Source organism: Lysinibacillus parviboronicapiens (assembly GCF_003049575.1).
Classification (GTDB): Bacteria; Bacillota; Bacilli; order Bacillales_A; family Planococcaceae; genus Lysinibacillus; species Lysinibacillus parviboronicapiens.
This window is the reverse complement of the sequence record NZ_PYWI01000014.1, coordinates 57,672-112,220: the sequence shown is the minus strand read 5'-3', so window position 1 is coordinate 112,220 and position 54,549 is coordinate 57,672. Positions and strand designations below refer to the sequence as shown.

The window sequence follows — 54,549 nt, the reverse complement described above, 5'->3', positions numbered from 1 at the left end:
AGATGTGTATAAGAGACAGGATGAATCGTCAGCACATAGGAATTTTATTTGGCGGAGTACTACTACTAGTTGTAGCGATGGGGATAAGTCGTTTTGCTTTCACACCGATACTCCCGTTTATGCGCCATGATGCAGGTTTTTCGTTGGAAGTGGCAGGGTTTTTAGCATCCAGTAATTATATTGGCTATTTTATAGGAGCCTTATGGGCTGGATTCATTTATCGACATAGAAAGAATATTTTACTGCTGAGTGTCGTCTTGAATGTGCTGTCAGTTGTGCTAATGGGAATGATTGAAATATACATGGTGTGGCTTGTTCTGCGTTTGATTGCAGGCATCACAGGGGGACTTATCTTTGTGTTAACATCGAGCATTATTATGGATTATTTGGCGAAGCAATCGTTAACACGCTGGTCTGGCTATTTATTTAGCGGTATCGGGCTGGGCATTGCTATTTCAGGTTTACTAGTGCCTTACTTTGAAGCGCGTTTTGCTTGGCAAGGTACTTGGATAGGTTTAGGTATTTTATCGGCACTATTTTTCATCATTACGTTCGTGCTATGGAGAAACTTACACGTTCATGATGGCATGAAGGTCAAGAAATCCTATGAAACAAAAATGTCACGAGGTTTTATGCCATGGCTCATTGCTGCATATGGCTTCGAGGGGCTAGGCTATATCATCACAGGTACTTTTTTAGTGGATATTATTCATAATATTCCCTCATTACAAGCCTACTCTTCCTACAGTTGGGTCATCGTCGGTGTAGCAGCAATCCCTTCAGCACCTGTGTGGACCGTATTATTAGAGAAGTTTTCGGCCATCAAAATGTTGTATGTGGCGTATATATTCCAAGTAGTTGGTATCCTGTTACCCGTATTTTCACAAACAGTGTGGAGCGTATTATTGTCGTCCTTTTTATTTGGTCTAACATTTGTTGGCATCGTGACGGTAACAACTGCTTATGCACGGCAGCTATTTCCAACTCAAAGTGGAGCCGTTGTTTCCTTACTAACAACGTTCTATGCATTTGGACAAATTATCGGACCAATTATCGCAGGCAAGCTAGTTGCAGTTTACAGTAGCTACAAAGCAGCCCTCATATTTGCAGGAGCCATTATCTTGGTTGCATTGATGGTTATGCTATGTGGTAGATGGATAACTGGTAAGCGTCTGGCAACACTAGAAAAAACAATTGCTATTGACACACAATCTAGTCCTTAGTTGGCTAGAGAGCCATTATAGTTAGACCAATTTGAAAAGCCAGAAATCCGATTATGGATTTCTGGCTTGATTTTTTCTTAAAGATGGCGTGCCTCTATCTACATGATATAAAAAAATAAATTATAAGTCTAGTTCTTTTTTTTTGAATATGAAAAAATAAGGGTGTGCACAAGAAACGTAATGTTACGATTAAGTAGAAAAGAGGGCGTACTATGGAAAAAAAAATGACAACTGACGAGGCCATTAAGCGTTGGAATCGCCATGCAGAAAGTTTCACAGCAAGCTATGATGAGCATGGTGGCATTCACCGTGAGGTACTGTTAAATCCAGCGATTTTTTCATTGCTAGACAATGTACAAGGAAAAAAGCTCTTAGATGCAGGATGTGGAGAGGGCTATCTAAGCAGAATACTTGCTAAACAAGGAGCTATGATGACTGCCGTTGATTATGCCGAAAAGATGATCGAAATTGCCAAAGAAAGGACGACGAGTAAGGAGGCTATTGTCTATAAACAGGGGAATTGTGAGAAGCTCGATTTTTTAACGGATGCACAATTCGATATGATTGTCTCGAATATGGTACTGCAAGATTTGGAAAATTACGAGGCAGCATTAAGCGAGATGTACCGTCTTTTAAAACAAGGAGGTTCTTTTATTTTTTCAATTCTTCATCCATGTTTTATCACACCTAATAGTGGATGGGAGCGAAATGAGCAAGTGAATAAACAATATTGGAAGGTCCAGCGTTATTTCTATGAAGGCGTATATGATCAAAGACTCCCAATAGATTCAGATGAAAAGATTGTATTTTATCATCGAACATTAACGAGCTATATAAAAGCCATTATCAAAATAGGGTTTACGTTGGAAGACGTTATTGAGCCTATGCCTTCTAAGGAAATGCTAGGTAAGTATCCTCAATTCGAAGAGGATCTACACTGTGCGGATTTCATCGTGTTCAAACTAAGAAAATAGAGGTAAGAATATATAGTTCAAGGGGGTAGGCCATGTGCGGATTTTCCATGTAAGTGAAGAAAGTGATATACAAGTGTTTCAGCCCCGAGTGCCTACTCGAACGGATTTAGATTTCACGAAAGGACTTGTATGGGCTATAGATGATAAATGTTTACCTAATTTTTTAACAGAAATTGTCCTCGTGTTTGCTTTCATAGTGGTGCAAACACTACTGAAATAGATAAACGAACATATCTAACGTCAACATCATGTACACATGTAGTCGTTATAGAAAAGAAATGGTTTACTAGAATGAAAAATACTAAATTATTTTTGTATGAATTTGATATCAAGCAATTCACACTACAGGATGAAAATGCAGGCTACTATGTAAGTGAAACAACACAAACACCTATCGCCAAATTTGAAGTGGTTGATCTCTTGCAAGAACAAATTAAACGAAATGTTGAATTACGTTGCGTCGATAACTTGTGGGGTATTTATGATGATATGCAAAAAACAGCGTTCAATTGGTTTATGTGTAGAATGCATTTTGCCCAGCCAAGGATATAAAATCTGGGGAATTTTTTAGCTACTGCAAGTATTGCAAATCAAAAGGCTGTTCCAAAAAGGAAATGCTTTGAAGTAATCTATTATGTCTTGCTGTAAAGGTAAAAATCCGTAATAGTCTTCTGCGAATCATATCGTTGAAAACGAAGCGGATTTTTACCATTTATGAAGAAAGGCGTAATTGTAGAAGCCTTGCTGTTTTTCTGAACGAAATAGTCAAAGCTGTTGTAATGGAGCGGTTGTAAACCCTAACAATGTATAGGTAAACTTGTATTCGTAGTTGATGGATCCATTCAGCATAATTGGTAAATAATATTTAACATCGGCTATACCTAAATTGTTGGGATGGTGTATCCATGATATATCCTTCCAATCAAGAATTCCTTCATCAACTTTAATAGGGGTATTGTATAGATATGATTGTGATAACTCAGCAATAATAGCATACGTATCACCTAAATAGTTGCTTCGTCTGTCCAAGTCACCTTTCCTCTGTATGTTTCACTTGCAATTTTGATAGGTGTTTCCTCTCTGATTTCTCGAAAGGCACAAACTAGCGGTGTTTTGTCTTTTTCAATATTTCCACCTAGCCATTTCAAACGCCCCTCTATGCCGGAAAATCCCTATTTAGCAATAAAATTTTACACTCATTTGAATAAAACCAATCGTAGAGTCAACTATGTTTTTTCCAGCTTTTCATGTTATGTAGTTAAACTGAAGAAGTATCCATAGCCTAGTGGATGTAAGCTTTACTTAGTTCGAAGGAGTAATACTTTATTTTGATTTTGTTAGCATTAATTATAACAAAATAGTAGAACAAGCCGATAAACGGGTTGTGCTATTAATATAGTTTATCATTTGAATAAGCCTGTAAATTTCTATTGCACCTTACAAAAATATTTCTACAATTAATGGTTGAAGTATCCCAATCGTTAATAAAAGAGTTGGGGAAGGAAGCATTCAGATCAATATGAAAGTTTGTGTCACAAGCTGTTGACGGATTTTTAGTTAAAGTAGATGAAACGTACTACATAACTAGAGTGATAAGGAAATGAGGTGCATGTATGATTTTAATAAGTGCTTGTTTAGCAGGGTTAAAGGTTCGGTATAATGGGACAGATAGTTTAGACGAAAAAATCAAACGGCTTGTGAGAGAAAATGCGGCTGTGACGGTGTGTCCCGAATTAATGGGCGGCTTTTCTACACCACGAGAACCAGCTGAAATTGTTGGAGGAGACGGCGAAGACGTCCTAAACGGTAAAGCGTTTGTGTTAGAAAAATCTGGTCGGGATGTAACAGAACTGTACGTAAAAGGTGCCTACGCGACATTACAGAAAGCAAAAGAAGTAGGCGCTACTACAGTCATATTAAAAGAGTATAGTCCTTCATGTGGGAGTGCTGTGATTTATAGCGGTGATTTTAGTAGCACAAAATTAGTTGGAGTAGGTGTTACGACTGCCTTACTTAGAAGAAATAATATAACAGTGCTGTCAGAAGAAAATTATAGTGTTTTTAATTGAATAAATGAATGAAAAATCAATCGCAACTTCTAATTTGCGAACTAATTGTTCTTGGGAACCACTTGATCAATCGGCGTCATTTTAAGTTGTTCGTTCATTTTGTAAGTTTTTCGACATCATCGCACAACACGTCTTAATTCCTTAGAGAGCAAAAAGCAAGAAGACTCCTGCGCCAAGCGAGTGGCTTTTTCTGGACTTGATTTATCTTACTTTCTACAGTCTAATTGACTATAATTATGTCTTTTTTCACATCGTCCTTTAAGGGAATAATTACACATTCTAAAATGTATAGGTCTATTTATTAATTTTTGTGACATTTTAATATTCAAACGAATTTGCCGATAAGAATTATGCGTATTTATCTCACACTAGTGCTACATTTATACCCTGAATTAACAAATACAGAATAATAAACGATATTATTTTTGGCATTTTTGTTTAATTTAGTGAAGATTCGCATTTGAAAATAATACTATGTATGATTGTAACAAAGGAAAAGCAAAATGATTTCCCAGAAAGGAGGAACAAAATGAGAAATTTTTTCGAAGACCAGTACATAAATAGTGAGCAACAACTTATAAACTTAGTTAGTGAAATTAGTGAATATAAAGGAAAGTTGACCGCTTACCAAGAGCAAAGACCTGATATATTCACAAGGCTTGAAAAAGCTATACCCCTACACTACATAAAAAACTATATTTCAGTTTATGAGGATATAAAAGTTTCAAATAAGCGATTAAAAGAACTTATTTTAGATGATATGATACCCCAATCAATTTCGGAAGATGCGATATTTTGTTATTATGAAACCCTGACGCTTGTACATAAAAAATCTTGTACTTTTTCTATTTGTCCAGATACTATACAAGAATTGCATTTTCAATTAATTCATTTTAATACCTCTGACAGTGCAAAATGGCGCCAAAAGCCATTTTCTATCCCAGGAATTCCTGAAAAAGGGATGCACACGATTTTTTATCGTCCTCTTCCACCTGAAAATATTCCAATGGCTGTAGAACAATTATGCAACCAGTACAATTTATTAAACTGTAAAAAAGAGATACCTACACTTCTATTGATAGCTCGTTTTATATTGAATCTTTATTGTATTATCCCTTTTAGTCAAGGTAATGGTAGATTAACACTTATGTTAATGCAATTACTATTAGTCAAAAGCGGACATACATTTGTAAAATATGTTTGTTTAGATGAATATATAAAGAATAGAGAGTCAGAATACTATGAAGCCATCTATAAATCATCGGTTAATTGGTACTGTAATGGGCATAATACTAGCTTCTGGTTAAAAAATTTCTTAACTATTATTTTAGAGGCTTATAAAAATCTACATAACAGAGTACTGGATTCTATATGTAGGCATACGAAGATAGAGCGAATTCAGAATTTTATTCATAATCAAAAACAACCTTTTACAAAAGAATGCATTCGTAGCATTTATCCAGATATAGCCGAAAGTACAATTAGTAAAGCTTTATCTGATTTGCAATTAGTAGGTGAAATTAAACTTATTTCAAAAGGGAGAAATGCGCGCTGGATGAAAGTCCAATCTTGAAGTGAAAGGACCGCACAATTCATTTGAGCATAGCCTTTGCATGCATTCTTTGAAACACACAAAATTTAAGAGGATCTACTCGGTTACTTAGAGAGGGTATAGTATGGACGGATTAGTTTACACGTCCGTCCCTTTAATATACATAACTTAAAAATTACTTCATGTAGAAGTTAAAAATAACGCTAATTTGAAAAGCTGGAAAATCATTTGTATGGGCGATTCCGTACATGGATATCAAGCATATGCAGATATGATGTACAAAAATTTGTTACAGATTTAGTGATTGAACATGCGAATAAACGAAAGAGATTAAAGATGGTGGTATGTTTTAATCAGCGTCTACTAAACACCTAAAATCTAAGAACCAATTGCCAATCGATAATCGGCAATTGGTTCTTTATTTTTCTTTGTTTCTAGTGATTCTCGAGGCTTTGAAACTGAAAAAACTACTTAGATTTTTTGAAATGTACTTGGCTAAGTTATGAACGTTGTTTTTTAAAATCAATTATTTCCTGTTGAATCAACAGCTCTAAATTAGCAACTTACCTGTAACTTTCACATATGTTGTCAGCTCTTTACAAACAGTTCCTTTGTTAGAAAGTTATAACTTGGCTCCTCTGCTCCATACTGATGGATCCAACACATAACTGATATATGACTCAAGGGAAGTTGTATTGTAGGTACCTCTTACAGTTAATTTAATCATATCAGGTAGATAATATTTTTATTTGTTATCCAAACCAAATACGTCCTGTCTAGAGTAATTACTAGCAGTAACGCTAAATTCATTTCAGTTTCCCTAGTTTTTACACTAGAACTAAAAATATGTCATTTTTCTAGCTTCTATCTCATAATTTTCCACAAATTATGACATATTTAAATTGATTTTGTTCATATTAATCTATTTTAAAATCAAAATAACAGTGAAAATAATCTATTTTGTACATAAAATAGATTATTTTCACTGTTGTTTGCCAAAAAATGTGAATATATCTAAAATTTACATCATAGGAAAACGTTATTCCAAGCAGAGCTTTTCCTAAAACTATCAGTATATTGGGGTGCTCAAAATGTGTAAGAAATCGACTAAATTTTTATGATGAAAATTATACAGGGGAGGTAAACACAATGAAAAAGAAAATAATTACAGGATTGATGGTTACATCCATAGTTGCTTCGGGAGTTCTTCCTATTCATACTTTTGCAACGCCTATAGTGCAAGCAGAGATTCAAGAAGAGAACATAGCTCTTTCCTCATCATTAAGAAAATTAGGTGCACAATCTAAATTGATTCAAATGTATATAGACCAAGCTTTAATGAAACCTAATGTTCAGTTAGCGGAAGTACCAGCTTTAAATACAGCGCAATTCCTCATCAAACAAGATATGAAAGAATGGTCATCGGAACTTTATCCAAAATTAATACTCCTAAATTCAAAAAGTAAAGGATTTGTCACAAAATTTCATAGCTATTATCCAACATTAAAAGGATTTGTAGACAATCAGGAAGATAAAGAAGGTTTCCTGGATAGGCTGGAAGTCCTTGAAGAAATGATGATGACAAACCAAGACAACGCGCAACTCCAAATCAATGAGTTAACAGATCTAAAATTACAGCTCGATAAAAAGCTTAAAGAGCTCGATACTGATGTGACAAAAGCGCAGGGGATACTAAGTGCAGAGGGAACAGGGAAAATAGACAAGCTTAAAGATGAATTACTAGCTACTCAAAAATCTATTCAACATAATTTACAGCAAATAGCATTGGTACCAGGAGCCTTAAATGAACAAGGCCTTAAAATATTCCAAGAAATTTATAGTCTTTCAAAAGATATTCTTGAACCAGCTGCTCAAACAGCGGCAGCAGCGTATAACAAAGGAAAAGAAATTAACAACGCTATTTTAGAAGCAGAGAAAAAAGCAGAGCAAGAAGCAAAAGACAAGGGTATGTCTGCTCTAGAGATTGAAGCTGCCAAAAAAGAAGCGCGTGAAGCAATTGAGAAAAACAAACAAGGTGAAATTGCTGCAGCTGCAGCTACAAAAACGAAAGAGTACGACCTGATGAAAGCAATTGACCCAGAAAAAATCAAAAAAACATTTAGTACCTTTGCTGAAGTAAATAAACTAATGGCGGAACAGCGAGCATATTTAGATGATTTAGAGAAGCAAAACCAAAAATTATATGACCTAACAACGAAACTAACAATAGCAGATTTACAACAATCTATGCTTCTTCTTGTGCAACATGATTTGCATACATTTGCTAACCAAGTGGAGGTAGAACTTGACCTAATGAAACGCTATAAAGAAGATTTGAATCTTATGAAAAATAGTATCTCAACGTTATATAAGGATGTTGATACTACTAGCAATCAGTCTCAAAAAGATACATTAAGACGATTAAAAAATGTCATAAGTCAACTTGAGGAACAGGTGAATAAATTTTAATCGTTAGCATTTGAGAAAATTATATTGACCTATCGAAAAATTGGGAGGAAAAAGTATGAAAAAATTTCCATATAAAGTGTTGACCGTGGTCACTCTAGCAACGGTTATAACTGCCACTAACAGTAATTCTATTCATGCTCTTGCACAAGAACAGAACGTTCAAGTACAGATTGCTCAAGAACAAAAAAACGGGAATTATGAACTAGGACCAGAAGGATTGAAGAAAGCGTTGGCTGAAACAGGATCTCATATTCTTGTGATGGATTTGTACGCGAAAACAATGATTAAACAACCGAATGTAAATCTATCTAATATTGATTTAGGTTCAGAAGGGGGAGATTTAATTAAAAATATTCACCTAAATCAGGAGCTATCTCGAATCAATGCAAATTATTGGTTAGATACAGCGAAACCAAAGATTCAAAAGACAGCGCGTAATATTGTCAATTACGATGAACAATTTCAGAATTATTACGACACATTAGTAGATTTTGCACAAAAGAAAGATAAGGAAGGCCTAAAAGAAGGCATAAGTGATTTAGTCAGTACAATTGATATAAATTCAAAAGAAGTGACAGAAGTCATTAAGATGTTAGAAGCTTTCAAAACAAAATTGTATACAAATACTATAGATTTTAAAAATAATGTGGGTGGTCCAGATGGCAAGGGTGGGTTAACCGCAATATTGGCGGGAAAACAAGCTCTGGTTCCACAACTGCAAGCTGAAATTGAGCAACTACGTGCTACTCAGCAAGCACATTTTGACAATGTATTAGCATGGTCAATTGGTGGTGGATTGGGAGCGACTATTTTAGTTATTGGCACTATTGCGGGAGGGGTCGTAATTGTTGTGACTGGTGGTACTGCGACACCAGTTGTTGTGGGTGGCCTTACAGCTCTCGGTGCAGCAGGCATTGGTTTAGGTACAGCAGCTGGTGTTGTGGCGTCTAGTCACATGAACGCCTATAACGAAATTTCACATAGAATCGGAGAATTAAGCATGAAAGCCGATCTTGCTAATCAAGCGGTTATTTCACTTACTAACACAAAAGACACTCTGACATATCTGTATCAGACAGTAGATCAAGCGATAATGTCTCTAACAAATATTCAACTTCAATGGCATACAATGGGGGCAAATTATAAAGATTTATATGATAATATCGATCAAATGCAAGACCATAAGCTCTCTTTAATACCTGATGATTTAAAAGCAGCCAAACAAAGCTGGAATGATATCCATAAAGATGCAGAGTTTATTGCAAAAGACATTGCTTTTACACAAGAACTAACGAATTAAAAATAGATAGGAGGAATTTACAATGAATAATAAACTTCTTTACAAACTACTCGCTGTATCTGCGGCTTTAACCTTGACAACATCTTCTGTAGTCTCACCAGTAGCAGCTTTTGCAGTTACAAGCAAAATTGAGCAAACTAACAATGATGATACGTCTCTTTCTGCAAACGAAGTGAAGATGAAAGAAACCTTGCAAAAGGCAGGACTTTTTGCGAAATCTATGAATGCCTATTCTTATATGTTAATTAAGAATCCAGATGTGAACTTTGAAGGTATTAATATTAATGGATATCCAGATTTACCTGGTAATATTGTACAAGATCAAAAGGATGCAAGAGCACACGCTCTTACATGGGATACAAAAGTAAAAAAACAGCTGATAGATACATTGACAGGTATTATTGAATACGATACAAAATTTGAAAATTATTATGACATAATTGTAGAGGCCATTAATACAGCAGATGGAGAGACGTTAATAGAAGGAATTTCTGATTTACAAGGTGAAATTCAACTAAATCAAAAATATGCACAACAATTAATAGCCGAATTAATTAAATTAAGGGACGCTATTGGCCAAGATGTTAGAGCATTTGGAAATAATAAAGATCTCTTACAGACGATTTTAAAAAACCAAGGGGCTGCGGTTGAGGATGATCAAAAGCGCCTAAATGAAGTTTTAGAATCAGTAAACTATTATAAAAAATTAGAATCTGATGGCATCATAACAATAGCTGTACCTACTATTCCTACATTGATTGCCGGAGGTATTATGCTGGGGATAGCAAAAGAGAATTTAAGTCAATTAGAACCTTTATTAAAACAATTACAACAGACAGTTGATTACAAAATAACATTAAACCGTGTAGTTGGAGTTGCACATAATAGTATTAGTGAGATGTATAATGCACTCGATGATGCGATTAATGCTCTTACTTATATGTCTGCGCAATGGAATGACTTAGACTCTCAATATACGGGCGTGCTGAGACATATTGAGAATGCAGCTGAAAAAGCCGATCAAAATAAATTCAAATTTTTACTGCCTAATTTGAATGCAGCTAAAGACAGCTGGAGAACATTAAAAGTAGACGCAGACACATTGAAAGAAGGGATAAAAGAATTAAAAATGTAACCTGTTGCCACACATAGAAAGAGGCTTACGGATTGACGTAAAAAAATCTAGAATCCTATAAAATCAAATTAATAAGTCATAATAGATATACATTACCTTTATGTAAATCGGCTTATACGTTATAAATGCCCCCATCATTCAGCAATGAGGGCATTTTTTTTACTCTACAATTATCTACTACATGGTCTGCTAAAGTTTCATTTTGTAAATTAATCATCTTGATTTCGGAGGATGAGTAGTCTGCATGATACGTCGGCAGCTGTAATTCTACAGAGTTAGACATATTGGCTGTGCACACGCAGATAATCTTTAACTATCTTGACAATATCATCTTCATCTTCAACAATTAACACTTTGGATTTCTTAAGCATGGTTCGTTGAATCCTTTATTGTCAAATTTACACGATTACCATTTTCGTTTGTGACGCAAGAAGAAAAAGAATAATCCGATCCATAACATGCTATAAATAAAAATCCAAGCAAATTGCCAGTAAAAAACGGTGGGTATATATTTCAAACTGTCGTCTGAGCTCATCATTTCTAAAACTAGATGAACAGGGGGGAGCAGCCAAATAAGACCTTTCACTTGTAGGATTACATTTTTTAACGTGGCAATTACAACAGCTATAATGAGGATACTAAGAACGCCCCACCAAGTATTTTGCCTGTCTCTTATGAGTTCTCTTGTAAATATTGCCGAGAGTGCTATAGCTAGGACAGACAGACTAAAGTGAGATAGAAAGCCCATTAGTAGATGTAATACGCTTGGCGGTTCACTAAACGCTCCAATCAGAGTAGGGTAAATCACTGACACCGTGCTTAGACAAAAAGCGATAGCTACACAAACAATAAAAAGTGACCTGTTATACGCACTTTGCCCTTTAGAATGGAGTATGGTAATGACTTTTTGCCCTTCTTCCTCAGTGTGAAATACGGTGATTGTAAACCAACCCATCAGAAAGAACAGCATGATTGATGTAAAGGAATAACTATCTAATATGGGATTAGGCACAAACGTATAATTCACCACAATAAACAAAATGAAAATTGAAAAAGGTGGAATATAGTTTTTAGTTCTTAAATAATTGATACATTGATAGCACAATAAATTTTTCATCTCGGTTTATAGTTCCCCTTTATTTAGAAATGGGTATAGAATTCTTCCTTCTTCCGATTTGTAGGCAGTAGTTGTTTAATGGAGGCATTTTGATGAAGCAATGCCAATAAGAGTGTGTTTGTATCCTCTTGTTTAACAGTTACTATTAGTTCCTTTATGTCATTATTTAAGGAACGCTGTTGTTGAATTTCAATAAAAGGCAATAGTTCTTCCAGTGACTTTAGACTGGAAATCTCAAAAATTACTCTATTTTGGTGATTTTCTGTATCATGTAATGGATTCGTTTGACTAACTTGCCCATTTTGAATGACTAAAACCCGATCTACGAGATTTTCTAGTAATTTTGTTTCGTGGCAAGTTAACAAGATACTTAAGCCATTGTCTTTTAGAGAGGCTAGTGTATCTTCTAAATCACTTTGTGCCTTAGCATCAAGACCTGATAATGGTTCGTCCAAAATAAGGAGATTTCTTTCTTCAAGCATGGCCTGCATAATCATGATTTTTTGCTTCATGCCTTTAGAAAAATGGACAATCCGCGTATGGCGAGCCTCTTGCATATTAAAAATAGTCAGTAAATAATCGATTCGTTGCTGTAATTGCTTCCTAGACATGCCACTAATTGTGCCCATATGATACAGATACTCTTGTGGGGTAAATAGGATTTGAGAAGGGGTTACCTCTGGCACGTACCCGATGTTTAGAGATGGTAGATGCTTGTCAATTACACCGGCGTCTGGATGCGCTAAGCCTCCTATAATTTTCAGTAGCGTGCTCTTGCCTGACCCATTCTTTCCTACAAGTGCCACAATCTGATGCGCATAAACGGACAATGAAATGTTCTCTAAAACTTTCTTGCCTTTATATTGTTTAGAGATGTTTTGCAATTCTATAATAGTATTCATGTTTACACCCCTTTTTTTATGAATGACCCCTGGTGCGGACATGACCCGCTACAAAAATTCGAATGGTTGTTTTTCGATTAACTTGTAAGATTATTATAAATTAATCTGTAGTCGATTGCTTTTGAAAAGTGGTACAATTTTCTATTTTTGTTTATGAACACTTTGAAATGACAATAAAAAGGTCCTGCTCAGTGCGAACTGGCAGAACCTGTGGAGATTTATTATAATGAACGATATTTTTTTAGGCTAATAATATTTAATAGGATAAATAGGAGAGCAAAGCCTGCAAGTACCAATAAATCAACTAGAATTTCACTAAAAGTAAATCCTTTGTACATCACGCCATTTAAGGCATTTGCTGCATAGTAAAGAGGCATGATACGACCAATATTTTGTAACCACTCAACCATACTATCGAGCGGGAAGATGCCAGAAAAGAATACTTGCGGCACAATGACAAGCGGGATAAACTGCATCATCTGAAACTCTGAGGCAGCAAAGCTTGATAGCAGCGCCCCTAATGATAATGACACTAAGGCTACTAAACTATTGATAAGAAGCACGAGCCAGATGGAGCCCACATGAACAATATCGAGTACATAGATGCCAAAAAGTACAATAATAATCGTCTGAACCAAGGCAAACAGACCATATCCCACCAAATAACCGGCAACAATTTCAGAACGTTTAATGGGGGTCGCTAGTAATCGCTCTAATGTTCCAGAAGTCCGTTCTTTTAACAACGCAATGCCTGTAATTAAAAAGACGAAAAAGAATACAAAGAAGCCAATGAGCATAGGGCTAAAAATATCAAAAATGGCTGTATCTTCGTCACCGTATACATAGTCAGTGACGAATGTCATCGACGAAGCCTGCTCGGGCTGTAGTGCTTGTGCAAGCTTCATTTGCAAAGCTTTAGCAGCGGAAGGATCATCATTTAATAATGTCAACTTTGTTTGTTTTTGCTGGATATCTAGCCATGCATCATATTGATTGTCTTTTAATTGAGTAATTGTCACATTATCATCTTCGATCACATGAAAATCCGCAGCTTCAAGTTTTTCAATTAGTTGTGCAGGACCATGTGATACGATAAGCGTTACCTCTGACTCATCGCTATTAAAAATAAAGTACATTAAGGATAGCACAAGAAGCGGTGCACAAAACAACAGTGCAAGTGTACGTTTATCGCGCATCATCTGCTGAATAATTCTTGTCACAATGGCGCCAATTCTCATACGATAGCACCTCCAGCCTTTAAAAACACTTCGTCAAAATCTTGTGCCTGATAGTGTGCTTTTAACTCTTGCGGTGTGCCCTGTGCCAATATCTGTCCACTTCTTAGCATGGCTAATCGATCACAGCGTTCTGCCTCGTCCATCGCATGCGTCGTCACTAAAATGGTTTTATGCTCTTTTTCTTTCAGGCGAATAAGCTCCTGCCAAATTTCTTTTTTCAATACTGGATCGATGCCAACTGTTGGTTCATCTAAGATTAACAGCTTAGGATTTTGTATTAAGGCAATCGCTAGTGACAGTCTTCGCTTCATACCACCTGAATAATTCACTACCTTATTATTTAAATCCTCTGTTAAACGAACAAGATTTGCAGCGTACGCTACACGTTCCACGCGCTCTTTTTTCGATAAGCGGTATAGCTTGGCAAAAAAATGAAGATTTTCAGCACCTGTTAAATCGATATAAAGCGCATCCGATTGTGCCATATAGCCAATGTCTATGAGAAGCTGTTTATGAGGTACTACATAGTCTAATACTTGGATACGCCCATTATCGGGTTTTATCATCCCCATGATCATTTTGATTAACGTCGTTTTCCCACAGCCAGAAGGACCAAGCAGACCGATTAGTTGCCCTGTTGGAACTTCTAAGGAAAGGGGGGCAATGACTTCTTTCTGATGAAAACGTTTTTCGATGGCGCTTAACGTAATCGCATTTTCTCCCATATCCAACTCTCCTTTACTGAACACAGTGTTGATACAATTAAAATTTTACGTTAGCATATACGCAAATACAATAAACACAATGACAAAAAGTGTTAAGTGAATTGTGTGGAAATTGTTTGCGTGCCAGGCACCAAAGGAGGGAGTTCTTCATGTCAGTGCATGAAACAATGAACTATGAAACGAAGCAAGCCATCAAAAAGGCATTACTGATACAAATGGAAGAAGTAGGTTTCCAACGAGTAACCGTAAAAAATCTCGCATTGACAGCCAATATCAACCGCGGAACCTTTTATATCCATTATCAAGATAAATTTGAAGTAATGGAGGATTTACAGCAGGAGCTATTAAGTGGACTGGAGAGCTATGTAAAAAAGGTTCAACCACTAGAAGCCTTTCACACCTTACAGAACGGACAACTTTACCAACCATTTGTCGTTGTCATTCACTTTATTAAAGAGCATGCAACAGCTTTTCGCGTAATACTTGGGGAGCAGGGGAGTCCGGATTTTAGTAAGAGGATGAAGAAAGTCTTTAGTGATAACTTATTATAAAAACTCTCTTTAATTCAGGCTGAAGTGTTAGATCCGGTCTTTAGGCAATATTTTCAAGCCTTTCTAACATCAGCGATACTAGGTGTGATACAGGAATGGTTAGAAAGTGATGACAAGGATTTTAATGTTGAAGAACTAGCGACTATCCACTTTCGCATATTACGCTTTTTCCGTCATTTGACTAGCTTATAGCAATCTAAGAGCCAGTTGGTTGGGTGCCAGGCAATCAGGAAGTGATCAAATTGTGTGGAAATTGTTTGGGTGCCTGGCACCAATAACCGGCACCAATAACCGGTTTATGTTTCATAGTAAGCACTTAAAGCCTTCTCTAATCGTTCTTCTAAATGTTGCGAAATATAGCCTACAACAAATTGTTCTTTTTCCATGTCGATTTGAGAAGAACGGAAAACTTTAGCGAAAAATCCTGCCTTATTGTGCGTTGAAAATTGCTGTAAAGCTTCTGTCCGTAATGTCGATACAATTTCATTTTCTATATGACGCTCACGAATTTTTTTGACAATATCCTTCACACTACCCTCTTGTAGCTCTAGTATTTGCTTTTGCAGATTTTCATTTTCATCTTTTAGGTCTGCTGTTTCTTTTTGAATTTCAATAATTTGATGATTTGACTCGGTGGAAAGAGATTGCATATTTTGTGCGAGAAAATCTTGGTTAATCGAAATTTGAAAAATACCTTGTTTATCACTTGTTTGCATATCAAAAAGTCCTGTTTGCATTATTTGCTGCAACACATTCCCTAACACATCGACTTTATTGGCCAGTTCGTCCGTAGAAGCGAGTGTTGTTGCCGTTATTTGATGTTTGAGGAGCTGTCCATCTTCATCAATACCTAAAAGCTGTTTTAGACCTTTCACTCGGTATTCGTCCTTCAACAGCAGAATCATGCGTAGCCTTAATATGGCAGAGAGATTTAAACGTATATTAGTGATCGGATTAATCGTGGTGTTATCAAAAATATATTGCTCAAATGGTTTGATGTAATAGCGGAGCATCGCATCAGTAATTTCAAACCAATTGGCAACCTCCGAGATGGAGTAATGCTCTTTGTCATGAATATGTGTTAAATAGACATCACTATAAAGTTGTTCTTCTAATGGCGTATGTTGTATAACGATAAAAAGGGGATCATGTTGCACAATTTCAAGTACCATCTCTTTTGCATTACTTATTTTAAGCATTCTTTTACACCCCACTTTATTATTCTTTAGCTAGATTTACATTTCTCTCTATATAGGTTTCTATTCAAGTGAATGCAATTGTATGCCTATTTTAAGAGGGAAATAATTTCTAGCTGCTTATAAAAAAGAGATAATTCACTTACATAAAGTGTATAGATAAAATGACCTGTTTATGATTACAAAAAATTGTTATTTTTGGCACTTAAGAAAAACTTAAGAAATACCCATACAATTTATTAAGAAATGCTCCCTATAGTAAGAGTTATCTTACAAGACATAATACAGGGAGTTAGTAGATGCAATTTATAACATTCTTTACCGAATTTATTAAACATCCAAAAAATACAGGCGCGATTTCACCGAGTTCGAAATTATTAGCGAAAAAAATGGTGGAATCCATTAATTGTCATGAAGCACAATGTATTGTTGAATTAGGACCTGGCACAGGTTCTTTTACAAAAGAGATTGTCAAACGAAAAGGACAGCAAACGAAACTCGTGCTAATCGAAAATAATGAAGTGTTTTCTACTGCATTAAAGAAAAAATATCAAGATGATTCAAGTGTCATTGTCATACATGGATCTGCTGAAAATCTACGTACGTATGTGACGTCATTACATATTAAAAAAATAGACTATATATTATCAGGCTTACCTTTTACCTCTTTGGAACCGGCAGTATCGTCTCGAATTTTAAATAGTGTACATGACACATTGGAAGAGAATGGTGAATTTATTACTTTTCAATATTCACTCATTAGAAAATCCTTTATCCAAAAATTTTTTGACGACATTTCATTGAAAAAGGTTTGGGTGAATCTTCCACCTGCCTATGTGTTAAGTTGCAAAAAAGGAAGTCAGAGGATAAGTAAGTAATGGAACTACAAGATTTAATGGCATTTATTGAACATTATGGTTATTTTGCGTTATTTTTTAGCCTTTGGCTTGGCATCGTCGGCATGCCCATTCCTGATGAGATGATTGTCATGAGTGGTGGGTTTTTGTCATCTTTAGAAAAAATGGGTGTTATTCCGGCTTTTATTTTAACTTACCTAGGTGTTGTATCAGGGCTTTCGTTAGGGTATGTCCTTGGAAAAGCGTTTGGTCTTAAAGTTCTTGATAAATTGGTGAAGAAGAACAAAGCTAAATACCTTATAAAATCAAAGGACATGATCAGCAAGTACGGGCATTTTGCTTTAGTGATAAGTTATTTTATTCCAGTAGTTAGGCACATTATTCCTTATTTAGTTGGCATGAATAACATGTCATTTAAAATTTATGCATTGTATTCTTACACAGCGGGCTTTGTATGGACAATGATATATTTTACACTTGGCTTTTTCTTTGGAAAACAAATGGAACTGATTGGCAGGCTTGCTACGCAATATGGTGTATATTTTGGCATAATCGTTATGTTCGGGTGGATTATTTATTATTGTTATAAACGAAAATTATCGAAAATGTTAAAAGTAAAGAGAAATAATGGTTAACTATAAATTATTAATCTAGAAATTGGTGGGATAGTATGACGAAAGAAACGATACTGGTAGTGGATGATGAAAAAGAAATTAGGGATCTAATCACCATTTATTTAAAAAATGAGGGCTATGAAGTTTTACAAGCAAGTGATGGAGAGGAAGGTCTATTGCTGTTAAAACAACACAAGGTACACTTAATTGTTTTAGATATCATGATGCCGCATGTGGATGGTATCCAGATGTGTAGAAAAGTAAGAGAAATAGCTGAGATGCCGATTATTATGCTATCGGCAAAAACGCAAGATATGGATAAAATTGTTGGTTTAACAATGGGGGCCGATGATTATGTGACAAAACCTTTTAACCCGTTGGAGTTAATTGCTCGTATAAAATCGCAGCTTCGAAGGTATTTGAAAATGAGTAGTGCGGAAATACAGGATGCCCATGAAATAGAGATTGGCGATATGCGAATCAACATAGCGACACATGAAATAGCCGTCGCTGGGCAGAAGGTGAAGTTAACACCTCGTGAATTTTCCATTTTGGAATTACTCGCACGCAATCAAGGTATTGTAATGAGTGCACAACAAATTTATGAAAGAGTATGGCAAGAGGAAGCATTTCAATCAGATAACACAGTGATGGTACATATAAGGAAAATAAGGGAGCGAATAGAGAGTAATCCGAGAAATCCTCAGTATATCAAAACAGTTTGGGGAGTAGGTTATAAAATTGAAAAAGATCATTAAGCTAAGCCCTTACTTATTCAACAAACTAAAAAAGTTCATTGTAAATGCTCTAAAAAAAATTCGACAAAGCATTAGAATTCAACTATTAACGACATTTATTCTTTGTGCTTTTTTGGGTTTACTTGCAGCTAAAGCATCAATTCCGTTTATTTTGAATATAAAACAAACAGCTACCATTGACTATAGTCAAGGAATGCAACAGATAAACCTTCAAGCGCAGCGTGCGGCAGATTTAGCTATTGATGAAAATAGTGTAGAAACTTTACAGCAAATGATTGAATCAGAAAATGTAAAGCTTGAAATGAAACAGCGTGCATTGAAAGTGTTTGTTACCGATGAGAGCGGCAAGGTTTTATACAAAACAAAACAAATGGAAGAGCAACAAATCAATGTGCATAATAAAATTCGTAATGTAATGGATTTTGCGACAAACCATCCGCTCTATGTTTATGAGATACCAGCAATCGAGCACTCCGCGCAAGAATTTATTGCATTTTATCCATTAATCATAGAAGGTGAAAACTTATATTTGTTTGTCAGTGGTATTCCGGAGGGGATGGTAATCGCAAGTTCGACAGAGGGTCTTATCCCTTTATTTATTGCAATTGCTGTTTTTACCTTTTTCTTCTTCTATATAACGAAACGAAAAATGAATCAAATTGAGGAGTTGGCGAAGGGAGTTAGGGAAATTGCGAAAGGGGATTTATCCTATCGAATAAAGAAAAAAGGGATGGATGAAATAGCATTATTAACAGAGAATGTAAATCATATGGCTGAAGCAATTATGATAAATATTGAAAAGGAACGAAGAATTGAAAAACAAAAAAATGAATTAATTACCAATGTATCACATGATTTGCGGACCCCCTTAACGTCTATTATGGGGTATTTACGTTTATTAAGAGAGGGGAGATATGACAATAGAGAGCAATATGAGGAGTATATAAAGATTGCTTTTTCAAAGTCAGAGCAGTTAAAAAATCTAATAGAAGATTTATTTGAGTACACGAAACTTACGAACGACAATATCATATTAAACCAGCACAAGGTATGTATCAATGAGTTACTAGATCAACTGATAGAAGAATTGGTTCCACAGGCGGAGGAACGTAATCTGGAATTTGAAAAAAATTTTCTGGAAGAGCGCCTATATGCTTCGGTCGATTCAGAAAAGATAGTGCGAGTGTTTGATAATTTATTAATGAATGCCATCAAATATAGTACGGGTGGAAGAGAAATTAAAGTATCTGTAAAAAAACAACAAAATAGCCTGCAAATTTGCGTCTCTAATTATAGTGAACCGTTTACGAACGAAGAATTAGGGAACTTATTTGAACGATTTTATAAAAAAGATCAATCGAGAACAAGTGTCTCTGAGGGCTCAGGGCTTGGGCTTGCCATCGCGAAAAGTATTGTTGAACTACATGCGGGGGAAATTCGAGCAAATTATCAAGAGGGGATATTACAGTTTTTAATCTTGTTGCCAATTTCCACAGAGTAGTCTGTAAAGAGCTAAACTAATCTTCTAAATAGTAGTCCATGGAGAGCCGTTGTATAAATCTACAGTAAATACTAACACCTGCTGAAGAACGAGTCAGCTAGACCTCGCAAGTAGGATGCAGGCTGATTTGCCTTGTCCGTGGAACAAGCTATGCCCGTAACTAGGTTGAGCAATCGGGGAATATTGTGCAGGTGATATCAAAAACTGGCTGAATGCACATGCTTAACAAAGTGCGCAAGTTGATGTCATACATTTTTCCATAGTTCTCAAATCAAAAGGTCTCGGAATTCTTAGCAACCCGAGACCTTTTGTCTTTTTCTACCAATCTACGTAAGTAGTTTTCACTAGTAGGACAATACACGCTTTTCATGACCTTATGGCTAACACTGCCCAATACCATTTTCTGTAGCGGGTTTAATCCACGACTACCAATGACAACTAATTCCACCTTCGATTCATTTGCGTAACGGATAATTTCGGGACCTGGCAAACCTTTCAGGATAGTTGTTGTGTAGGAAATGTTAGTGGCTTGGAGTATTTGCTCTATGGGCGCTAATTTACGACGACGTTCTAACGCTAAGCCTTCAGCCGAGCTAACATGGAGAAAATCACTTTTTGCTTTATCAAAATCTGCTAAAGGCGTTTGCTATGTATGAAAGCAAGCAGTATACACTGCTCGAAATTAAGAATCAGGCGGGAATTAGTAAGTCAACGCTGTATCGTTATATAGACGAAGTCAGCAATGATAGATGATGCAATGGTGATGTACCGACTCCTACTATAGTCTTTCAATTTTTAGAAGGTGATTTGGATTTGATGGCATCTTTTGAGGAAGAGTTTCTAACATTTCTATTAATATATTTGTGTCCTTGATTAATATTTGAATTTCTGTTTGTTTGTATTGTCGTTGAAATTCTTGAATATATTCATTGATTATTTGTAAGTTGAGGCTGTTTTTAATTTCTACCTCTACAAAAAATGGTAAAGTTAATTGAGGTAAATAGCAACAACCGCGACGAATCCAAATCGCTTCATTAACATAATAACGGATGGGCAGTTGACGATCACTAGCAATAAATAAGTCCATTTCATTCTCCTCTTTTTTAAAAATATAGATTTATAAAAGGTGATTATATGGCACTAGTCATTTGCAAAATAAATTTGAAAGCTCAAATTAGGTAAGTATCAAATAACTAAGTCTGTGATGCTTTATATGTTTTAGTTAGTATTCAATATTAGCATATTCGTAACAAAAGAGCCTATTGTAATCCCTTTCCTTTGAGAAATTTAGCGAAATGAACTGGCTATGTTTTACAATTCTTGTTAGTTCGACGAGCAAGAAACAGTTTGCATATAATTCTAATCAGCAGGAATATGAAGGGGAATGGATGGAGAGAAAATTTTTAGCACTTGTTGTTTAGACAGGCCATCAATATTTCTTACAGCGATATTGATTTATAGTTTGGTTTTAAAAAACATGGGAAGACTATAGAATAGTTTCTTTCATGTTTTTTTGTTTCTTTTTTATTAGTAGGATTAATTATTTTATCTATTTTATAGCGAATATGTCGTTTCTTTGGATTAATTGTATAGTGTATGTAAACATTTGTTTAATGCATTGTAAACGATATTTACAAACAACACGAAACTATTAATAATAAAGTCTGACATCAAGTGAAAGGGTTGAGATTATTTGGATATCAACGTACAAGAAATGATTTTCCGATTTCTAGGAGGTTTGCCAGTCAATAGCCATCAAATTTAGGTTTTCTAACTACGGGTTATGCCTGAGGACAGAAGCTCGGTCCTTCACTAGCAGGAATATTGGCTAGTGCAACAGGCAGCTATCCGTACGCTTTAATCGGTGCAACGGCAGTGTTTTAATGGGCGCTTGCTGACGGATCAGCGGAATGAAATATAAAAAAATACAGTTGAAAATTATACGTGAATAATAAAATACCTATGGTGTCAGCCTAGCTAATGAGCAACTTAATAAATTAAGCCATCGTTTAATTCTCATCGATGCTTAAAATGATGTAGTGAAACCAAAAAACAAGTGAGTAGGTTATTGAGGACCTGCTCACTTGTTGTACTAATGAATATCGCGTTTTTTAAAGTTACCGCCGCGAACCTCTGAAACGTCTGAAATGACGACAAAAGCCCCTTCATCGATATCTTTAATAATCGATACAAGTTTATTTTCTTCCATACGGTTAATGACACAGTTTAAAATTTCTGTAGATTCGTTCGAAAAACCGCCTCGTCCTTGTGTATAGGTAACGCCGCGTCCTAAGCGGGATTGAATAGCGTCTCCAATTTCCTCTGATTTTGAACTTACAACACGAACAGATTTCGATTTTTCTAAACCAACTTGAATAATATCAATCACATTTTTTGCAATGTAGTACGTTAAAGCTGAGTATAAGGCACTTTCAAGTCCGAAAATAAAACTAGCGCCAATAAAAATAAAGGCATTAATAAATAAAATAATATCGCCGACTGAAAATGGAATTTTACGCGATAGTAAAACGGCTAAAACCTCAGAGCCATCTAAAGCCCCGCCATTCCGTAAAACAATTCCAATCCCGACACCAAGCAAAATACCACCAGCTAATACGATTAATAAGGAATCATCAGGCCCTAAAATCGTCTTCACATCATGTAAAAGGACTGTTGAAATGGATAACGCCGCAATGCCGACAATACTCATTAGGGCAAATGTTTTCCCGACCTGTTTATAGCCTAAATATACAAAGGGAATATTCAAGACAAAGAGTAATACGCCTAACGGTATCCCAAATAGATGCGCGCCCATAATACTAAGCCCTGTGACACCACCGTCGATGACATTATTGGGGATTAACACGGCCTCTAGCCCGTAAGCTGCAATGACTGCACCAATGACAATCATAATAATTTTACGAATGTTTTGTACTAACTTTCCTTTTTTCATAAATCTTCTCCATTTCTTTTCCCGATAAGTTATTTCTCTAAAAAGTACTTTACTATTGTAATATTTTTTTTAGGTCAATTGAAAGCTATGGCTTCGGAATAATGTTGAAAGCAATGGTTTTTGTTTCTGTCTGCTCATTTAACGTGCCCATTTTATAATATTTAGTCATTAAATTATTGAGGTCTTGTTGAAAAAGCATAAATTGCTCGCTTGATAAAGTTAAATCTACAAATGAAAATGTCGCGGTATCTTCAACATGTTGTGTTTCCGCAATTGAGGTTAAATAATGTTGGTATTGCGTTAGTAAGACTAATTGATAGTAGGAAATATAGTTTAGCTTTTGTTCTTGGGATAGATGCTGCCAGTCCTCCGGATTTAGTCGTGCTGCATCCTCATTTAATGCATAAAATTTCTCAACGACTGAACGCACTTTTCGTTCCTTGACAATCTTAATAATACTTTCATCTGTTAAAATCTGAATATGTCGGTATAAGGTCGCCTGTGGAACATCTTTAATCACTTTATTCATCTCTAATGTACTTAAGCCATCTTCTTTGTTTTGCATAAGTGCCTGTAAGATTTTCATTCTCACAGGATGCATTAAAACTTCTGCTTTATTCCGCATATTTAACTCCTCCATTAAGCTTGAACGCTGTGTAAATAAGAAAAAAACAACTTAATTATATAAGTTGCGAATGTTATCAAAAAATATAATATAAATTAATTCAAATGTATAGTGTAAAAAAGTAATGCAATTGGTAAGGTCTTTTGTTATCATTATTGATAATGATAATGAATGAGGTGAACAGCTATGAAGTTACACTATGGTTTCGATGAATTAAGTCATATTGATTGGGCAAGTATTCTACCCATCTTGATTCCGTTTTTACTTGTTGGATTTTTATTGATTTTGATTGCTCTAATTGATTTATATCGTTATCGAAAAGTAAGAGAAAACGTACTTATGTGGACGATTGTGATTGTGTTATTTAATACAATTGGACCGATTTTATATTTTACGATTGGCAGAAAGGATGTAAACGAACGTGCGCTTAGAAATCAATAATGTAACAAAAAAGTTTAAGCATAAAACGGCTGTCAATCATTTTTCGATGGTCATTGAAGAGAATGAGTGTGTAGGATTAATCGGACCAAATGGGGCAGGGAAGTCGACGTTAATTCAAATTATTGCAGATATTCTCTATGCGGATGAGGGGAGTATTGTTCTTGATGGACAAAATATATCTAAGAAGAAAAATCAAATTGGCTATTTGCCTCAATACCCCAATTTCTACTCTTGGATGACAGCCTATGACACATTACTATTTATGGGAACGCTGTCCGGTATTTCGAAAAACCAATTGCACAAAGATATTCCGCTAATCTTAACAAAGGTGGGGCTATCGAAAGAAGCACAGTCAAAAGTTGGTGCATTTTCAGGGGGCATGAAGCAGCGTTTAGGTATTGCACAAGCGTTGCTCCATAAGCCTACCTTGATTATCATGGATGAACCCGTATCTGCCTTAGATCCAATAGGACGAAGAGAAGTGTTGAATTTACTCAAGGAGATAAAAAGTGAAACGACGATTTTGTTGTCTACACATATCTTGGGAGATGCTGAAGAAATCTGTGAACGTTTTGTTGTCATCAAAGATGGACAGAAAATTGAAGACGCTACAAAAGAGCAGTTGCTTCATCGAAATCAAGAATCAGCTATTTATCTAGTGCTACAAAAAGATGATGTCGACTGGCTCGAAAAAGTGGCGCAATTACCTTATGTAAAGAAAGTTGAAAACTACGAAGAGGGCTTTAAAATTCATGTCGAGCAAGTGCAAGTGGATGCCTATCGATTATTACAAAATGCTATAGATCAAAAAATAGCTTTTACAAAGTTTGAAATAGGCGTTAAAGAGAGTTTAGAAGATACATTTTTAACATTGGTGGTGGATGTATGAATACTTTTGCAGTATTAAGTAAAAAAGAGTTCAGTCAAATGGTGAAAGAATATAAAATACTGTGGTTACCTATTGTTTTTATGTTACTAGGTCTTACGCAACCAATCATGATGTATTATCTGCCGATGATTTTAAAGTCACTTGGTGGAGTGGAAGGGATTATGATTGATCCAACAATGGCAAAACCCGAGGGGCAAGAAGTACTAGCTTCGACATTAAATTCACAGTTTGACCAGTTGGGCATTATTATCATTATCGTTGCAGCTATGAGTGTTATTCAAGCAGAAAAAGCCAATGGCATGTTGGCATTTATTTTGACAAGACCCGTGTCTATTTCAAGTTATCTAGGCAGTAAAATAGCAACACATTATTTGTTGGCGGTTTTTAGTTTGGCCATTGGCTATATAGCGTCATATGGCTATACAGTGTTTTTATTTTCTCCTGTACCCATTTCTCAGGTAATTTTAGCATTTGCACTGTACTGTCTATGGTTGTTATTTATCATTACATTCGTAACGATGTTAAGTACATTCTTTAATAGCCCTGCTGTTATTGCATTAGTAAGTATTGTCATGTTATTACTTTGTCGTTTGATTGCTGGGCTACATCCCGTCTTGGATATATTTAATCCAGCTGGTTTTAGTTTGCGTGCATCGAGTGTTCTAATTACAGGCAGTGTTGGTGCTTGGTGGGAACTTAATTTACTAGTTACATTTCTTGTTATTTTAGGCATGACATTGACGATGCATTATTGGATAGCGAAAAAGAAATTTTGATAGATAGTAGGTGTGAGCGTGTTAACTATACGTAATCTAAAGAAAAAGTATGGACAACATGAAGTGCTAAAAGGCGTAGAATTACAGCTTCAACAAGGTGAAGTTTTAGGGTTTGTTGGAGCAAATGGGGCAGGTAAAACAACAACACTACATTGTATTACCGGTTTAGAAAGACATGACGATGGAGCTATAGTTATTAATGATATTCCTAAATCTCATGATGTTAAATATAAAAAACAGTTTTATTTTATCCCAGATACTATTCAAGTGTTTAACAATATTTCTGCATATGACTGGATAAAGTATGTTTTAACATTATATGAAGTAGAGGACAAAGGAAAGCTAGATAACTTGATAAAGGCATTTGGTATGGAGAATAGTATCTATAAACCAATGGGGACGTATTCTTATGGAATGCTTCATAAAATGGCGCTCATTACGGCTTATACGATTAGTCCGCCAGTACTCATTATGGATGAGCCCTTGAACGGTTTAGATCCGCTTGCTGTAGTAGCATTTAAAAATTGTATGAAAGAATACATAGAAGGTGGAGGAACCGTACTTTTCTCTACACATTTATTAGATGTTGCCGAAAAAATCTGCAAATCGATCGCCCTGTTAAAAGATGGCGAAATTGTATTGCATGAGTCTCTAGAGAAGCTATTGCAAGAAGGAAACTTAGAAATGGTTTTCATGGAGAAGCAAGCCTATGAAGCTTAATTTTCAGCTCGTAAAAATCTTTTTGACATCTGCATATACAAGGCCACAGCAACCGATGCTTCAAGTAATATTAGTTCTTGCTATATGTTATTTAGCAGTACAGTATTTAGGGCTTAATGTCATGATTTATTTTTGGGGAACTGCAGAGGAGTACTTATTTTATCATGTTGTGCTATCCAACGTGGTTCTCTATATATTAACAGCATATTTTGCAATTTCGATTGTATATAGCCAGCGTGACTTTATGATACTAGCAAGTCTACCACTATCACCTAAAGAAATCGTCAGAGCTAAACTAATAAGTGGTCTAGCATTACCGTTGATAGTAGGGAGTATTCTTCACATTCCAACTATTATAATAGTACTGATAAATTTTAAATGGACTGTAGCTGTTACTTTTTTAACGTTTTTACCTTTGCTGAATATCTTTGTAGCGCTATCCCTGTTGTTTGTACTATCCATCCTAAGTCGTTTGCAACGCAAATTTTCTCATGCAGTAATATATTTATCTATAAGGCTTAGCATTGTGTTACTAATTGGCTTAGCTCCCTTCGTGTACTTTATAAGCGATAAGTATGAGGAGATGACAATGTTAATTAAGAACTTAAATATTTCAACACTGTCAACGCTAGCCACTTCATTTGTAGATTTCTTGGACATAGGGTATAGCTTTGCCACACAACAGTTATTCTTCAAGATGATAATAATGCCTTATACAATGGAAAATAGCGTTAGTTATTACTTGCTCTTACTAAGTATTTGTATTCTTTTATTTATAGCCAGTGTAAAGAATTTAACGAGCAGTTACCATAATAATGCTTTCCTCGTAAACTGTGTGGAACATAAACCTAAAGCGAGGTTGTTTCATGCAAAAACAAGTTGGGGTTTTTATTTGCAACGTGAATATTGGGTTATTCAATCAGAACCATATTTTATGATGCAAGTAGTGCTAGGCTTGCTATTATCCCCCATCTTTACAGGTATATATCTAATTCTTATTCAATTTAATTGGAGTGGGGTGCCACTAAACCTAAGTAATGATATTCCCATCTTTGCTTACATGATTGTATGTGTAAGCTGTGTAAATAATATAAGTGGAACGCCCTATTCAAGAGAAGGGGTACATTTTACAACGTGTATTGCGCTACCGTTAGATCGAAGAAAAGTATTTTTCGCCAAAGTCACAATCTCTTCATTCATTAGTGCTCTAGCGGTGCTATGTAGTTATGGCATTTATCTATTATTTCGTGGCATCAATACTTTAGACATTTTTTATCTGAGCATTACTTTGTTGTTCATTATCAATTACAATTTATTAACGCCAATTTATGATATGCGACATCCGTTACTAAATTGGAAAAATCCATCCGAGGCTGTGAAAACAAATCCTAACGTTCTAATTAGTCTACTTTATGGCTTTCCGTTGCTGTTATTTATTTTAATCATCCATTTTACGCTACTTTCTATGGGTGCTTCACAGTGGGTGGCCACAAGTACAATGGGCATTTTAGCAATAGGAAGCATGGTGATTTTATTGTCTAGTGTAGGAAAATATCATAGTTATTTGACAAAACGTGAGGAAGTGTGAAAAATAAAAGAGATATCCCTGCATACAAATAGTCCAGTTCCTCTTTATAAACAGTTAGTTCAGCAACTGATTGTAGAAATCGCTAAAGGTAATTTGAAGTATGGTGAGGCAATGCCTTCTATCCGTGCTATGGCGTTGCAAACAAAGCTCAATCTCCATACTGTGCATAAAAGCTATAAAGAACTACAATTAAAGGGGCTAATAATAAGAAAGCCTCACTCAAAAGTGTTCATTATCAATCCGCATTCATCACCTTTAAACGACAGTGATTTACAACAAATTTCAATCGAACTTGAGCAAGTAATAGTAGAAGCCTATGTTTTGGGGCTGGAGCAACATCAATTACAACAAATATTTAGTGATATCTCACAAAAGTATTCATTTTCCTAATCGTCAAAGCCAATTTGAACGAAAGCTATTCCGTGCTTTAAATACCTAAAAACCCATCTATAAAAAAGGATGGGTTTTTTCCATGGTTAAATCAAAAACATCGCCACAATCGTCGTGACAACAAGTCCTATAAGTACAGGAAGCAGATTGCGCCGTGCAAGTTCGAATGGGCTGACATTACAAATAGCAGCAGCTGGAATTAATGCCCAAGGGATTAGTGTACCTCTGCCATTGAAAGCCATATTATTTAGCCGAAACGATAATAATCTCTCTTGCTTGTTTACTGCTCTGATAGTCGTCTTTTGTATCGATCACTAATTGTTCAAAAATCGAGGTCATTAATTGCTTACGTTCATATTCATTTGCCTTGAACCACAATTGATCTATGTTTAGCAGTAATGATTTTAATGCTACATTATTACCATTATCATTTTGCTCTATAGTTGTTATTTCACGCTGAAGTTCTTGTTCTTTTTTACGAAGTTTCTCGGTCTCTTGCATTAATTCATCAATGTCAATTACATCGTTTTCATACATGACTTTTTTCTTTCGCATTAATTTTTGCACAAACGTTAAAGCCGTTTTTAGTGACTGAAGATGTTCTGTTGGAAATTCTGTTGCGCCTTCACTACTTGAAAAATCTCCAACCAAATCATCCCATTGTGCAAAAACTGTTTGAACGAGATTGTCTTCTAATATCATATGACTATTGCAGGTTTTTCCTGTTTTTTTACCTGTGCATCGATAGTTCTTTTTCTTACCAACTCTGTGTCCTGACATGGAATGACCACATCTTGCACACGTTAAAAGCGTTGAAAAGTAATAATCGCTGGTTTGACGTTTACCGCCAGAAGTTCTACGCAGATCTAATATATCTTGGAGTTCCCAAAATTCTGCACGGTCAATAATCCGTTCCTGATGGCCTTCAAATAGTTGTCGTTCACGTGGTGGCTTTTTTATGTCCTTTGGATTGTCGTTAAACATTAAATATCCTGCATATGTTGGATTATTAGCAATATCTCTAACACTATCAACATGCCATTCTCCAGCATGTCTGGGAGGGATACCTTTGGCAGTTAATTGTTTGGCAAGGGTGTAAAAACCTATTGTTCTAGCCAATTTAAAAATTTCTCTAACCGTCTTTGCCTCTTCTTTATCGACAATTAATTCACCACCTGTAACCTTGTAGCCGTAAGGAGGAGTCCCGCCTTTCCAAGAACCGAGCTTGACCTTCTTTTCCATCCCCATACGAACACGCTCGGCAGTATTTTCCCGTTCCCATTGTGCAATTGCAGCTACTAAAGTGATAAATAAACGGCCCATTGCATTGGTGGTATCGTAGACTTCAGTTGCTGACTTAAATTTACAATTATAGTTGTCTAATTCTTGTAAAATCTCGTAAAGATTAGAAACGGAACGTGTTAATCGATCTAGTCTATAAACTAAAACTACATCGATGTGTCCTTTTTTTACTTCCGTAATCATTCTTTGGAAATGCGGCCTTTTTAAATCTTTAGCAGAATAACCTTCATCAATATACACATCTCCAGCCATTGTCCACCCTTGGGAAATGCAATATGCTTCTAACTTCTCAATTTGAGCTGCAATAGAGTAACCATGCTTTACTTGTTCTTCAGTCGACACCCTCACATAAAGAGCGCAGCGCATTCACATCCACCTTTCTATTGTCGTTGTTATTGTATATTCATGGACGCAAAAGAATTATGTAAATGGTGCATTCAAAAGTTATGCCACCAGCATTTTATTCATTAAAGGTTTATGGCATGTCGTTTCAAGACGTCAAGAGCAACACCTCGTTAATTTGCTAAATTACCTAGTGTCATTTTATTTTCATGCCATCATGCTTTATTTTTTCACCCATAGTCCTCCTTAGCTGTAGTTTCCATGAAATAACTTAGACAATTTTGAAAAAGAGTACTTAATTAGTTAAATTAGACAAGCTCATTCGACATATTCTGATAAAAAAGGGGTGTGATTATGCAAAAGTTCAATATGACAGAAGAAAAAGTTCGTAAGCTGTTGCCAGTTGTGGAAAGTATTTTGTCTAGGGAGTATGGTAGGACAATTAGACTGAAGGATTTAACAGTAGGTGGAATTACCGTCAAGAGAGGAGATTGCGCACAGTAGCGCGGTCTAGCAATTTTTTGTACAAGCATTAAGGCTTACATGAACAGAGCACAGTGATTGGCATTGAAATTGAATAAATTGCTTAGTACATATAAAAACACAAGACAGTTGCTGAGGTAGCTTGCCTTTGTTACAGGGAAAGTATAAATCAAGCTAAATAGGATAATTTATAAATTGGAGGTGATAATTTTGACAAAAGAAAAGCGCAATAAAAGTGAATTAGATCAAGAAGAATATGGGGCAGATTTAAGTCCTGACGATTTAGATGTGCGTGAAGAAAATGATTTGACGAAAGAACAAAGAAATAATTCAAATAACGAAAAACAACGCAACGAAAGCAATTCTTCAACACGCAAATAATAAAAAAATCCCCAGTTTATACTGGGGAACCGGTTTGTCAGGTTTACTAATTATTATTTTTCAGGGTAATCTACATGCAATGGTGGGGGAACAAGCCAGCCTTTAGTTTTATTTAGACGTAAGAGCTTGGCACCTAGCTGTGCTTTACTTGTATGGAATTGACCATACATTAAGGCAACATCTTCTCTAGTGCACATGCCCATCGCTTGACTACATGCAACTAAACCAGCAGCAAGATCTACTGAGAGCGCAGCACTAATTTCTGGATCGTTAAATTTAGCACCAGCAGGAATATCTTCAAGTCTTGCAACAGGTCGTTCGGGTGGTGCAGGTGGTAAGCCAACACCGTTAGCTTTTAGAATTTTTTCTAGTGGTTTTACTTCGTCTCTTAGAACATCGATAATATCTTCAATCATTTTTTTTAGATCTTCATCGCCAGCATGATTATAAAATGTTTGATATCCAGCAATTAAGCCATAGTTTGTCGATAGACCTGTCCAAACAGTAAACACTTCACCATAATGTAATGGTTCATCTTTCGGATTTCCACCAAGTATGCCCATATTTACACTTCCTTTGCTTTTTTCGTTATTTTTAAACAAGGATAGTATGTGGACAGAAAGAAATATAATACCACTTTTTATAAAAAAATATGAAAAGGGTCACCCGGATGAAAGTGACCCTAGAACAAAAAAATAGGAGGGACCAAGCTTTTATTTGATGATCTTAGCTGGCCCACAAAAATGATGTTGTTAATATAAGAAACTAGCGCCCACAATAATGAGAAGGATAAATAGTACCACGATTAAAACAAATGATGAACCACCGTAGTTACTGCCACCGTCATAGCCACAGCTATATCCCATAGAAATTCACCTCCTTTCGATAATTGCTAATATGAAAAGGTGAAAAAATAAAAAGTAGTTAAAAAGAGTCACATTGAAAGTGACTCTTAACAATTGGGAGGCGTAAGGCTAAATTAGCTTTACACTACTATAGTTATGATGTGATGGCTATGTTGGTCTAGCCATTTGTCTGTGAAATAGATTTTTTAAAGTTCGATCTAGGTGTAAGCCATTAAGAACATGGAGATATGTGCTGTACCAAGGTTGGATTATGTAAGCTCGGGAACAAATCGCTTACCTTGTAGATCATCTAAGTATGACTACACATAAATAAAAACATTAGGGAAAATCTGATGTGTAAATACTAGTGCTTAGCTGAATGTCTGAAGCGGACGAGCAGAAAAATAAAACAAATGAATAGTAGATGAAACATGAACCTTTATGATTATATGCATTTGACAGTTAGTCAACGGGGTTATACAGTAAAGCATTTTATACTAAGTATTGACATATCATACAGATGATGTTTGGTTAGTATCTGTCCGTACATATAGCTGAAAGTCTAGCTTTTAGAAATAGCGACAGTGAATGTTGTATGCTTTACTCAAACTGTATTTAACTACGAAGGAGGTAAGTAACGAATGTCAGTTAGTAAGATAGAAGAATATTGGCAGAAGTACGCGAGAGAAAATAACCTAAACATGACTGTGCCAGAAGCATGGATGTTTGGCGATGGTTCCAAAGAAACGGGAGATGAATTAGGCACTTTAGTCGTATATGGCAACAAAACAGCAACCTGTGCAGCACATTGTGTATATGAGCTTGAAGGACAAGATCTTCCAAAAGTTGGACAGCACGATATTGTATTGGATGGAGACAATAATCCTTTAGCCATTATCAAATATACAAAAATTGATGTAGAAAAAATGAATGAAGTAACAAGTGATTTTGCAAGGTCAGAGGGTGAAGGCGATTTAAGCTATGATTATTGGTTTCGTGAGCATGTTAAATTTTTCACTTGGGAGTTAAATCAGTATGGACTCACTTTTACGCCAGACATATTACTAGTTTGTCAAACATTTAAGGTAATGGATGTATATAAAGCAAATGTCTAAATGAAAGAGAAATCATGCGCTTAAGTTAACAATTAAGTAAGTTTAATAGAATTTCATTAGAGTGGGGTAATCGTATCATACTTGATGTTTGCTTGTTTGCACATGATCAAACACCTATCAGGGCATTTCTTAGCGATTGTGACTTTTAGTATGCTTTTTGCAGTAGGAGATTGATAGGTATACAGTACAACTAAAAGCATCTATGTCAGCCTTTTTACTTATTCGGCCTATATAATCAAATATCCTTTTTGAAATTGTCGGAAAATAAAGTTGTTGCTTATAATAAACTAATAACTATTGTTAGAGGTGAAATTATGGGAAAAGCAGTAATAGATAATAATCTATATCCTACCTATCAAAACACACAGGATGAAAGACTTATCGATCGAAAAGAAGAATATATGGAAGAATTAGAAAAAGCAAAAATTACTGGTCAATTACTAAATTTTGCCGTGTTATCAGAAGAATTGTCTGAGTGACATCTATAAATTAAATGAAGCATCTCACACGAGGTGCTTTTTATTACGCTAGAAGTTTATGAAGTACTGTTCTTAAACAAACGAGGGCATACGTTGGAAACCAAAGGATTGTTTAAGTGGCGAAAAACAGTGCAGTTCTTGGCCATATGTCTTTGCTTGGGATTAGTGTTCCGCCACCAATCCAAATCGCTGTAATCTGTCCGAGAGCAGTTAGAGTGGCGGTACCACCACCAAGTGCATTGCCAAACAAATTACCGACAGATCCGGCCAAAGAAATACCAGAGAAACCAGAACCATCTAAACCAGTAATGGCGCCAACAATAGCTAACGTAACAACAGCTATTTCCTTTGTTAACGGCACAACTGCAGCTAAACCAACACCTAAATCATTGACAATCCCATGTGAAGCAACAGGCAGAAAATCACCGATAATTTGCTTGAATCCGGAGTCACCGAGATAAAAGAAGGCAGCGATTGGAATCACAGGTCCAAATACTTTAAAACCAAATTGGAACCCTTGAATTAAATAACTTGTCGATTTCTCAAGCCCCTCTTTTTTGTGTGCGACAATGCACAGTACAAGCAAAATAAAGACAGCTGTTCCTCCAATTAAAGCAGTCGCATCTCCCCCCTGGAGCTTTAAAATCGACATAGCAATGACATCGAGCAAAAAGGCGATGGGAATGAGAATCGCAAAAAAATGTTTTTGGCCACGTGTCAGCAAGTTTTCCGTAACTTGCTCTAGTTCATCAGCTGTTTCATTGGTTTCCTTTAAATCAAGAGTACCCCGCTTCATATCACGCCGTAATAACAAAAAAGCAACAATTGTTGTGACTAAGCCCATCGTAATGACAAGTGGAATACTCGCAGAAACAACATCGCCTACTGGAATACCGGCAGCATCTGCAGTGAGTTTCGGCGCACCTTGAATAACAAAATCACTAGACAGCGCAATCCCATGACCAAATAAGTTCATGGCCATTGCGACGCCAAGTGCTGGCAAACCTGCACGTATAGCAACGGGCAACAGCACGGCCCCTAATAACGCGACAGCAGGAGAAGGCCAGAAAAACCAAGAAATAAACATCATTAAAATTCCAATCGTCCAATAAGCGAGCGTCGGTGTTTTAAAGATTTTTGTAAATGGCGCAACCATGACCTCGTTAACACCAGATGCCATTAATACGCGACTCATCGCAACAATAATGGAAATAATGAGGATGGTCGACAAAAGCTCAGTAATCGCATAGATAAAACTGTTAAACACACCACTTATAGAAGAAGTTAAATCGCCGGTAGCAACAATGGCTAGCATGAAAATGCCAAGTATACAAATGAGGGTGGTATCGCGACGTTTAACCATAAAACTTATAATTAAAACAATGAAAACAACATAAATCCAATGGAGAGCAGTGAGTTCAATCCCCATACATTTCCCCCTCAAAATTCGGTCTGATGCTATAGAATATGAAGAGAAAAAAAAGTTGGTGCTGGTTTTGAAAAATTTCGCCTTAAGTAGAATGGCAAAGTGAGTTGAAATTTGAAAAGTGTAAAAGGAGGGGAATATGTAGATTGTTCTACCAGCAGGAAAGTAATATGCTCCCCATTAGGTAGAAGTTAAACATAAAGCATTTTATTATTTCGACTGTCTACTTTGATAGAGAGCAGTTTCAAAACGCGTTTTTGATTTTGTCTAATTTTATCTTCAGAAATGGCTTTAACAAACTATTCCCTTAATCATTTTGAATTGACAATAAGAATTAAACATGAAACTAAATTCTTATTTGTTTAATCGGCCGGCCTTGGACCTCGTTGGCCTCCTGTATTTTCTACTGTCATTATTGGTCGAACTGTAATGTCTTCGATTACACGAATTTGACAAGATAGACGCAAACAGTCTTCATATAAATTTTCATCTATATTTTTAATGGCGAAGGCGTTTTTTTCAATTTTAGAAACATCCATATAATCACCCGCCAATACCTCTACCCTACAAGTGGTACATTTTGCTTTTCCCCCGCATTGATGAAGTATATTTACATCATTATCTTCTAGAGCTAAAACTAATTTTTTCCCTGCTTCTACTTCGAAAGTTTTTCCTCCAAATACTGTTATAAATGGCATACTATGATACTCCCTTAAAAAACATATATTAGGTCGATGTGAACTTGTGCTAACTACGATGCCGCAATGAAGTTATTTTGAATATTAGTTTGTATTTATTTGGCTCTTCTCATACATAAATCAAGAATCATTTACAAAAATTTGTCCTACATAAGCCCTCAATTACGTTCCTTAATTCCAGTAACCATTATGAATAAGTGGGTTTTTAATCGAACATGCCACGCTTGCAAAGGAGGAAATTAATTTATGACAATTCAACGTAACAAAATATTTATTGATCCAAACGATGCAGCACTTTTACTGATTGATCACCAAAGTGGTTTATTTCAAACTGTTAAGGATCTTGATGTACCAACTCTACGTAGGAATGCAATTGCTTTAGCTAAATTGGCAAAGATAACTAGAATTCCAACTATTACTACTGATTCTGTTCCTAGTGGTCCTAATGGTCCGTTAATCCCTGAAATAAAGGAAATTTTGCGGGATATAGTATATGTACCAAGGAATGGAGAGATTAATGCCTGGGATAACCCGAATTTTGTAAAAGCGGTTGAAGCTACAGGCAACTATGGCTTACACATTGAAAGTTAGCAAAGAGCGTTCAAAGAAGGTCAGGCCTCCGATGGAAGTAAAAAAGGTGACATTTAATAAAAGAAGAGACTACATGTCCTTGTAATAAAATAATTTAAAAACACGCAAATAAAATCATTCAATTGCGTGTTTTTATTTACTTTAATAGTAATAATCCACACGAGGAAACCTGTACAGAGGGTATCCAAATAGCCGATGCAACTGAAACTTCATGTTCACATGATTTTCCGCCATATAATACATAAACTTTCTTCTTCATACTATTCCTCCTAAAATAAGGTTTTCTACCGCGGTAAATAGAAGTATAAACACATTTGTCCTGGTAAATATAAATATTTCCTTAAGAAATACTTAAGATATTCAGAATAAATACTTGAGATTTTTTGAATTTGTCTTGTGAAATTAGCAATCAAAGAAAGATATGAGGTTTGTGGGAATTACATGATACTATCAGTAGGAAGTATGAAAGAATCACCATTCGTACATGTAGATATTATGAAATATAAGTGCTATAATGCGTGTGAAAAATCAGTGTAGTTGAATTGAAGGATTTACAACAGTTATACGACTATAAAAATTTGCTAGTTCAGGGTGAAAAAATAGCAACGAAATTTATTGTAGATAAATAAATACTGAAAAATAAATGAATAAAAGCATATGGAATAAATAACTGTAGTCACTAAAGTAAAGGATAGATGGTGGCTACAGTTTAATTATACTATCGTTCACTTTTTAAGGAGGAGTTACTAATTGAATTTGAATATTTTAGTATTAGACGATGAAAAGGAAATAGCTGATTTAATTGAGGTTTATTTAAAAAATGAAAATTATAATGTGTTTAAGCATTACACGCCAAAAGAGGCCCTAACATGTATTGAAAGTGAAAAAATCAATCTAGCTATTCTGGATATTATGATGCCTGAAATTGATGGTTTTACTATTTTACGAAAAATTAGAGAAAAATATAATTTTCCAGTTATTATGCTTACTGCAAAGGAAGAAGAGATAGATAAGATAAATGGATTTTCTCTTGGCGCAGATGACTATATAACAAAGCCCTTTCGACCATTGGAGCTGGTAGCACGCGTAAAAGCCCAAATACGGAGATTTACCTTGTATAATCAGGACACGCAGCAAAACGACGATATTATAGACTTTTCTGGTTTAGTTTTAAATAAGAATACACGGCAGGTTTTTTTACATGAGAAACAATTATCTCTTACACCCACTGAATTCTCTATCCTTTGGTATTTAAGCTTAATATAGAGGGAAAGTAATTAGCTCAGAAGAATTATTTCAAGCGATTTGGGGAGAAAAGTATTTTAACAGTAATAACACTGTAATGGTTCACATTAGACATTTACGAGAAAAAATGAAAGATTCCGTGGAAAACCCCAAGTTTATTAAAACTGTTTGGGGAGTGGGGTATACAATTGAAAAATGAGTTTGGGAGACTGAAGAGGAAAATACTGCTACAAATTATTGTTATTTTAGTTATGGCAATAATTATTGGTTATTTAATCAATATTGTTTTACTTGATGGTATATTACAGGCTCCTTTTGCGGATTCTTTTATTGCTTTTTGTGAAAATGTACTGCAATTAGATTATTATGCAGCACAAAATGCTTACAATATTTTATTTCGTCAGAATAAGCCTTTGTGGTTAGCTGTAGGATTTATTATTTTACTTCTTGTCATTTTTTATATTGCTCTTTCTCGTTTCACTCGTTATTTTAATCAGATTAGTACAGGTATAACGATGCTGTCTGATGAGTCTGATAAGGAAATTTATTTGCCTGCTGAGCTTGACTTTTTGGAGAAGAAATTAAATGGTGTGAAAAATAAATTAGAAAAACGTGCAAAAGATGCACAAGAAGCAGAGCAGCGAAAGAATGATCTTGTTGTTTATTTAGCACATGATATTAAAACGCCTTTAACATCGATTATTGGGTATTTAAGCCTTTTAGATGAGGCAAAGGATATGCCTGTTGAGCAAAAAGAAAAATATGTAAAGATAACATTAGATAAATCTTATAGGCTCGAACAATTGATTAATGAATTTTTTGAAATAACAAGATTTAATTTACAATCCATTATTCTAGAGAAAGATATCATCCCTTTAAACTATATGTTAATGCAATTAGCTGATGAGTTTTACCCTTTGTTATCACTGAAAGGACAAAAAGCAATTGTTAATATTGATGAAGAAATCAATATTTATGCAGATGGTAATAAATTAGCAAGGGTATTTAATAATATTTTGAAAAATGCTAGTGCCTATAGTGATTCAAACAGTACAATTGAAATTAATGCTAAACTCGAAAATAATCAGACGTTTATTACGTTTACTAATAAAGGGAAGACCATTCCTACTGAAAAATTGCAGATGATTTTTGAAAAATTTTATCGTTTAGATAGCGCTAGATCAACACAAACAGGTGGAGCTGGGCTTGGTCTAGCCATTTCAAATGAAATCGTACAGGCCCATGGAGGTACGATTACAGCCACTTCAAAGGACGAAAAAACAGTTTTCACTGTAATTATTCCGACTAATTCTTAAGAAACCAAAAAATTCAATAGTAGTTAATTATCAAAGAACTCCTTTTTTTATGCTTGAATAAAAGCATATAAAGAAGGAGTCTGTTTTTTATGTTGATAAAATCAGCACAATACTCATATAAATGTATTTTATAGAAATATTTGGTATAATAATATAGATTTACTTATATTAGAACTACTAAGGAGTATGGAATAGATGAATATAAAAAAGAGTCTGTTGTTTTTTATAGCACCAGTAATTTTTTTAGTTTCTTGTAGTGATGATGATCCTGTTGTTAAAAATGATGAGAAAATGTATATAACATCCATTCAAAAAAAACAAATATACGAAATTAAACAACCTGCGAAATCTAATGTTTCAAGAGGGTTAATACTTAGTAATATGAACAATTCATTAAATGTCAATGAAATTGAAAAGGGCTTAATGGAATTATCAGTAGATTACTTTTCGACTAAGAATTTTTATTTGCAAGAAGGACAATATTTAGATAAAAATATTATAAATCAGTGGTTAGATAGAAAATCAACAGAAGGTTCTGGTTTAAACCCATCTATCAACAGCAGGAGTGGAGATATTTTAGAGGATGAAAAAAATAATCCTAAAATATTATCTCATGTATTGGAACAAAACTTTATAAATAAAGAAAATGGAAACGTAGAGGGACTATCTTTAGCCATATCATTAAATGAATTTTATGATATTAAAGTAGCGGATGATAAAGGGTTGATTTATACAGATCAAGTTAAAGTAGATATTAATGACGATGAGATTGATGATGTAGTTAATTATGGGAAAGAAATAGCTGAAATTATAGTAAAAGATATAAGAAAGAATGAAAACATACCGAATGTTCCTATTTATATGACTTTGTATCAGGAATCCAATATAAATGATATCATTCCTGGACTATTTTTAGCTGATACATTTATCGCTAAAGGAGAGGATAACATAAATAAATGGACAAAAATAGATAGAAAAAATTATACATTCCCTTCAGATGCACTCTATAGTTTGGACCAAGATACATATAACAAATTATTAATTTTAAAAGAAGATATACAAAAAAATTTTAATCATTTAAATCCTAAAATAATTGGTAAACTTCGATATGAGAACGGTAAATTAACCGATATCAAAATAAATGTGAATGTGCCATTAATAAATGATACTGAATTGATTGGTCTTTTACAGTTTAATAGTACGAAATTAAACGCTATTTTGTTTGATTATGTACCAGTGACGATTCGTATTATCGATCAAAAACAAGATGTCGGGATTGTAATCTGGGATGCAACGGAAAAACAAATTTTTGCGTCGCCACTTTAATGAAACCTTTTACAAATGTAGAAGGTTTCACATCGTAGACAAACTTTGAACTGTCCCTCAATCGTAAGAAACCGTTAATTTTCGTTCTAGACACGCTGCATAAGTTTTCTGCCCCGTGCTGTTCCTGCAGGAGTGCCACACCCTCCGCTCCAATCAATTGGTAACGCCTATTCTGCTCCTAACCTGCTAAGAACATTTGAAATGAAGGGCTGTGACTCCTGCTTGGAAAAGTGGGGAAATCGAGATCCTCGACAGAGCGAAGCGGGGGAAGTAGCTCGACTTGCCCACGGAAAGCTTCTGGCGTTATTGTAAGCGATTTACTAGTTTGTGACATTGAACACCTTTTTTGTTTTTGCTATAGTGTGTGAAAACTAGAAAAAGGAGGACGCACTAGGCATGAAAGAAATTTTAACCTTAAACCACGTAACAGGTTTATCACAGGAACAGTGTGAAATTATTTTAGGTGCCGCTCAGAACCTTCAGATAATGGCTGACCTTTCTCAAGCAGATCTATTTATTAATTGTCTGTTGATAAAAGACAACGCATCGTTAGTTGTAGCTGAAGCAAAACCTACTACGACAGCTTCTTTGTATAAAAAAAGTATGTTAGGCCATATAGCATTGGAAGAAACGGAACCTGGTGTTCTATTTAGTTTAAAAACTGGAAAACCAATTTTTAAAGCAAGGGGGATTACGGAGGAACGTGGAATCATGCAACAAGACATTATTCCTATAAAAGACCTGTGTGGCGAAACCATTGCAGTATTAATTAAAGAAAGAGATATCTCCCAAGAAGTACAGAACGAAAAAAATATGGAGCAACTTATGAATGCGGCCAATAATGAAGAAAAGCAAGGTGCATTTCAAGCCATTGTTGTTCAGGAAATCCATCACCGCGTCAAAAATAATTTACAAGTTATTTCTAGTTTACTGCGATTACAAATGCAACGTTGTCATTCGGTAGAAGTAGCGGAGGTATTTCACGACAGTATATCGCGTATATCCAGTATGGCTTTGGTTCATGATTACTTAGCACAGCGCGGCATTGAGGAAGCAGATATTAAATTTTTAATACAGCAAATTTCTACATTACTAGTGTCTTCGTCCATTATTCCAGGCCAAAATATTGCTGTGTCTGTCGAAGGAGAATCGGTATTCTGTTCTCCCGAGAAAGCAACAGCTGTTGCACTGATTGTCAATGAGTTGGTTCAAAATAGCATAAAACATGCTTTTCCTGCGTTGAATTATGGGAAAATTGAAATAACTTTGAAGCGACTAAAGCAAATGGTTACTATTATTGTAAGGGACGATGGATGTGGGATGAGGGATTCTTTTTCCACAGGCGAGATGGCATCTTTAGGATTACATCTTGTGGAGATGTTAGTGGAAGAGAGATTGCAGGGAGTTCTGTCATTTCCTCTGTCCGACAAAGGGACAAAAGTTTCGATAACCTTTCCGATATAAAAGCTACCAACGTTAGTGAATAGAAACTGTTCAAATAAACTTAAACTTTGGATGCGTGAAACTAATTTTCGAGGGAATTTGTGTCTTGTCCGTAGCGAGCCATTCGAGCTGAACCCAACAGAAAACGATATAGAGCTTTATTCTAAGAGGGATCTGTTTTTTGAAATACGAAGCACTCTTTACAAAATCCTTGTGAATAGTGTAAAATAAACCAAAATAATAGCTGAGGCAAAGGCGCCTTTCACGCCTGAAGAGAATTTTCTTCAGGAAATGTGAAAGCGCTTTTTTTCATGTAATTGCAATCGTTAACATATAAAAAGGGGTGTTAAATGATGAAATTGTCTTGTGTAGTAAAAGGAACTCATTATTCGTTTTCGTCGGTAAAGGAGGTACTTGCAAAAGCAAGTGAACCGAAATCAGGGGATGTGATGGCGCGTGTCGCAGCAGCATCATCGCTTGAGCGTATGGCAGCAAAAGTAGTACTTAGCGAGATGCAGCTGAAAGAGATTTATGAGAATCCGGTTATTCCGTATGAGATAGATGAAGTGACGCGTTTAATTTATGATGATATTAGCGACACGATTTACAAAGATATTCAAAATTGGACCGTCGGAGAACTGCGAAATTATATTCTGTCATCTGATACAGGTGCGAATCAATTATTGAAGCTTTCAAGGGGACTGACAAGTGAAATGATTTCAGCGGTTGCCAAGCTTATGTCAAGCATTGACCTAGTTATAGCTTCACAGAAAATGAGATATCAAGCACATTGCAACACGACAATTGGGGAGCCTGGCCGTTTGGCATTTCGTTGTCAGCCTAATCATCCAAATGATGTGACAGAAGGAATTTTGTATTCCATAAAAGAAGGATTATCCTACGGAGCAGGTGATGCGGTTATTGGTATCAATCCGAATGTGGATACGGTTGAATCCGTCAAAAGGCTTTTGACAATTTCGCATGAATTTATTGAGAACTGGCAAATTCCCACGCAAAATTGTGTCTTGGCCCATATCACCACACAAATGGAAGCGCTAAAACAGGGGGCGCCTATCGCACTGATGTTTCAAAGTTTAGCAGGTACACAAAAAGGTAACGAAGCATTCGGTATAGCTAAAAAAATCCTTGATGAGGGATATGAGATGATGGCCCGATATGGTACATCCACAGGCCCAAACTTTATGTATTTTGAAACAGGCCAAGGTTCGGAAGTATCTTTGAATGCTGACTATGGTGTAGATATGCAAACGCTTGAATCAAGAAGCTACGGCTATGCACGCCATTGGAAACCTTTCATGGTTAATACTGTTTCAGGTTTTATAGGACCAGAGACGCTTTATGATGGACGCCAATTAATCAGGGCAGATTTGGAAGATGGATTTATGGGGAAATTGCATGGCTTGCCAATGGGGATTGCGCCCACTTACACAAATCATATGGATGCCAATCAAAATGATCAGGAAGTAGCTGGCATCATTACAGCAGTTGCAGGCGCGAATTTTTATATGGGCGTACCAGGTGGGGATGATGTCATGCTTAATTATCAAGATACAAGCTATCACGATGATGCAAGTTTACGTGAGATTCTAGGACTACGACCACTTCGAGAATTTGAAAAATGGATGGAAAAAATGGACCTGATGGAAAATGGAAAGCTGACAAAACGTGCGGGCGACTTATCCATTTTTGATTAACGGGAGGAGGATACAATGAATATTCAAGAAATTGTTCAAAGAGTCGTTGAAGAAGTACAGAAAAACATGATGACGCCAAAAGCTAATACTGATCAAAGAACAGAAGAGACAATCGATTTTCCAGAAGAACGAATAAACGGGGTAGTCGAGCCACAGAATGCCGCATCTATTGAGCGAGCACAAAGTGTTACACCTGCACGTATCGGCATTGGTCGAACAGGCACCCGCATGTTGACGACAAGCTATTTACAATTTTTAATCGATCATGCAGCCGCCCAAGATGCAGTTTCAAGAGATGTAAGTGATGAATTTCTTCACAAAATGGGACTGCATAAGCTGGAGACAAACGCTCATGATATGAAATCTTATTTAATGGATTTAGAATCTGGTCGAAAGTTGTCAGATGAATCAGTAAGGTTTCTCGAAGCAAATGGGGATAAAGGGAAAAATGTGCAAATAATTGTTTGTGATGGATTGAGTTCATCGGCTGTAGAAGCCAATGTTCGTGATATATTACCAGCTTTAATTCAAGGGCTACAATTAAAAAACATCAGCGTCGCAAAGCCGTTTTTTATTAAGCGAGGACGTGTTTGGGTGCAAGATCAAGTAGCTGCTATTGTTGATTGTGACCTAGTAATTTCATTAATTGGTGAAAGACCAGGTTTAAATACAGATGAAAGCTTGAGTGCATACATGATTTACCGTCCTACTGAAAAAGCGGTTGAAGCCGATCGGACGGTTATTTCAAATATCCATAAAGATGGACTGACACCAGTTGAAGCTGGTGCCTATTTATCTGAGTTGATCGAACAAATGCTTCAAGCGAAATGTACAGGTGTTTCTTTTGCACAGCAAAGAAATTTCAACAAGTAAAGATAACAGGTATCCTGTTTTTGAGTGATTACATGTAAATCTTGGACGTCGAGTAACTATCTGTTGCGCTTTAATAATGGCAGTAACGTAACAAAAGGTAGTGATTTACTTAAAGTCTGTTGAATAGGGCCGATTAATGCAAGAAAATCAATGTTAATGACATGAATTATACGATAATCCTTTTTTCTGTTCAGAAAGGTTGTGATGTTTTATGAAAAAACGGATTCTGATCGCGGAAGACGAACCAATTATCAGACTGGACTTGAAAGTAATGCTTCGGAATCACGGTTATGAGATAGTTGGAGAAGCAGGAGATGGGGATCGAGCGATTGAACTTGCTTTTAAGTTAAAACCGAATCTTGTGTTAATGGATATTGATATGCCAAAACTAAATGGTTTAAAAGCAAGTGAGGTGATCGGTCGTCAGCTGGATATACCCGTGTTGTTGATTACTGCCTATAGTCAAAAACAATTTGTAGAAAAGTCTAAGCAAGATAATATAATGGGTTATCTAGTAAAACCAGTTTCAGAAGGTAGCCTAATTCCAGCAGTTATGATTGCCCTGCAACAAGCTGAGAGAACACAGAAGCTAAAGCTATCTTTACAACTCACACAAGAACAGATTCAAAAGCGTAAAATGATTGAACGCGCAAAAGGGCAACTTGATGGAAAGTAATCAGCTAGCGGTGGTGGGGGATTTCCTCACCCCATTGTAAGTTAACGAGGGGATTCAATAATATCTTAAAAAAATGCCAAAGCCTACAGAGATGAAAACAGGACTAATAGTAATTAGTGCTAAAAATCTAATGAACCAGACAAAGAGTAGCTTTCCTAATAGAGGAAAGCAAATTCCTCCTCCGGTGCTGGGCTGGGGCTAGTGATTGCCAAAGACATTATCGTTGCACATGGCGGAACTATATTTGCTACGAGCAATGATGAACATACAGTTTTTACTGTACTCAGTCCACATTCTTAAGAAACCTTAAGAATTCTATAATAGATTATTAAAAAAGGACTTCTTTTTTTATGTTTCAATAGAGACATTGAGAAAAGGAGTTGTTTTTTATGATAAAGAAAAAGAGTATATATGGTCTATTTTTAAGCATAGTCATTCTTGTTATATTTATTTTATTTGTAAAAGAAAATTTTATGAATTCAAGGGAAGACATTTTAGATTCCTTTCAGTTGGAGATGCCAAAGAAAAGTGCTGAAAGTTTGGATATAGATTTACACAGTTCAAATGCCGTATTAGTCAACTTGAATGACAATAAAATCTTACTGGACAAGAAAAGTGAAGAAATCATTTTTCCTGCTTCTTTAACGAAAATCATGACTGTACTTGTGGCAATTGAAAATATACCAGAATTAAATGAAAAGATCTTGCTTCCTCAAAGTATATTTACAGATTTATATGAAGCCAATGCTTCAATGGCAGGCTTCCTTGCTAATGAAGAAGTATCAGCAGAGGATTTACTTTATGGTTCGATGCTGCCATCTGGAGCTGAAGCTTCTATTGGTTTAGCAAATCACGTAGCAGGGTCAGAGAGAAAATTTGTCAAACTTATGAATGACAAAGCGCAACAGCTCGGGATGAAGGACACGCATTTTAAGAATGCAACAGGACTTCATCATCCTGACCATTATACAAGTGTGAAAGATATTTCAATACTTCTACAATATGCATTAACAAACAACACTTTTCGCGATGTCTATACAGCACAAAGACATACGATATCCCCGACCAATCTTCATTCAGAAGGAATGACGTTTACGAGTCGAATGTTCAAAAATATTAGTTCAAGTGATTTACCTCATGGGGAGATTATCGGAGGCAAAACAGGCTATACAGAAAAAGCTGGCTTATGTCTAGCAAGCCTAGCGGTAATCAATGAGCAAGAATATATTCTCGTGACAGTGGGAGCTGAGGGGAACTCTCATACCGAACAGTATAATATTACTGATGCATTTTCAGTGTATAGTGGTTTGTAAAACAATATTGGATAGATTGGTACGCGTATCTTGGAGACAAGCGTTTGAGGACTGCCTAGTGGGTGGTCTCTTTTTTCTCGCTTGAACAACAGAAAACCGCCTACTTCAAGCTGAAAGAGGGCTACTATATAGAACAAAAAAGTTGGTTGAATAAGTAAGTAGTATCAACCTTGATAAAAGCACAAATCTAAGAGAATGTTTTGAAAATAATTTTTATATCGTCTATTGTATTCACTTTACTTTGTAGAAATTTCCCTTGTGGGGATTAGGCAAGATCGAATGATGAACAACTTAGTACCTTAATCTTCGAACCGCTTTAACAATCTGAACAACTTATTTGAACTATTTCGATGTTTTAAGTGTTCAAAACAGAGTTTATCAAAGGCCGCCAGTTCGATAGTTTTTAGAAGATTACCACTTGATTTAGCTAGTTCTTTAGTTTTGTGTTGACAATCCACATATTGTAAAATTCTCATATAGAAATTATTATTTATTAATGAAAGAAGGTGTAAATGGATGTATGATATTACAGTTATCGGTTCAGGTGTAAGTAGCGTTTTTTTAGCATATACCTTATCTCAAAGTTATCAAAAGATATTAATACTTGAAAAAGGAAAATCTATAGAGGAGAGAAATTGTCCTTTAGATCGAGGCGAAACATGCCATTGTAATGTATGTGAGAAATATTTTGGTTTTGCTGGTTTGGGTAAATCAGAAGGAAAGTTTAATTATACAAGTGATTTTGGCGGCGAATTAGAGCAAAAAGTAGGTAGAGAGAACCTTCTACAATTAATGGATGAAGTTGACGAAATTTTATGCCATTTTGGTGGAGACTCCGTTAGAAAATATTCCACAGCTAATACAGAACTCTCAAAAAGAGCCCAATTATGTAACTTACAGATGTTAACTACTGAGGTGAGGCACCTAGGTTCGTCACTTTCAACAAAAATTTTCCAACAAATTTATAAAGTTTTATCAAGTAAGATAGATATTCAATTTGAGGTGGATGTGCAAGATATAAAAAAAGATAATAATTCTTTTACTTTAATTACAAGTAAAGGGGATATTCAATCGCAGCAAGTAGTGTTTGCAACAGGGCGATCTGGAACAGATTGGTTAAAAAAACAATGTTCTAGTCTTGGAGTGAAGCAAGGTAAAACTCGTTTAGATTTGGGTATTAGAGTTGAAATGGCAGAACAACAGCTACGCTTAATTTTGGAAGATACCTTTGAAACAAAACTTGCTTATGTACATGAAAATATCATTTCGAGTACTTATTGCATGAATCCTAAAGGAAGAATCATTCGTAAATATCAAGAAGGTTTAGTCATGCCAGATGGTCAAAACTTTCGAGAGCAAAAGAATGGAACTTCTAACTTGAATTTTACTTTGTTTACGCCAACGTATTTTTCTACTCTTAAAGAAGCAAATATGTATGCACATAAGGTTATCGGTGGAATAAATAAAGGAACAGATCGTATTGTAGTACAACGTTATGGAGATTTAAGGGAGGGACAGCCTACAACAACAGAAAAAATGTATAATAATCGAATTCAGCCTTCGTTAAAAGCTGAATTTGGGGACTTAACTAAAGAAATTCCTTTACTATATATTCAAATCTTGCAGGGATTTTTAAACCATTTGGAAAAATTTATTGGTGAAGCAGTTGATGGGGATACATTGCTTTATGGTATGGACGGAAAGTTTTATTCGCCAATAATAGAAACCGACGGAAATTTCCAAACAAATATTCGAGGATTATATGTAATTGGAGATTGCTCAGGAGTTACACATTCATTATCACAAGCAGCAGCTAGTGGTATTTTAGTAGGTAAATATTTAGCTAATAATGGTTAGTTTTAAGAAATTAATTGTTTTATTGTAAAAAATTACTAAAAACGAGTTTACTTATTTAACTAACCATATAATAGGAAGTCAATAATTCTCCCTAATACTTCATTTCATCTGGGTGCGATTTTCAATCATCTCGAAAAGCCAGATGTCTGTTTATTTCAAACTCCCAATTTGAAAGATGTGAACGTGATGAGAGCGATTGTTCCCACCTTTTTGAAAGTATCTGCGTTTTACTATCCCATATCCCCCTTTAGGGACATATCCAATTTCTTGCATCTCTATCCGTGAGGGATGAAAACCCCCACGGATTAAAGTTTCATTTTATAAGCATTAAGTAAGTTTCGAGTCAAAGTGACAATAATGTTAGAGTAAACTATTTAATGTCATCAGAATCGATGGTTCCTTGATATCTTTTTTCTTAATATAGCTGTATAAAGCTTAAAGGAGAGAGTATCATGAATATTTCGGAAATAAATAATCAGTTATTTAGAACGGTTAATAGCTTAGGGAAAGAATATCAACACCTTAATTTACCAATGATTATCATTGCTGAATATACAGTTTTTTTCTTAGCTATTTTCGTTATACTGTTGTGGTTTACTAAAAATAAAGAACATAAAATAATGCTTATTTGCGGAAGTATAGCGTTTATTTTGGCTGAAATTGTAGGGAAACTTGCAGGATTATTGCATTTTAATCATCAACCATTTGCGGTGCTGTCAAATACCAATCAGTTGATAGAAAAAGCAGTCGATAATTCTTTTCCTAGCGATCATACTATTTTATTTTTTTCATTTTGTATGACCTTTTGGTTGTTTAAAAAAGGGACATGGTTTGGCTGGATTTTGTTAGCTATATTAGTGGGCGTTTCACGTATTTGGGTAGGCGTGCATTATCCATTAGATGTTTTTGTCGGTGCTGTTATTGGGATTACTTGTGCAAGTATTATTTACTTTACAGTGCCAAAATTAACAGTTCTAACAACTACCATCACGAAATACGAAGCCATTGAAAAAGTAATTATCGCAAATTTTATCAAGCTAAAAAAAACTAAAATTTAAATGAGATGTTTAACAATATGAATCCTTTATGTAATCTGGGTCAGTTTTATTTATAAATATTTGGCTAATAAATTCTAAACAAGTCTATAGATTTTACGATTTTTGAAAACCAAGCAAAAAAGGGGCTTAAGGCCCCTTTGTCTATTTTTACGAATAAATGTTAGGTTCCCTCAGCGCATCTACACGGCTCCAAATAATTTCAGAATATTAATAATGAGGATACCTACTACTCCGAAGTCTGAATCACCGAAAGTTGTACCTTCGTAACCGATATCCCCCATAAATATCAGAAGGATGGCTGGTATAAAACTGATTATCAAGCCATTGGCAAAGGCGCCTGCCATGGCACCCATTCGTCCACCCGTTGCATTTCCGAAAACCCCAGCAGCTGCCCCTGTGAAGAAATGGGGGACGAGACCAGGTACAATGACTTTTAACCCAATGAGTGGGAGCGCAAACATGGACAGTAATCCTGCAAAGAAGCTAAATAAAAAGCCGATAATTACTGCATTTGGCGCGAATGGAAAAATCGTTGGGCAGTCCAATGCAGGTTTTGCTTTCGGAACGAGCTTATCCGCAATCCCTTTAAATGCAGGAATAATTTCTGCAATGAGCATACGCACACCTGCTAAAATAATATATACCCCTGCTGCGAAAGTAATGGCTTGAATAATGGCGAAGACGATGAAGTTAGAGCCACCTGATAATTCTTTTTCAATATAAGATTGACCAGCAAACATTGCGACAATGATGAAAAATATGCTCATTGTTAAGGAAACTGCAACAGATGTATCTCTTAAAAAACCTAGAGATTTAGGTACTTGAATAGCTTCTGTTGAATGTGCTTTATTTCCAAAAAGCTTGCCAATTTTAGCGGAAACATAATAGCCAATGCTACCAAAGTGACCGACAGCAAAATCATCGCTACCTGTAATTTGGCGAACAGTTGGTTGTAAAATAGCAGGGAATACAACCATACATATACCTAATAAAATAGAACCAACAATAATAAGCGGGGCACCACTCATCCCACCAACAGAAAGGGAAGCTGCGATTAAACACGCCATAAATAATGTATGATGACCAGTTAAAAATATATATTTTAAAGGCGTAAATCGCGCTAACAATAAGTTCATGACCATACCGAACACCATAATCATTGCAGTGGATGTACCAAAATTCGTTTGAGCTGCTGCAACAATGGCTTCGTTATTTGGAATAACCCCTTGCACATTGAAGGCAACATCGAACATTTTACTAAAATGAGTTAAAGAGCCAATTAAAACGGCGGCTCCAGCGCCAAGAATCACAAAGCCCATAATTGTTTTTAACGTACCTGAAAGAACGGTTGAAGCGGATTTCTTTTGGATTAGTAAGCCGACAAATGCGAAAAGGCCGACTAGTATTGCTGGTGTACCTAAAATGTCATTCATCATAACATCTAACATACCAACACCTCATCCTATCCAAATTATTTTTTACATCCCGTACTAACTGTGCTCAGCCACCTATTTCAACATGAATAAAGGAGAAAAAAAGGGGAGGCGATTTCATTATAGAAGTAAAAATCATGCATTATAACAACGGTTCAAGCTTTGATTTAATTTCAGGAATACTCATCATATTGACGACACGGACAATTTTTCTAAAACCATCATCTAGTTGATCCACAATGTCTCCTGCACCGATATACATATCAGCTTGCTCAGCCGTTGCAGTTGTTAAATCTGTATGCGTTACATCGGCTTCTTGCCCGAGTTCAGCCAGTGCTTTTTTAACAGTGAGTGCCATCATGAAACTACTACCTAATCCATTGCCACACACGACTAAAATCTTCATTATATTTGCTCCTTTGTAGCGTAGTGTTTTATTTTTTCAACAATGCTTTCTGGATGCTGGCAGGCGATAATATTGTCGATTTGAGTGGGGTCCTGTAAAACGTGCGTTAAATCGACCAATGCCTGTAAATGAGAGGCATCATCTATAGCCGCTAAAACAATGATTAAGTAAACGGGTTTATCTGGTGCGAAATGTACAGGATTTTGTAAGCTTAATAGGCTCATGGCGAATTCGTTCACCCCTTTAGTTGGCCGAGCATGGGGAATCGCCACTTTAGGGGTTAGCACTATATAGGGACCGTGTTCTTCAATGGCCTGAATCATCGCTTCAATATAGTGCTGTTCTATTTTATGTTGCTGTAATAATGGGGAGGAAGCTAAGCGAATCGCATCCTGCCAAGTGTCTACCTTGTTAGCAATTTGAATCGTCTCCTTAGTCAGTAACTCGGAAAGCAAATTGTCATACCTCCTTTCAATGGGCATTTAAAAGACTTCTCTTTATGTTATTAATGCAAGTTAGGTAATTATGTCAGGAAGGGAATATTTTTTAGTGAAATTGTTGAATGCTGACGGATGTGGATTTTTAATAATCGAGAGATGTCAAATGGCTGCCAATGACCATTTTTGGTAGGAGCGTATAGTGGCGGCTCCAGCGGGAAAAGCAAGCGAACTGCGACCCTAGACTGAGCTTTTATGGGAACGAAGGCTAAAAGCATCACGTCCTGTGACAACGCCTTCGTGACCATGCCCCGAAGTGCGGCTCGTGCTTGCCCGCGGAAAGCGTTCGCCTGTAGCGGAATTACTGAGGTGATAGGAACAATTACTTTATTTTCTTTTATAATATTCGCCTTTATTGATATGAAAGTGAACTATGAAATTGATTCCGCTAAATCGTAGATAGATTTTTTTACAAATTCATCGATGTTATTGTCTAGTCTGGATTTAGGATAGACGAGCTGAATTTTTCGTGTCAGTGTTATGTCATGTAAATCTTTTTTCATTAATAGACCTGATTTTAGTTCTTCCTCAATAAGAGCCACTGATAGAAAAGCAATGGTTTTGCCAAAGGTAAGCATCTTTTTAATGGTACTGACAGAATCGAGTTCAATCGTATAGAAGGATGGCTGGAAAGGATCCATCCATTTTTCGATAAAGTGATTAGTGGAACTGGATGAAGTGTGCAATAATATTTTGTTTTTAAGGACATCTGACTTAGAGATGTCTTTTTTTGTTGCAAGTTCATGGTTAGGGCTTAAAGCTAATACAAGCGAGTCTTCGCCAATCGTTTCATAGACGAGGGATGGATGTTGTTGTTTTGTCTCCATGATTAAACCAAAATCGAGTTCTTGGAGGGCCACCATATTTTCGATTTCAGGTGCCGTCTTTACCTCTAGGGAAATTCGTATGTCTGGATAAGCCGTTGAAATTTGATGGATAATATCAGGCATAAAAATATGTGCTGGTAGTCCACTTGCACCTAGTCGGATGGAGCCGATATGGCCGGCCAATAGATTTTCAAAAAAGCGATTTATGTCATGTTGTAATTGCACAATTTGGCGTGCATAGTGATAGAGCCCTTGTCCGGCTTCTGTTAATCGATAGCCTCCTGCGTTTGTACGAAATAATCGCACACCATATTCCTCTTCAATCGAGCGAATGTGGAAGGATACAGTAGGTGGTGTAATCCCTAGCTCTTTTGCGACAGGAGCAAGTTTTTTTAAATCTACGAGTAAGCAAAATGCCTGTAATTTTAGCTGATTCATTTTATCCTCCTAAAGTAAATTAGATAAAGTATTGCATTTGCTTTAGTTTATTAGATTTTTTTTAACGACATATTAATAGTAGGTTAATATTTTCTAAATATCTGGAATTTATAGTAGAGATAGACGAGGAGGATACGATGAAAATCTCAATGACAAATATAGAGAAAAAATATGGACAGTCTCAAGCGCTGTGGCCAATTAACATGGTATTAGATAGTAAGTTCATCACAATATTAGGGCAATCAGGCTGTGGAAAGACGACATTATTAAAAATATTAGCAGGTCTTGAAAAACCAACAAATGGTGAAATTATGTTTGATGACACGATTATTTATTCTTCTAAGTTGCACAAAAATGTCAAGCCAAATAAGCGCAATATAGCTATGGTCTTTCAGGATTTCGCGCTGTGGCCACATATGACCATTTTTCAAAATATTGCATTTGGCTTAAAGGGCATTGTGCCAAAGACAGAAATTTCTGCTCGGGTAGCGTACGTCATGCGATTGGTGAACATGGAAGGTTTTGAAAAACGAAAACCCGGCGAATTATCAGGTGGACAGCAGCAGCGGGTAGCACTAGCACGGGCATTGGCCACCAATCCCAAACTAATTTTATTTGATGAGCCATTATCCGCTTTAGATGCAGTGCTAAGAGAAAAAATGCAAGATGAAATTATGCATATTATTCATGAACTAGATTGTCAGGCCATTTTTGTAACCCATGATCAAACAGAGGCAATGACGATGTCAGATCAAATTATTGTCATGGAGTCAGGCAGAATTGCACAGATTGGCTCTCCTGAAGAAATTTATCATGCACCGGCAACACCGTATGTTGCGGATTTTATTGGCAAAGTAAATTGGCTGGATAAAGATAGCTGTATCGTGCGACCAGAAGGTATATCGAGGCGTCCACAGCCAGGAACCATTGCCAAGCAAGCGATGATTGTGAAAAGTACTTTTGTGGGAGATCGGTATTTAGTACAGGCACAAGTAGAAGGCAAGCAATGGAGCTTTTATGAAGCAATGCCGCTCGAACATGGCAAGCAACTGGAAGTTTTTGTAGATGAAAAACAAATCTATCAATTGGAGGGTTTACAGTGAAAAAACGTTTCAAATTACTAGCAACAGCAGGGGTTCTTTTAGCTTTGACATTAGCAGGTTGCGGAAATAAGCAATCAGCGGAAAGTGTCAGTAAAGATGCGGCGAATGCAAAACCACCAGAAGTTCAAACGTTAACAGTTTATTCTGCTGGTCCGGATGGTTTGGCGGCAAATATTCAGCAAGCTTTTGAAGAAAAAACAGGCATGAAAGTAGAAATGTTTCAAGGGACGACAGGGAAAATCTTATCTCGCTTAGAGGCAGAAAAAAATAACCCTGTGGCAGACGTTGTTGTCTTAGCTTCTGTTGCATCCATAGACGGACTAAAGGGTTCAGATCAGTTACAAAGCTATAAAGACGCTGAAAATGCCACTAAAATTAACAGTGATTGGTCGGATGCAGATGGCTATTACTATGGCTATAGTGCATCGGCATTAGGGATTGCCTACAATACGAAAAATACGAAAGAAGCTCCGACAGAATGGACAGATTTAGCAAAAATGGAGTGGCAAGATAAGATTAATATCCCTGATCCAAGTTTGTCAGGTTCTGCGGTAGATTTCCTATACGGCTATGCGGAGGCAGAAAAAACAGCTTGGGATACAATCCAATCATGGAAAAAGAATGGACTACAAGTGAATGGGGCAAATAAGGAAGCTCTTGATGCTGTGATTACAGGGGACAAAAATGCAACTATTTCAGGTGTAGATTATATGGCCTATAAAGCTAAAGCGAGTGGTGAGCCAGTTGAGATTGTTTATCCGAAGAGTGGGACAGTTGTCAGTCCCCGAGCTGTGGGCA

54 protein-coding genes and 4 pseudogenes (1 of these 58 cut by a window edge) are annotated in these 54,549 nt (G+C 35.9%); 36 read left to right on the top strand and 22 right to left on the bottom strand.

The genetic code is table 11. From position 1 onward, the window contains the following. The 3 genes and pseudogenes from C9J35_RS25165 to C9J35_RS24875 all read left to right on the top strand — a co-directional run. A partial coding sequence (locus tag C9J35_RS25165; RefSeq protein WP_235616309.1) for a YbfB/YjiJ family MFS transporter occupies positions 1–1,223 on the top strand: 1,223 nt, incomplete at its 5' end. Positions 1,224–1,435: 212 nt separating this feature from the next. Beyond that, on the top strand, positions 1,436–2,197 hold the full coding sequence (locus C9J35_RS13505; RefSeq protein ID WP_235616308.1) for a class I SAM-dependent methyltransferase: 762 nt from the start codon (positions 1,436–1,438) through the stop codon (positions 2,195–2,197). 34 nt (positions 2,198–2,231) lie between these two features. Further along, positions 2,232–2,749: pseudogene (locus C9J35_RS24875) on the top strand (DUF6886 family protein). A gap of 213 nt (positions 2,750–2,962) precedes the next feature. Here the strand turns inward: C9J35_RS24875 and C9J35_RS24220 are convergent. Beyond that, positions 2,963–3,226 (bottom strand): NUDIX hydrolase, encoded by a 264-nt coding sequence (locus C9J35_RS24220; RefSeq protein ID WP_235616305.1) that lies wholly within the window; start codon positions 3,224–3,226, stop codon positions 2,963–2,965. Between the two features lie 584 nt (positions 3,227–3,810). On the opposite strand from C9J35_RS24220, the gene C9J35_RS13490 reads away from it, so the two are divergent. From C9J35_RS13490 to hblA, 5 genes are all read left to right on the top strand, one after another. Continuing rightward, the gene (locus tag C9J35_RS13490; RefSeq protein ID WP_107924913.1) at positions 3,811–4,266 is read left to right on the top strand and encodes a 2-thiouracil desulfurase family protein; all 456 of its coding nucleotides are present in this window, start codon (positions 3,811–3,813) and stop codon (positions 4,264–4,266) included. A 529-nt stretch (positions 4,267–4,795) separates the two neighbouring features. Beyond that, entirely contained in the window at positions 4,796–5,839 is a 1,044-nt protein-coding gene (locus tag C9J35_RS13485; RefSeq protein WP_107924912.1) for a Fic family protein, read from the top strand. A 1,128-nt stretch (positions 5,840–6,967) separates the two neighbouring features. Continuing rightward, positions 6,968–8,287: a hemolysin BL lytic component L2 gene (gene hblC, locus C9J35_RS13480; protein WP_107924911.1), complete on the top strand. Its 1,320-nt coding sequence runs from the start codon at positions 6,968–6,970 to the stop codon at positions 8,285–8,287. 55 nt (positions 8,288–8,342) lie between these two features. Beyond that, positions 8,343–9,587 carry a hemolysin BL lytic component L1 gene (hblD, locus tag C9J35_RS13475; RefSeq protein WP_107924910.1) on the top strand — a complete coding sequence of 415 codons (1,245 nt, stop codon included), beginning with the start codon at positions 8,343–8,345 and terminating at the stop codon, positions 9,585–9,587. A gap of 22 nt (positions 9,588–9,609) precedes the next feature. After that, positions 9,610–10,722 carry a hemolysin BL binding component B gene (gene hblA / locus C9J35_RS13470; protein ID WP_107924909.1) on the top strand — a complete coding sequence of 371 codons (1,113 nt, stop codon included), beginning with the start codon at positions 9,610–9,612 and terminating at the stop codon, positions 10,720–10,722. A gap of 406 nt (positions 10,723–11,128) precedes the next feature. Here hblA and C9J35_RS13465 read toward each other — a convergent pair whose 3' ends face one another. The 4 genes from C9J35_RS13465 to C9J35_RS13450 all read right to left on the bottom strand — a co-directional run bounded on the left by C9J35_RS13465 (position 11,129) and on the right by C9J35_RS13450 (position 14,704). Continuing rightward, on the bottom strand, positions 11,129–11,839 hold the full coding sequence (locus C9J35_RS13465; protein WP_107924908.1) for an ABC transporter permease: 711 nt from the start codon (positions 11,837–11,839) through the stop codon (positions 11,129–11,131). 23 nt (positions 11,840–11,862) lie between these two features. Then, positions 11,863–12,741 carry an ABC transporter ATP-binding protein gene (locus C9J35_RS13460; protein ID WP_054767880.1) on the bottom strand — a complete coding sequence of 293 codons (879 nt, stop codon included), beginning with the start codon at positions 12,739–12,741 and terminating at the stop codon, positions 11,863–11,865. 221 nt (positions 12,742–12,962) lie between these two features. After that, entirely contained in the window at positions 12,963–13,979 is a 1,017-nt protein-coding gene (locus C9J35_RS13455) for an ABC transporter permease (RefSeq protein ID WP_107924907.1), read from the bottom strand. After that, positions 13,976–14,704, bottom strand: a complete 729-nt coding sequence (locus tag C9J35_RS13450) for an ABC transporter ATP-binding protein (protein WP_107924906.1) — start codon at positions 14,702–14,704, stop codon at positions 13,976–13,978. The genes C9J35_RS13455 and C9J35_RS13450 overlap by 4 nt, the downstream gene beginning before the upstream one ends. A gap of 149 nt (positions 14,705–14,853) precedes the next feature. Between C9J35_RS13450 and C9J35_RS13445 the strand changes: the two genes are divergently transcribed. Continuing rightward, positions 14,854–15,255: a TetR/AcrR family transcriptional regulator gene (locus tag C9J35_RS13445; protein ID WP_235616303.1), complete on the top strand. Its 402-nt coding sequence runs from the start codon at positions 14,854–14,856 to the stop codon at positions 15,253–15,255. Between the two features lie 296 nt (positions 15,256–15,551). On the opposite strand, the gene C9J35_RS13440 is transcribed toward C9J35_RS13445, so the two are convergent. After that, positions 15,552–16,454 carry a hypothetical protein gene (locus C9J35_RS13440; protein ID WP_107924905.1) on the bottom strand — a complete coding sequence of 301 codons (903 nt, stop codon included), beginning with the start codon at positions 16,452–16,454 and terminating at the stop codon, positions 15,552–15,554. 296 nt (positions 16,455–16,750) lie between these two features. Between C9J35_RS13440 and C9J35_RS13435 the strand changes: the two genes are divergently transcribed. Genes C9J35_RS13435 through C9J35_RS13420 form a run of 4 tightly spaced genes read left to right on the top strand, consistent with a single transcriptional unit; the run spans position 16,751 to position 20,181 of the window. After that, positions 16,751–17,329: a class I SAM-dependent methyltransferase gene (locus C9J35_RS13435; protein ID WP_107924904.1), complete on the top strand. Its 579-nt coding sequence runs from the start codon at positions 16,751–16,753 to the stop codon at positions 17,327–17,329. Continuing rightward, on the top strand, positions 17,329–17,943 hold the full coding sequence (locus C9J35_RS13430) for a DedA family protein (protein ID WP_107924903.1): 615 nt from the start codon (positions 17,329–17,331) through the stop codon (positions 17,941–17,943). The genes C9J35_RS13435 and C9J35_RS13430 overlap by 1 nt, the downstream gene beginning before the upstream one ends. Positions 17,944–17,978: 35 nt before the next feature. Continuing rightward, the gene (locus C9J35_RS13425; protein ID WP_107924902.1) at positions 17,979–18,680 is read left to right on the top strand and encodes a response regulator transcription factor; all 702 of its coding nucleotides are present in this window, start codon (positions 17,979–17,981) and stop codon (positions 18,678–18,680) included. Then, a complete protein-coding gene (locus C9J35_RS13420; RefSeq protein ID WP_107924901.1) occupies positions 18,664–20,181 on the top strand; it encodes a sensor histidine kinase in 1,518 nt (505 codons plus the stop codon). Before C9J35_RS13425 ends, C9J35_RS13420 begins: the two co-directional genes overlap by 17 nt. 271 nt (positions 20,182–20,452) lie before the next feature. Here C9J35_RS13420 and C9J35_RS13415 read toward each other — a convergent pair. The 4 genes and pseudogenes from C9J35_RS13415 to C9J35_RS13400 form a co-directional block, all read right to left on the bottom strand. After that, positions 20,453–20,764: pseudogene (locus tag C9J35_RS13415) on the bottom strand (universal stress protein); the annotation flags it as partial. A 195-nt stretch (positions 20,765–20,959) separates the two neighbouring features. Next, positions 20,960–21,268, bottom strand: coding sequence for a hypothetical protein (locus C9J35_RS13410; protein WP_235616302.1), 309 nt, complete (start codon positions 21,266–21,268; stop codon positions 20,960–20,962). Between the two features lie 1,005 nt (positions 21,269–22,273). Further along, on the bottom strand, positions 22,274–23,134 hold the full coding sequence (locus C9J35_RS13405) for a YitT family protein (protein WP_107924900.1): 861 nt from the start codon (positions 23,132–23,134) through the stop codon (positions 22,274–22,276). An 85-nt stretch (positions 23,135–23,219) separates the two neighbouring features. Further along, positions 23,220–23,759, bottom strand: a complete 540-nt coding sequence (locus C9J35_RS13400; protein WP_054767879.1) for a helix-turn-helix domain-containing protein — start codon at positions 23,757–23,759, stop codon at positions 23,220–23,222. 186 nt (positions 23,760–23,945) lie between these two features. On the opposite strand from C9J35_RS13400, the gene C9J35_RS13395 reads away from it, so the two are divergent. From C9J35_RS13395 to C9J35_RS13370, 6 genes are read left to right on the top strand one after another with little or no spacing between them, the layout of a single operon-like run. Continuing rightward, entirely contained in the window at positions 23,946–24,200 is a 255-nt protein-coding gene (locus C9J35_RS13395; RefSeq protein ID WP_054767878.1) for a PLDc N-terminal domain-containing protein, read from the top strand. After that, complete coding sequence (locus tag C9J35_RS13390; protein ID WP_107924899.1) at positions 24,181–25,089, top strand: ABC transporter ATP-binding protein; 909 nt, start codon at positions 24,181–24,183, stop codon at positions 25,087–25,089. The genes C9J35_RS13395 and C9J35_RS13390 overlap by 20 nt, the downstream gene beginning before the upstream one ends. Continuing rightward, entirely contained in the window at positions 25,086–25,865 is a 780-nt protein-coding gene (locus tag C9J35_RS13385; protein WP_107924898.1) for an ABC transporter permease, read from the top strand. The genes C9J35_RS13390 and C9J35_RS13385 overlap by 4 nt, the downstream gene beginning before the upstream one ends. 18 nt (positions 25,866–25,883) lie before the next feature. Beyond that, positions 25,884–26,585: an ABC transporter ATP-binding protein gene (locus tag C9J35_RS13380; protein WP_167395971.1), complete on the top strand. Its 702-nt coding sequence runs from the start codon at positions 25,884–25,886 to the stop codon at positions 26,583–26,585. Further along, complete coding sequence (locus tag C9J35_RS13375) at positions 26,575–28,173, top strand: hypothetical protein (protein WP_107924896.1); 1,599 nt, start codon at positions 26,575–26,577, stop codon at positions 28,171–28,173. The genes C9J35_RS13380 and C9J35_RS13375 overlap by 11 nt, the downstream gene beginning before the upstream one ends. A gap of 3 nt (positions 28,174–28,176) precedes the next feature. After that, entirely contained in the window at positions 28,177–28,563 is a 387-nt protein-coding gene (locus C9J35_RS13370; RefSeq protein ID WP_327323560.1) for a GntR family transcriptional regulator, read from the top strand. Positions 28,564–28,649: 86 nt separating this feature from the next. Here the strand turns inward: C9J35_RS13370 and C9J35_RS23635 are convergent, their stop codons facing one another. Together C9J35_RS23635 and C9J35_RS13365 are read right to left on the bottom strand one after the other, a co-directional pair. Next, entirely contained in the window at positions 28,650–28,805 is a 156-nt protein-coding gene (locus C9J35_RS23635) for a hypothetical protein (protein ID WP_201262070.1), read from the bottom strand. 1 nt (position 28,806) lies between these two features. Next, complete coding sequence (locus C9J35_RS13365; RefSeq protein WP_107924894.1) at positions 28,807–30,231, bottom strand: recombinase family protein; 1,425 nt, start codon at positions 30,229–30,231, stop codon at positions 28,807–28,809. Positions 30,232–30,561: 330 nt separating this feature from the next. Here C9J35_RS13365 and C9J35_RS23630 point away from each other — a divergent pair, with 330 nt between their 5' ends. Both C9J35_RS23630 and C9J35_RS23625 read left to right on the top strand, forming a co-directional pair. Continuing rightward, entirely contained in the window at positions 30,562–30,711 is a 150-nt protein-coding gene (locus C9J35_RS23630; RefSeq protein ID WP_167395970.1) for a hypothetical protein, read from the top strand. 180 nt (positions 30,712–30,891) lie between these two features. After that, positions 30,892–31,071 (top strand): hypothetical protein, encoded by a 180-nt coding sequence (locus C9J35_RS23625; protein ID WP_327323559.1) that lies wholly within the window; start codon positions 30,892–30,894, stop codon positions 31,069–31,071. Positions 31,072–31,124: 53 nt separating this feature from the next. On the opposite strand, the gene C9J35_RS13360 is transcribed toward C9J35_RS23625, so the two are convergent. After that, entirely contained in the window at positions 31,125–31,634 is a 510-nt protein-coding gene (locus tag C9J35_RS13360) for a DUF3231 family protein (protein WP_107924893.1), read from the bottom strand. 189 nt (positions 31,635–31,823) lie between these two features. Further along, positions 31,824–31,937, bottom strand: a complete 114-nt coding sequence (locus tag C9J35_RS13355) for a YjcZ family sporulation protein (protein ID WP_107924892.1) — start codon at positions 31,935–31,937, stop codon at positions 31,824–31,826. Positions 31,938–32,557: 620 nt separating this feature from the next. On the opposite strand from C9J35_RS13355, the gene C9J35_RS13350 reads away from it, so the two are divergent. Next, complete coding sequence (locus C9J35_RS13350) at positions 32,558–33,031, top strand: ASCH domain-containing protein (RefSeq protein WP_107924891.1); 474 nt, start codon at positions 32,558–32,560, stop codon at positions 33,029–33,031. A gap of 314 nt (positions 33,032–33,345) precedes the next feature. Next, positions 33,346–33,510: a hypothetical protein gene (locus C9J35_RS23620; RefSeq protein WP_167395968.1), complete on the top strand. Its 165-nt coding sequence runs from the start codon at positions 33,346–33,348 to the stop codon at positions 33,508–33,510. Positions 33,511–33,622: 112 nt separating this feature from the next. On the opposite strand, the gene C9J35_RS13345 is transcribed toward C9J35_RS23620, so the two are convergent. Both C9J35_RS13345 and C9J35_RS13340 read right to left on the bottom strand, forming a co-directional pair. Next, the gene (locus tag C9J35_RS13345; protein WP_107924890.1) at positions 33,623–34,939 is read right to left on the bottom strand and encodes a hypothetical protein; all 1,317 of its coding nucleotides are present in this window, start codon (positions 34,937–34,939) and stop codon (positions 33,623–33,625) included. A gap of 359 nt (positions 34,940–35,298) precedes the next feature. After that, on the bottom strand, positions 35,299–35,634 hold the full coding sequence (locus tag C9J35_RS13340; protein WP_107924889.1) for a 2Fe-2S iron-sulfur cluster-binding protein: 336 nt from the start codon (positions 35,632–35,634) through the stop codon (positions 35,299–35,301). A 246-nt stretch (positions 35,635–35,880) separates the two neighbouring features. Between C9J35_RS13340 and C9J35_RS13335 the strand changes: the two genes are divergently transcribed. After that, positions 35,881–36,225: a cysteine hydrolase family protein gene (locus tag C9J35_RS13335; protein ID WP_107924888.1), complete on the top strand. Its 345-nt coding sequence runs from the start codon at positions 35,881–35,883 to the stop codon at positions 36,223–36,225. A 136-nt stretch (positions 36,226–36,361) separates the two neighbouring features. On the opposite strand, the gene C9J35_RS24570 is transcribed toward C9J35_RS13335, so the two are convergent. Beyond that, the gene (locus tag C9J35_RS24570) at positions 36,362–36,484 is read right to left on the bottom strand and encodes a hypothetical protein (RefSeq protein ID WP_268807930.1); all 123 of its coding nucleotides are present in this window, start codon (positions 36,482–36,484) and stop codon (positions 36,362–36,364) included. A 491-nt stretch (positions 36,485–36,975) separates the two neighbouring features. Between C9J35_RS24570 and vanR the strand changes: the two are divergent. The 9 genes and pseudogenes from vanR to C9J35_RS13290 all read left to right on the top strand — a co-directional run bounded on the left by vanR (position 36,976) and on the right by C9J35_RS13290 (position 47,989). Beyond that, positions 36,976–37,669: pseudogene (vanR, locus tag C9J35_RS13330) on the top strand (VanR-ABDEGLN family response regulator transcription factor). Next, positions 37,659–38,786: a sensor histidine kinase gene (locus tag C9J35_RS13325; protein WP_107924887.1), complete on the top strand. Its 1,128-nt coding sequence runs from the start codon at positions 37,659–37,661 to the stop codon at positions 38,784–38,786. Before vanR ends, C9J35_RS13325 begins: the two are co-directional and overlap by 11 nt. A gap of 195 nt (positions 38,787–38,981) precedes the next feature. Further along, positions 38,982–40,112 (top strand): CamS family sex pheromone protein, encoded by a 1,131-nt coding sequence (locus C9J35_RS13320; protein WP_107924886.1) that lies wholly within the window; start codon positions 38,982–38,984, stop codon positions 40,110–40,112. A 396-nt stretch (positions 40,113–40,508) separates the two neighbouring features. After that, positions 40,509–41,576 (top strand): GAF domain-containing sensor histidine kinase, encoded by a 1,068-nt coding sequence (locus C9J35_RS13315; RefSeq protein WP_107924885.1) that lies wholly within the window; start codon positions 40,509–40,511, stop codon positions 41,574–41,576. A 332-nt stretch (positions 41,577–41,908) separates the two neighbouring features. Next, positions 41,909–43,270, top strand: a complete 1,362-nt coding sequence (locus tag C9J35_RS13310; protein ID WP_107924917.1) for an ethanolamine ammonia-lyase subunit EutB — start codon at positions 41,909–41,911, stop codon at positions 43,268–43,270. Between the two features lie 15 nt (positions 43,271–43,285). Further along, positions 43,286–44,143, top strand: a complete 858-nt coding sequence (gene eutC, locus C9J35_RS13305) for an ethanolamine ammonia-lyase subunit EutC (protein ID WP_107924884.1) — start codon at positions 43,286–43,288, stop codon at positions 44,141–44,143. A 211-nt stretch (positions 44,144–44,354) separates the two neighbouring features. Continuing rightward, a complete protein-coding gene (locus C9J35_RS13300) occupies positions 44,355–44,819 on the top strand; it encodes an ANTAR domain-containing response regulator (protein ID WP_107924883.1) in 465 nt (154 codons plus the stop codon). A gap of 389 nt (positions 44,820–45,208) precedes the next feature. Next, the gene (locus tag C9J35_RS13295) at positions 45,209–46,132 is read left to right on the top strand and encodes a D-alanyl-D-alanine carboxypeptidase family protein (protein WP_054767869.1); all 924 of its coding nucleotides are present in this window, start codon (positions 45,209–45,211) and stop codon (positions 46,130–46,132) included. Positions 46,133–46,648: 516 nt separating this feature from the next. After that, complete coding sequence (locus C9J35_RS13290; protein ID WP_107924882.1) at positions 46,649–47,989, top strand: NAD(P)/FAD-dependent oxidoreductase; 1,341 nt, start codon at positions 46,649–46,651, stop codon at positions 47,987–47,989. Between the two features lie 127 nt (positions 47,990–48,116). Here the strand turns inward: C9J35_RS13290 and C9J35_RS25075 are convergent. Beyond that, positions 48,117–48,262, bottom strand: a pseudogene (locus C9J35_RS25075) (GrpB family protein); the annotation flags it as partial. A gap of 179 nt (positions 48,263–48,441) precedes the next feature. On the opposite strand from C9J35_RS25075, the gene C9J35_RS13280 reads away from it, so the two are divergent. Further along, positions 48,442–49,047, top strand: a complete 606-nt coding sequence (locus tag C9J35_RS13280) for an undecaprenyl-diphosphatase (RefSeq protein WP_107924881.1) — start codon at positions 48,442–48,444, stop codon at positions 49,045–49,047. 179 nt (positions 49,048–49,226) lie between these two features. Here C9J35_RS13280 and ulaA read toward each other — a convergent pair whose 3' ends face one another. The 4 genes from ulaA to C9J35_RS13260 all read right to left on the bottom strand — a co-directional run bounded on the left by ulaA (position 49,227) and on the right by C9J35_RS13260 (position 52,648). Beyond that, positions 49,227–50,495: a PTS ascorbate transporter subunit IIC gene (gene ulaA, locus C9J35_RS13275; protein ID WP_107924880.1), complete on the bottom strand. Its 1,269-nt coding sequence runs from the start codon at positions 50,493–50,495 to the stop codon at positions 49,227–49,229. Between the two features lie 127 nt (positions 50,496–50,622). Further along, complete coding sequence (locus tag C9J35_RS13270) at positions 50,623–50,886, bottom strand: PTS sugar transporter subunit IIB (RefSeq protein ID WP_107924879.1); 264 nt, start codon at positions 50,884–50,886, stop codon at positions 50,623–50,625. Then, positions 50,886–51,341 (bottom strand): PTS sugar transporter subunit IIA, encoded by a 456-nt coding sequence (locus C9J35_RS13265; RefSeq protein ID WP_107924878.1) that lies wholly within the window; start codon positions 51,339–51,341, stop codon positions 50,886–50,888. Before C9J35_RS13265 ends, C9J35_RS13270 begins: the two co-directional genes overlap by 1 nt. Before the next feature lie 413 nt (positions 51,342–51,754). Then, positions 51,755–52,648: a LysR family transcriptional regulator gene (locus C9J35_RS13260; RefSeq protein WP_107924877.1), complete on the bottom strand. Its 894-nt coding sequence runs from the start codon at positions 52,646–52,648 to the stop codon at positions 51,755–51,757. A gap of 137 nt (positions 52,649–52,785) precedes the next feature. Between C9J35_RS13260 and C9J35_RS13255 the strand changes: the two genes are divergently transcribed. Then, positions 52,786–53,751: an ABC transporter ATP-binding protein gene (locus C9J35_RS13255; RefSeq protein ID WP_107924876.1), complete on the top strand. Its 966-nt coding sequence runs from the start codon at positions 52,786–52,788 to the stop codon at positions 53,749–53,751. After that, positions 53,748–54,549, top strand: partial view of an ABC transporter substrate-binding protein gene (locus C9J35_RS13250; RefSeq protein WP_107924875.1) — the 5' portion only. It continues 230 nt past the right edge of the window; 802 of the gene's 1,032 nt are visible here — the first part of the coding sequence; the start codon lies at positions 53,748–53,750; its stop codon lies beyond the right edge, outside the window. The genes C9J35_RS13255 and C9J35_RS13250 overlap by 4 nt, the downstream gene beginning before the upstream one ends.

Bases quoted from the DNA above. Each gene is read 5' to 3' on its own strand.
- C9J35_RS13335 (WP_107924888.1), top strand. From the start codon at position 35,881: ATGACAATTCAACGTAACAAAATATTTATTGATCCAAACGATGCAGCA.
- C9J35_RS13460 (WP_054767880.1), bottom strand. From the start codon at position 12,741: ATGAATACTATTATAGAATTGCAAAACATCTCTAAACAATATAAAGGC.
- C9J35_RS13280 (WP_107924881.1), top strand. From the start codon at position 48,442: ATGAATATTTCGGAAATAAATAATCAGTTATTTAGAACGGTTAATAGC.
- C9J35_RS13375 (WP_107924896.1), top strand. From the start codon at position 26,575: ATGAAGCTTAATTTTCAGCTCGTAAAAATCTTTTTGACATCTGCATAT.
- C9J35_RS13365 (WP_107924894.1), bottom strand. From the start codon at position 30,231: ATGCGCTGCGCTCTTTATGTGAGGGTGTCGACTGAAGAACAAGTAAAG.
- C9J35_RS13485 (WP_107924912.1), top strand. From the start codon at position 4,796: ATGAGAAATTTTTTCGAAGACCAGTACATAAATAGTGAGCAACAACTT.
- C9J35_RS13455 (WP_107924907.1), bottom strand. From the start codon at position 13,979: ATGAGAATTGGCGCCATTGTGACAAGAATTATTCAGCAGATGATGCGC.
- C9J35_RS13340 (WP_107924889.1), bottom strand. From the start codon at position 35,634: ATGCCATTTATAACAGTATTTGGAGGAAAAACTTTCGAAGTAGAAGCA.
- C9J35_RS13315 (WP_107924885.1), top strand. From the start codon at position 40,509: ATGAAAGAAATTTTAACCTTAAACCACGTAACAGGTTTATCACAGGAA.
- C9J35_RS13395 (WP_054767878.1), top strand. From the start codon at position 23,946: ATGAAGTTACACTATGGTTTCGATGAATTAAGTCATATTGATTGGGCA.
- C9J35_RS13260 (WP_107924877.1), bottom strand. From the start codon at position 52,648: ATGAATCAGCTAAAATTACAGGCATTTTGCTTACTCGTAGATTTAAAA.
- C9J35_RS13360 (WP_107924893.1), bottom strand. From the start codon at position 31,634: ATGGGCATACTTGGTGGAAATCCGAAAGATGAACCATTACATTATGGT.
- C9J35_RS13290 (WP_107924882.1), top strand. From the start codon at position 46,649: ATGTATGATATTACAGTTATCGGTTCAGGTGTAAGTAGCGTTTTTTTA.
- C9J35_RS13295 (WP_054767869.1), top strand. From the start codon at position 45,209: ATGATAAAGAAAAAGAGTATATATGGTCTATTTTTAAGCATAGTCATT.
- C9J35_RS13255 (WP_107924876.1), top strand. From the start codon at position 52,786: ATGAAAATCTCAATGACAAATATAGAGAAAAAATATGGACAGTCTCAA.
- C9J35_RS13450 (WP_107924906.1), bottom strand. From the start codon at position 14,704: ATGGGAGAAAATGCGATTACGTTAAGCGCCATCGAAAAACGTTTTCAT.
- C9J35_RS13410 (WP_235616302.1), bottom strand. From the start codon at position 21,268: ATGGACTTATTTATTGCTAGTGATCGTCAACTGCCCATCCGTTATTAT.
- C9J35_RS13440 (WP_107924905.1), bottom strand. From the start codon at position 16,454: ATGCTTAAAATAAGTAATGCAAAAGAGATGGTACTTGAAATTGTGCAA.
- C9J35_RS13355 (WP_107924892.1), bottom strand. From the start codon at position 31,937: ATGGGATATAGCTGTGGCTATGACGGTGGCAGTAACTACGGTGGTTCA.
- C9J35_RS23630 (WP_167395970.1), top strand. From the start codon at position 30,562: ATGCAAAAGTTCAATATGACAGAAGAAAAAGTTCGTAAGCTGTTGCCA.
- hblD (WP_107924910.1), top strand. From the start codon at position 8,343: ATGAAAAAATTTCCATATAAAGTGTTGACCGTGGTCACTCTAGCAACG.
- hblA (WP_107924909.1), top strand. From the start codon at position 9,610: ATGAATAATAAACTTCTTTACAAACTACTCGCTGTATCTGCGGCTTTA.
- C9J35_RS13505 (WP_235616308.1), top strand. From the start codon at position 1,436: ATGGAAAAAAAAATGACAACTGACGAGGCCATTAAGCGTTGGAATCGC.
- C9J35_RS23620 (WP_167395968.1), top strand. From the start codon at position 33,346: ATGGGAAAAGCAGTAATAGATAATAATCTATATCCTACCTATCAAAAC.
- C9J35_RS13350 (WP_107924891.1), top strand. From the start codon at position 32,558: ATGTCAGTTAGTAAGATAGAAGAATATTGGCAGAAGTACGCGAGAGAA.
- C9J35_RS13320 (WP_107924886.1), top strand. From the start codon at position 38,982: ATGAATATAAAAAAGAGTCTGTTGTTTTTTATAGCACCAGTAATTTTT.
- C9J35_RS13385 (WP_107924898.1), top strand. From the start codon at position 25,086: ATGAATACTTTTGCAGTATTAAGTAAAAAAGAGTTCAGTCAAATGGTG.
- C9J35_RS13405 (WP_107924900.1), bottom strand. From the start codon at position 23,134: ATGAAAAAAGGAAAGTTAGTACAAAACATTCGTAAAATTATTATGATT.
- C9J35_RS13490 (WP_107924913.1), top strand. From the start codon at position 3,811: ATGATTTTAATAAGTGCTTGTTTAGCAGGGTTAAAGGTTCGGTATAAT.
- hblC (WP_107924911.1), top strand. From the start codon at position 6,968: ATGAAAAAGAAAATAATTACAGGATTGATGGTTACATCCATAGTTGCT.
- C9J35_RS13270 (WP_107924879.1), bottom strand. From the start codon at position 50,886: ATGAAGATTTTAGTCGTGTGTGGCAATGGATTAGGTAGTAGTTTCATG.
- C9J35_RS13300 (WP_107924883.1), top strand. From the start codon at position 44,355: ATGAAAAAACGGATTCTGATCGCGGAAGACGAACCAATTATCAGACTG.
- ulaA (WP_107924880.1), bottom strand. From the start codon at position 50,495: ATGTTAGATGTTATGATGAATGACATTTTAGGTACACCAGCAATACTA.
- C9J35_RS23635 (WP_201262070.1), bottom strand. From the start codon at position 28,805: ATGGCTTTCAATGGCAGAGGTACACTAATCCCTTGGGCATTAATTCCA.
- C9J35_RS13430 (WP_107924903.1), top strand. From the start codon at position 17,329: ATGGAACTACAAGATTTAATGGCATTTATTGAACATTATGGTTATTTT.
- C9J35_RS13425 (WP_107924902.1), top strand. From the start codon at position 17,979: ATGACGAAAGAAACGATACTGGTAGTGGATGATGAAAAAGAAATTAGG.
- C9J35_RS13465 (WP_107924908.1), bottom strand. From the start codon at position 11,839: ATGAAAAATTTATTGTGCTATCAATGTATCAATTATTTAAGAACTAAA.
- C9J35_RS24570 (WP_268807930.1), bottom strand. From the start codon at position 36,484: ATGAAGAAGAAAGTTTATGTATTATATGGCGGAAAATCATGTGAACAT.
- eutC (WP_107924884.1), top strand. From the start codon at position 43,286: ATGAATATTCAAGAAATTGTTCAAAGAGTCGTTGAAGAAGTACAGAAA.
- C9J35_RS13345 (WP_107924890.1), bottom strand. From the start codon at position 34,939: ATGGGGATTGAACTCACTGCTCTCCATTGGATTTATGTTGTTTTCATT.
- C9J35_RS13445 (WP_235616303.1), top strand. From the start codon at position 14,854: ATGTCAGTGCATGAAACAATGAACTATGAAACGAAGCAAGCCATCAAA.
- C9J35_RS13400 (WP_054767879.1), bottom strand. From the start codon at position 23,759: ATGCGGAATAAAGCAGAAGTTTTAATGCATCCTGTGAGAATGAAAATC.
- C9J35_RS13435 (WP_107924904.1), top strand. From the start codon at position 16,751: ATGCAATTTATAACATTCTTTACCGAATTTATTAAACATCCAAAAAAT.
- C9J35_RS13310 (WP_107924917.1), top strand. From the start codon at position 41,909: ATGAAATTGTCTTGTGTAGTAAAAGGAACTCATTATTCGTTTTCGTCG.